The 57,671-nt window shown below is 39.4% G+C and carries 57 protein-coding genes, 1 tRNA gene and 1 riboswitch (1 of these 59 running past the window's edge); of the genes, 17 read left to right on the forward strand and 41 right to left on the reverse strand.

The genetic code is table 11. The features are described from left to right. Positions 1–249 precede the first annotated feature (249 nt). Positions 250–334, reverse strand: a tRNA-Phe gene (locus OQ279_RS09575). Between the two features lie 12 nt (positions 335–346). Next, the gene (locus OQ279_RS09580) at positions 347–2,866 is read right to left on the reverse strand and encodes a DEAD/DEAH box helicase (RefSeq protein WP_168137311.1); all 2,520 of its coding nucleotides are present in this window, start codon (positions 2,864–2,866) and stop codon (positions 347–349) included. Between the two features lie 917 nt (positions 2,867–3,783). Between OQ279_RS09580 and OQ279_RS09585 the strand changes: the two genes are divergently transcribed. The 8 genes from OQ279_RS09585 (at position 3,784) to OQ279_RS09620 (ending at position 11,942) form a co-directional block, all read left to right on the forward strand. Then, the gene (locus tag OQ279_RS09585; protein WP_168025955.1) at positions 3,784–4,140 is read left to right on the forward strand and encodes a single-stranded DNA-binding protein; all 357 of its coding nucleotides are present in this window, start codon (positions 3,784–3,786) and stop codon (positions 4,138–4,140) included. 73 nt (positions 4,141–4,213) lie between these two features. Beyond that, a complete protein-coding gene (locus OQ279_RS09590; protein WP_168025956.1) occupies positions 4,214–4,663 on the forward strand; it encodes a JAB domain-containing protein in 450 nt (149 codons plus the stop codon). Positions 4,664–4,674: 11 nt separating this feature from the next. Beyond that, entirely contained in the window at positions 4,675–4,872 is a 198-nt protein-coding gene (locus OQ279_RS09595) for a hypothetical protein (protein ID WP_168025957.1), read from the forward strand. Positions 4,873–5,301: 429 nt separating this feature from the next. Beyond that, the gene (locus OQ279_RS09600; protein ID WP_266069664.1) at positions 5,302–5,682 is read left to right on the forward strand and encodes a BfmA/BtgA family mobilization protein; all 381 of its coding nucleotides are present in this window, start codon (positions 5,302–5,304) and stop codon (positions 5,680–5,682) included. Between the two features lie 10 nt (positions 5,683–5,692). Continuing rightward, entirely contained in the window at positions 5,693–6,724 is a 1,032-nt protein-coding gene (gene mobB / locus OQ279_RS09605) for a MobB family relaxase (RefSeq protein ID WP_266069665.1), read from the forward strand. 13 nt (positions 6,725–6,737) lie between these two features. Next, positions 6,738–8,318, forward strand: a complete 1,581-nt coding sequence (locus tag OQ279_RS09610; RefSeq protein ID WP_266069666.1) for a type IV secretory system conjugative DNA transfer family protein — start codon at positions 6,738–6,740, stop codon at positions 8,316–8,318. A 38-nt stretch (positions 8,319–8,356) separates the two neighbouring features. Beyond that, the gene (locus OQ279_RS09615) at positions 8,357–9,337 is read left to right on the forward strand and encodes an AAA family ATPase (protein ID WP_168025960.1); all 981 of its coding nucleotides are present in this window, start codon (positions 8,357–8,359) and stop codon (positions 9,335–9,337) included. Next, positions 9,330–11,942 carry a S8 family serine peptidase gene (locus tag OQ279_RS09620; protein ID WP_168025961.1) on the forward strand — a complete coding sequence of 871 codons (2,613 nt, stop codon included), beginning with the start codon at positions 9,330–9,332 and terminating at the stop codon, positions 11,940–11,942. The genes OQ279_RS09615 and OQ279_RS09620 overlap by 8 nt, the downstream gene beginning before the upstream one ends. Positions 11,943–11,958: 16 nt before the next feature. Here the strand turns inward: OQ279_RS09620 and OQ279_RS09625 are convergent, their stop codons facing one another. Genes OQ279_RS09625 through OQ279_RS09665 form a run of 9 tightly spaced genes read right to left on the reverse strand, consistent with a single transcriptional unit; the run spans position 11,959 to position 19,086 of the window. Continuing rightward, entirely contained in the window at positions 11,959–12,324 is a 366-nt protein-coding gene (locus OQ279_RS09625; RefSeq protein WP_168025962.1) for a Tim44 domain-containing protein, read from the reverse strand. Positions 12,325–12,331: 7 nt separating this feature from the next. After that, positions 12,332–13,165 carry a DUF4138 domain-containing protein gene (locus OQ279_RS09630; protein WP_168025963.1) on the reverse strand — a complete coding sequence of 278 codons (834 nt, stop codon included), beginning with the start codon at positions 13,163–13,165 and terminating at the stop codon, positions 12,332–12,334. Beyond that, entirely contained in the window at positions 13,162–14,091 is a 930-nt protein-coding gene (traM, locus tag OQ279_RS09635) for a conjugative transposon protein TraM (RefSeq protein WP_168025964.1), read from the reverse strand. Before traM ends, OQ279_RS09630 begins: the two co-directional genes overlap by 4 nt. Then, positions 14,081–14,695 carry a conjugal transfer protein TraK gene (locus OQ279_RS09640; RefSeq protein WP_168025965.1) on the reverse strand — a complete coding sequence of 205 codons (615 nt, stop codon included), beginning with the start codon at positions 14,693–14,695 and terminating at the stop codon, positions 14,081–14,083. The genes traM and OQ279_RS09640 overlap by 11 nt, the downstream gene beginning before the upstream one ends. A 10-nt stretch (positions 14,696–14,705) precedes the next feature. Continuing rightward, positions 14,706–15,548, reverse strand: a complete 843-nt coding sequence (locus OQ279_RS09645) for a hypothetical protein (protein WP_168025966.1) — start codon at positions 15,546–15,548, stop codon at positions 14,706–14,708. A 2-nt stretch (positions 15,549–15,550) separates the two neighbouring features. Next, positions 15,551–16,120 (reverse strand): TrbJ/VirB5 family protein, encoded by a 570-nt coding sequence (locus OQ279_RS09650; protein ID WP_146831850.1) that lies wholly within the window; start codon positions 16,118–16,120, stop codon positions 15,551–15,553. Further along, positions 16,117–18,528 (reverse strand): TraG family conjugative transposon ATPase, encoded by a 2,412-nt coding sequence (locus tag OQ279_RS09655; RefSeq protein WP_168025967.1) that lies wholly within the window; start codon positions 18,526–18,528, stop codon positions 16,117–16,119. The genes OQ279_RS09650 and OQ279_RS09655 overlap by 4 nt, the downstream gene beginning before the upstream one ends. Continuing rightward, positions 18,515–18,799 (reverse strand): hypothetical protein, encoded by a 285-nt coding sequence (locus tag OQ279_RS09660; RefSeq protein WP_168137306.1) that lies wholly within the window; start codon positions 18,797–18,799, stop codon positions 18,515–18,517. Before OQ279_RS09660 ends, OQ279_RS09655 begins: the two co-directional genes overlap by 14 nt. Further along, the gene (locus OQ279_RS09665; protein ID WP_168025969.1) at positions 18,799–19,086 is read right to left on the reverse strand and encodes a hypothetical protein; all 288 of its coding nucleotides are present in this window, start codon (positions 19,084–19,086) and stop codon (positions 18,799–18,801) included. The genes OQ279_RS09660 and OQ279_RS09665 overlap by 1 nt, the downstream gene beginning before the upstream one ends. A gap of 194 nt (positions 19,087–19,280) precedes the next feature. Between OQ279_RS09665 and OQ279_RS09670 the strand changes: the two genes are divergently transcribed. After that, positions 19,281–19,931, forward strand: coding sequence for an N-acetylmuramoyl-L-alanine amidase family protein (locus OQ279_RS09670; RefSeq protein ID WP_235942522.1), 651 nt, complete (start codon positions 19,281–19,283; stop codon positions 19,929–19,931). Positions 19,932–20,089: 158 nt separating this feature from the next. On the opposite strand, the gene OQ279_RS09675 is transcribed toward OQ279_RS09670, so the two are convergent. The 26 genes from OQ279_RS09675 to OQ279_RS09800 all read right to left on the reverse strand — a co-directional run bounded on the left by OQ279_RS09675 (position 20,090) and on the right by OQ279_RS09800 (position 47,227). Further along, a complete protein-coding gene (locus OQ279_RS09675; protein WP_168025971.1) occupies positions 20,090–20,752 on the reverse strand; it encodes an ATPase in 663 nt (220 codons plus the stop codon). Next, positions 20,736–21,488, reverse strand: a complete 753-nt coding sequence (locus tag OQ279_RS09680; protein ID WP_168137305.1) for a hypothetical protein — start codon at positions 21,486–21,488, stop codon at positions 20,736–20,738. Before OQ279_RS09680 ends, OQ279_RS09675 begins: the two co-directional genes overlap by 17 nt. A 3-nt stretch (positions 21,489–21,491) precedes the next feature. Continuing rightward, positions 21,492–21,776 (reverse strand): helix-turn-helix domain-containing protein, encoded by a 285-nt coding sequence (locus OQ279_RS09685; protein WP_168025973.1) that lies wholly within the window; start codon positions 21,774–21,776, stop codon positions 21,492–21,494. A gap of 317 nt (positions 21,777–22,093) precedes the next feature. Further along, positions 22,094–22,930: an RteC domain-containing protein gene (locus OQ279_RS09690; RefSeq protein WP_168025974.1), complete on the reverse strand. Its 837-nt coding sequence runs from the start codon at positions 22,928–22,930 to the stop codon at positions 22,094–22,096. 243 nt (positions 22,931–23,173) lie between these two features. Beyond that, a complete protein-coding gene (locus OQ279_RS09695; RefSeq protein ID WP_235942521.1) occupies positions 23,174–24,049 on the reverse strand; it encodes a helix-turn-helix domain-containing protein in 876 nt (291 codons plus the stop codon). Positions 24,050–24,090: 41 nt separating this feature from the next. Next, positions 24,091–24,579 carry an asparaginase domain-containing protein gene (locus tag OQ279_RS09700; protein ID WP_168025975.1) on the reverse strand — a complete coding sequence of 163 codons (489 nt, stop codon included), beginning with the start codon at positions 24,577–24,579 and terminating at the stop codon, positions 24,091–24,093. Between the two features lie 224 nt (positions 24,580–24,803). Further along, a complete protein-coding gene (locus OQ279_RS09705) occupies positions 24,804–25,814 on the reverse strand; it encodes a sodium:calcium antiporter (protein WP_266069669.1) in 1,011 nt (336 codons plus the stop codon). A 226-nt stretch (positions 25,815–26,040) separates the two neighbouring features. After that, positions 26,041–26,211 (reverse strand): hypothetical protein, encoded by a 171-nt coding sequence (locus tag OQ279_RS09710; protein ID WP_266069671.1) that lies wholly within the window; start codon positions 26,209–26,211, stop codon positions 26,041–26,043. A 232-nt stretch (positions 26,212–26,443) separates the two neighbouring features. Beyond that, positions 26,444–27,235, reverse strand: a complete 792-nt coding sequence (locus tag OQ279_RS09715) for a cation efflux transmembrane domain-containing protein (RefSeq protein ID WP_209309364.1) — start codon at positions 27,233–27,235, stop codon at positions 26,444–26,446. Positions 27,236–27,613: 378 nt separating this feature from the next. After that, positions 27,614–28,930 carry an APC family permease gene (locus OQ279_RS09720; protein ID WP_168025977.1) on the reverse strand — a complete coding sequence of 439 codons (1,317 nt, stop codon included), beginning with the start codon at positions 28,928–28,930 and terminating at the stop codon, positions 27,614–27,616. A 354-nt stretch (positions 28,931–29,284) separates the two neighbouring features. Further along, positions 29,285–29,461: a hypothetical protein gene (locus OQ279_RS09725; protein ID WP_168025978.1), complete on the reverse strand. Its 177-nt coding sequence runs from the start codon at positions 29,459–29,461 to the stop codon at positions 29,285–29,287. 127 nt (positions 29,462–29,588) lie between these two features. Then, complete coding sequence (locus tag OQ279_RS09730; RefSeq protein WP_168025979.1) at positions 29,589–30,215, reverse strand: cation diffusion facilitator family transporter; 627 nt, start codon at positions 30,213–30,215, stop codon at positions 29,589–29,591. Between the two features lie 424 nt (positions 30,216–30,639). After that, positions 30,640–30,816 (reverse strand): hypothetical protein, encoded by a 177-nt coding sequence (locus OQ279_RS09735; protein WP_168025980.1) that lies wholly within the window; start codon positions 30,814–30,816, stop codon positions 30,640–30,642. Positions 30,817–30,892: 76 nt separating this feature from the next. After that, complete coding sequence (locus OQ279_RS09740) at positions 30,893–31,258, reverse strand: SpoIIAA family protein (protein ID WP_168026017.1); 366 nt, start codon at positions 31,256–31,258, stop codon at positions 30,893–30,895. 214 nt (positions 31,259–31,472) lie between these two features. After that, on the reverse strand, positions 31,473–32,837 hold the full coding sequence (nhaA, locus tag OQ279_RS09745) for a Na+/H+ antiporter NhaA (protein WP_168025981.1): 1,365 nt from the start codon (positions 32,835–32,837) through the stop codon (positions 31,473–31,475). Continuing rightward, a complete protein-coding gene (locus OQ279_RS09750) occupies positions 32,822–33,178 on the reverse strand; it encodes a SpoIIAA family protein (protein ID WP_168025982.1) in 357 nt (118 codons plus the stop codon). Before OQ279_RS09750 ends, nhaA begins: the two co-directional genes overlap by 16 nt. Before the next feature lie 48 nt (positions 33,179–33,226). Continuing rightward, positions 33,227–33,886, reverse strand: a complete 660-nt coding sequence (gene rpe / locus OQ279_RS09755) for a ribulose-phosphate 3-epimerase (RefSeq protein WP_168025983.1) — start codon at positions 33,884–33,886, stop codon at positions 33,227–33,229. Positions 33,887–33,958: 72 nt separating this feature from the next. Continuing rightward, positions 33,959–34,411: an OsmC family protein gene (locus OQ279_RS09760; RefSeq protein ID WP_168025984.1), complete on the reverse strand. Its 453-nt coding sequence runs from the start codon at positions 34,409–34,411 to the stop codon at positions 33,959–33,961. Further along, positions 34,398–36,950 (reverse strand): heavy metal translocating P-type ATPase, encoded by a 2,553-nt coding sequence (locus tag OQ279_RS09765; RefSeq protein ID WP_266069677.1) that lies wholly within the window; start codon positions 36,948–36,950, stop codon positions 34,398–34,400. The genes OQ279_RS09760 and OQ279_RS09765 overlap by 14 nt, the downstream gene beginning before the upstream one ends. A 29-nt stretch (positions 36,951–36,979) precedes the next feature. After that, positions 36,980–37,750 (reverse strand): AlbA family DNA-binding domain-containing protein, encoded by a 771-nt coding sequence (locus OQ279_RS09770; protein WP_266069678.1) that lies wholly within the window; start codon positions 37,748–37,750, stop codon positions 36,980–36,982. Positions 37,751–37,935: 185 nt separating this feature from the next. After that, a complete protein-coding gene (locus tag OQ279_RS09775; RefSeq protein ID WP_266069679.1) occupies positions 37,936–39,966 on the reverse strand; it encodes a heavy metal translocating P-type ATPase in 2,031 nt (676 codons plus the stop codon). A 76-nt stretch (positions 39,967–40,042) separates the two neighbouring features. Then, positions 40,043–40,471: a Fur family transcriptional regulator gene (locus OQ279_RS09780; protein WP_311686760.1), complete on the reverse strand. Its 429-nt coding sequence runs from the start codon at positions 40,469–40,471 to the stop codon at positions 40,043–40,045. 98 nt (positions 40,472–40,569) lie between these two features. Beyond that, positions 40,570–40,905: a P-II family nitrogen regulator gene (locus OQ279_RS09785; protein ID WP_168025987.1), complete on the reverse strand. Its 336-nt coding sequence runs from the start codon at positions 40,903–40,905 to the stop codon at positions 40,570–40,572. Positions 40,906–40,993: 88 nt separating this feature from the next. Beyond that, complete coding sequence (locus OQ279_RS09790) at positions 40,994–42,235, reverse strand: efflux RND transporter periplasmic adaptor subunit (RefSeq protein ID WP_168025988.1); 1,242 nt, start codon at positions 42,233–42,235, stop codon at positions 40,994–40,996. Between the two features lie 30 nt (positions 42,236–42,265). Next, the gene (locus tag OQ279_RS09795) at positions 42,266–46,741 is read right to left on the reverse strand and encodes a CusA/CzcA family heavy metal efflux RND transporter (RefSeq protein ID WP_168025989.1); all 4,476 of its coding nucleotides are present in this window, start codon (positions 46,739–46,741) and stop codon (positions 42,266–42,268) included. Positions 46,742–46,834: 93 nt separating this feature from the next. Further along, positions 46,835–47,227, reverse strand: coding sequence for a hypothetical protein (locus OQ279_RS09800; RefSeq protein ID WP_266069680.1), 393 nt, complete (start codon positions 47,225–47,227; stop codon positions 46,835–46,837). A 266-nt stretch (positions 47,228–47,493) separates the two neighbouring features. On the opposite strand from OQ279_RS09800, the gene OQ279_RS09805 reads away from it, so the two are divergent. The 5 genes from OQ279_RS09805 (at position 47,494) to OQ279_RS09825 (ending at position 51,646) form a co-directional block, all read left to right on the forward strand. Further along, positions 47,494–47,865: an ArsR/SmtB family transcription factor gene (locus OQ279_RS09805; RefSeq protein ID WP_266069681.1), complete on the forward strand. Its 372-nt coding sequence runs from the start codon at positions 47,494–47,496 to the stop codon at positions 47,863–47,865. A 1-nt stretch (position 47,866) separates the two neighbouring features. Next, positions 47,867–48,475 carry a mercuric transport protein MerTP gene (gene merTP, locus OQ279_RS09810; RefSeq protein ID WP_266069682.1) on the forward strand — a complete coding sequence of 203 codons (609 nt, stop codon included), beginning with the start codon at positions 47,867–47,869 and terminating at the stop codon, positions 48,473–48,475. A 115-nt stretch (positions 48,476–48,590) separates the two neighbouring features. Further along, the gene (locus tag OQ279_RS09815) at positions 48,591–49,937 is read left to right on the forward strand and encodes a dihydrolipoyl dehydrogenase family protein (RefSeq protein WP_266069684.1); all 1,347 of its coding nucleotides are present in this window, start codon (positions 48,591–48,593) and stop codon (positions 49,935–49,937) included. 21 nt (positions 49,938–49,958) lie between these two features. Then, complete coding sequence (locus OQ279_RS09820; RefSeq protein WP_266069686.1) at positions 49,959–50,183, forward strand: GDCCVxC domain-containing (seleno)protein; 225 nt, start codon at positions 49,959–49,961, stop codon at positions 50,181–50,183. A 119-nt stretch (positions 50,184–50,302) separates the two neighbouring features. Next, a complete protein-coding gene (locus OQ279_RS09825; protein ID WP_266069687.1) occupies positions 50,303–51,646 on the forward strand; it encodes an APC family permease in 1,344 nt (447 codons plus the stop codon). Between the two features lie 53 nt (positions 51,647–51,699). Here OQ279_RS09825 and OQ279_RS09830 read toward each other — a convergent pair whose 3' ends face one another. Then, positions 51,700–51,924, reverse strand: coding sequence for a chloride channel protein (locus OQ279_RS09830; protein ID WP_266069688.1), 225 nt, complete (start codon positions 51,922–51,924; stop codon positions 51,700–51,702). 287 nt (positions 51,925–52,211) lie between these two features. Next, positions 52,212–52,276: riboswitch (Fluoride riboswitch) on the reverse strand. Positions 52,277–52,617: 341 nt separating this feature from the next. Beyond that, positions 52,618–53,832 carry a phage integrase SAM-like domain-containing protein gene (locus OQ279_RS09835; RefSeq protein WP_266069689.1) on the reverse strand — a complete coding sequence of 405 codons (1,215 nt, stop codon included), beginning with the start codon at positions 53,830–53,832 and terminating at the stop codon, positions 52,618–52,620. Positions 53,833–54,152: 320 nt separating this feature from the next. On the opposite strand from OQ279_RS09835, the gene OQ279_RS09840 reads away from it, so the two are divergent. The 3 genes from OQ279_RS09840 to OQ279_RS09850 all read left to right on the forward strand — a co-directional run bounded on the left by OQ279_RS09840 (position 54,153) and on the right by OQ279_RS09850 (position 56,880). Further along, complete coding sequence (locus OQ279_RS09840) at positions 54,153–54,740, forward strand: HupE/UreJ family protein (protein ID WP_266069690.1); 588 nt, start codon at positions 54,153–54,155, stop codon at positions 54,738–54,740. 107 nt (positions 54,741–54,847) lie between these two features. Next, complete coding sequence (locus OQ279_RS09845; RefSeq protein ID WP_266069691.1) at positions 54,848–55,279, forward strand: deoxycytidylate deaminase; 432 nt, start codon at positions 54,848–54,850, stop codon at positions 55,277–55,279. Next, on the forward strand, positions 55,276–56,880 hold the full coding sequence (locus OQ279_RS09850; RefSeq protein WP_266069692.1) for a S41 family peptidase: 1,605 nt from the start codon (positions 55,276–55,278) through the stop codon (positions 56,878–56,880). Before OQ279_RS09845 ends, OQ279_RS09850 begins: the two co-directional genes overlap by 4 nt. Positions 56,881–56,885: 5 nt before the next feature. Here OQ279_RS09850 and OQ279_RS09855 read toward each other — a convergent pair whose 3' ends face one another. Continuing rightward, complete coding sequence (locus OQ279_RS09855) at positions 56,886–57,491, reverse strand: FAD-dependent oxidoreductase (protein WP_266069693.1); 606 nt, start codon at positions 57,489–57,491, stop codon at positions 56,886–56,888. Next, positions 57,491–57,671 carry the 3' portion of a hypothetical protein gene (locus OQ279_RS09860; RefSeq protein WP_266069694.1) on the reverse strand. Its footprint extends 17 nt past the window's final position, so only the last 181 of its 198 coding nucleotides appear in the window; its start codon lies off the right edge, out of view; its stop codon occupies positions 57,491–57,493. Before OQ279_RS09860 ends, OQ279_RS09855 begins: the two co-directional genes overlap by 1 nt.

Raw genomic sequence — 57,671 nt, forward strand, 5'->3', positions numbered from 1 at the left:
AAGTGGCACAAATTAAACCGAAATGCCTGGCACTAACCGACCGAAACCACTGGCACAATTCGAACCGAAATAGCCAAATAGCTCAACTGAAACATTCCTTTTCCAAAAATGTATTAAAAACCAAAATGTGGGTCATACCTATTCAAAAGAATTCAATTAATACACTGTTTTTTCCAATATTTTATGGTCTTGATTTAACCAACAAGCCCGCAACTAGAAGTTGCGGGCTATAATACTTTCGTATTTTTGCGGATAGAGGGAGATTCGAACTCCCGGTACAGTTCCCCGTACCCCTGATCTTCAATCAGGTGCCTTAGACCTCTCGACCATCTATATTTTAAAAAGATTATCCCTTTTTAGAAATTACAGGTTTTAAGAAACTTTTCAAAAAACCGTTTGTTGTTAAATTGTGTATGCCCAATAAGTTAGCTATTTCTTTATTACTAGATGCCGTGAAACCTGAATTATTGATTCCGTCAACAAATCTTCTAAGATTATCTTTTAATAAATTTAATGATTCTTCATCAATCACTCGTGTATTTTCACTAGTATTTACATTCCACCCTTTTATATTTGGAGGTTGAATGGTAACCAAATTAAAATTTGCAGCAGAACCATAGAGTTTTTTGAACCATTCACCTGATCCTAATAATTGATTGATATTATCTCTAGTGATTTCACCGTGTATGGCTCTAGACTTGGCTTCTAAAACTAGATAATGATTTCCAGTCATCACCCATAGTACATCAGGGCCGTTTCCAAATTCCGCTTCAGGTTCCTGAGTGTAAAAACCTATAAGCCTGCCAATTTCAGCAAAGGCATTCTCAAATTTAGTATGAGGAATATCTTGACTGAATTGAAGATTTTCCAATAAGGTTTCAAAGTACATTTTAAAGTCTTGGGAAGTCTCAAATTGCTTGATAAAATTTAAAACTTGAAATGCCTGCTCTTCACTAGCCATAATTTTCGTATAACTATGTCCATTTTTTGATTGCAGCATATGGGAAGTTGTTTGTGCTGCTTTAATTTGAAGGTCATTTGATTTTGGTGCATTATCTAAATATAGATAATTAGCAGCTTTTTCAAAATACCAGCCTTTCTGCTTGTCAGTTAACGCGACCGTATCTACTATTTTATCTAGAATTACCTTTGATGCACTTTCATAATCTCTTCTTCTGTAATTTTCGATTGCTTGTGATTCCAAATCTGCAATTTCTAAATTCTTAATGATTCGATCGTCAGTTTTGTCAGCGTCAATTTTCGACAATATTTCTGAATGATATTCCCTCCAGCTCATATCTTGAACGAGACATAGGTTGGCAGTATCCTTAATCGTATTCAAAGATTTATCAGTAGATTCGTCATCAAGAAGCGATAAACCAAGTTTCAATTGCTTGCGTGTAACTGGTGTGAAATATTGTAAGTTGGATTTGTTGCCTACAAATTGGAGCAAGTCTTTACCCATTAAATAAACTGCACAGTAATCACTACCAGATCTTACAGCTCGACCAAGTCCTTGTTCTATTATCTGTGCTTTCAAAGAAGCCTTAACGGATTCTAAGCGCAATTCGGCATAAAGTTGTTCATAAGAGCTGAATGAGGGGTAGCCGTCTAATATTAAAACTCGGCACATATCACCATTCAGGTCAACACCATCATAACGATTAACTAAAACATAGAACTGCCCTTTCTCAGTTCTTAATTTAGCGATTTCTTCATTTATGTTATCATTTTCGATTATTTCCGCTCCAAAATCTTCCCATTTGGCCGCCCTATTTGAAGATGGTGTCAATACCATTACATTTATTCCAGATTCGGAATATTCCTTGGCCAACGACATAATCTGCTCATCTGTTATTCTTGAATCAAATCTTTGAGGAGCAAGGATCAATCTTTGCCCAACGTCCTTACGATCTTTAGGAATCAAGGCGTTCTTAATACTGTTTATGTTAATACCTAAATCTTTAATTAAATCAATTTGATCTTCAAATGTAGCAGATAAAATATATCTATGTTTGGCTTCATTAAAAGCTCTGACATTATGAAATGGCACATAGGATGGTGCTATCTCAATTCCTCTGGGTCCGACATAACAATCGTAAGATTTCAAGTCGTCAGCTATTAAACCCCATTTGAACATAAGCTCTCTATCTTCACTAAAACTGCCTATGAGTTTTATTAACTCATCAATACGCGTTAGCCAAGCCCAATAAGGGACTTTAAGTATCTTGGCATATGGATCACCCTGAATAAGTCTGTGATAAGTTCCTGGGGCTTGGTATTTCAGCTCTTCTTGGAATAACTTCAGTAACCTATCTGCCAAGTCGTGATTGAAGGGTATATTTAATGTAGTTGCTTCTCTAGCTTTGTCAAGACAGACGTGGGCATCATCAAGGACGATTGAACCAACATCAATATTATCTCTTTCAAAAATAGAACGGGAATTGAACAATTTTTGGAACGTGCATAATAGGATGGCTTTTGAATTTGAAAAGTCATCAGGGAAAACACTTCTTTGCCCGTGATATTCAATTTCACAAACAGGTATTCCATATAAATCCGCTTGCAACTTTGCCTGTTCTAATAGTTGTTTGTCTGGACATAGATACAAACTGGGACCGACTCCTTCAATCATTTTTGAGTATAACATCAATAGGCTTACAAGAGTTTTTCCTGAACCTGTATTCATTTTGCACAAAACATCTCGTTGATCCCTTATGCTATGCCAAGAACTTAACACTTCTTCTTGTATGCCTCTTAAATACGCGTATCCCTCCTTATGGAACAAATTTTGAAATAATTCTATGGGTTCAAAATTTAATTGCTTTGGAGATGTATCTTCTAGTTTTTTCTTAAATATATTCATCTATAGTTTTATTTTTTATTATGTTTTGATTAACAAATATCTTAAAAATCTATTGACTGATAGACACACCAATCTTCAATTAGTTAATGAGTTGGAATGAATGCTATGTTTTTCACGTTATTCAGCCCATTCCCCTCCATTCCGCAGAAAAAGCTTCATTACGGGAAATACGCTTCATTCAAAAAATCTTGGACACAACTTCAAAGCTTCCGATTTCCATTTCGCTACCCCTGCCAAAAAAGGCAGGAACGCTACATTCCCAATCTCCATCTTTAAAATTAAGTCCGCTTTAAATCCTACTTCAAGAGGATAATCCATTTTCATAACCCGGTCAGCACATTCCCCTCCATTCCGCAGAAAAAGCTCCATTGCGGGGAAAGAGCTTCACTATAAAAGTCTTGGACACCATCCCCAATTTCTCCTTTCCATTTCGTTAGCCCTTCCCGCTATGCTAGGAAGTGCACTTCATTCCAATTCGAAATCGGGAATGGAGTCCGCTTCATCGGATTCCATCCTTGCTTTTGGCCCCGTTCCCTATGTTTTAGTACTTCACATAAAGCCTTTAGACCCACTTCCGCGCCGTCACTGTCCCTTCCCTTTTTTTGTAAGCAAAATACCAACATTTTGAAGTTGAACAGACTGCATAACCGGTCGTGCCTCCCTTTTATAAGTCTTTATCAATTCCAAATATTGAAAATGTATAAGCAACAAAAAAAGGTACTGCGACGGCACTACGGGAAGTAAATCTAAAATGAACATTGTGAAATCGTACAAAAACATCAGAAAGGAAGCGGGGCCAAAAAAACAAAAAAAGGAAAACGCTCAGGATACAATAAGTAAATCGCTTCAAAAAAATATAAATGAAAACTGCCTGAAAGGTTCAGGTAGTCTATTAATTAATCTTTAATTCTTTTATTATGAGTACTATTAAAAATCACGTACAGCTAATTGGGAACGTTGGTCAGGAACCAACCATTACCAACCTTGAAAACGGTAAAAAAGTAGCCCGTTTTTCACTTGCCACCAATGAGTATTACAAAAACGACAAGGGCGAGAAAGTGCAAAACACCGAATGGCATACTATAGTAGCCTGGGGCAAGACCGCTGAAATCATCGAGAAGTATGCCGGAAAAGGCAAGGAAATCGGTGTAACGGGAAAATTAAAGTCCCGAAGCTATGAGGACAACGAGGGCGTAAAACGCTATGTTACCGAAGTTGAAGCCAACGAAATCCTTTTGTTGGGCGTAAAGAACGGCAATAATTCAGCCGGGTAAATTTAAAACAAAGAGGGCGTTCCTCTCGAAAGTTGCGCCCTCTTTCATTATTCACCTTTTAAATCAGATCATAATGGAAACCAAAGTTAATGAAATCGCGATAAGTTATAGTGGAAGTTTAAAAGCAAATTTGCTTCCCAAGATAACCTGTTCCCAGAGTGCTGCAGATTTAGCCTACAGCCAATGGAACAAAGATACTATTGAACTGCACGAGACTTTTAAAATAATGCTGCTCAACAATGCCAATAAGGTAAAAGGAATATATGAAACCTCTAACGGAGGAATAACAGGAACTTTAGTGGATGTCCGCATCTTATTTGCCGTACTGTTAAAGAGCTTGACAACGGCAGTCATTTTGGTCCACAATCACCCGAGCGGAACCTTGACACCGAGTGAACCCGATAAACGCCTGACCCAAAAAATTAAAAAGGCAGGGGAATTATTTGATATTAAGGTATTGGACCATTTGATCCTGATACCTGATGGAAATTATTTCAGTTTTGCAGATGAAGGAATCCTTTAAATGGAAAGCTTATGATTTATCTTAATTTTTCAGACCTGACCGAAGAAGCCCAAAACCGACTTTTGGAGAATTCCAAAAAGGATGTGGAACGAAAATTTGGGAATGATATCCGCAAGTACGTAAGAGAAAATTATACCTGCTTTAAGACGATGGTAGAGGAAGAAGCATTGCGAAATTTATATTCCTATACTTTCATATTCAACATTTAATTCCTAAACTTTATAGTCAAGCACCTCTAAATTTTTGGAGGTGTTTTTCTTTTCAATTATTTTCAATTCAATAAAAATCATTATCTTTATTTCGCTGAAATTCAGCATTTAATTTTACGTAGGGTTATCCATTTTTTGACTTTCGCCGATAACCGTACCCATCAAAAAAATACATAACAGGAAATTATTTCCCTGGAACTAGCAATTGGCTTTTGACCAAATTGTACGGAATTTTTGTCCCGCTGGGCGGGACGAAAAGGAGTAGCAAGAGGGTAACACGCGATGCGATGTTTAGTACTCCTTTTTGTTTTCAAATAACTGGTAATCAGCAACTTGAAAAAATATAAAATTCCCGACCTTCTACAATTTGCGACAAATGTCCTGTGAACGCCCATTTTTAGGGAAGGATTTGCGACAAATCGGCGAATTATGGACTCATTTATCGGCATCAGGTTCAAAAAGGAAACGGCAAAACGTTTTCAGGAATTTTCAAGGACACACTTCAAATCGCACACCGAAGCAATGGCAACAATGCTCGATTTTTTCTTCTACAACGAGATTTCCCCAAAGGAAAAACTAGGACCTACGGGAAGGACAATCGAAGCTTCAATCAAGAAGCGAATCAATGCGGTGATTGCCATTATGAGGGATATGGAAAAGAGCCAGACCAAACCCACCGTAGCAATGTTGGAATCTCTATTTCAAACTGAAGAACCTAAAAAGAAGCCTTTGATTTTAGAAAAGAAAATCATTGAAGAAAAGAATGAAGTAAGCTTTCGAGAAAAGCTAAATGGGAGCAATGAACTCTAATTTTTGAGCTATGTACATTACCATCACACCTCAAAAATCAGGGAATAATTACTCGCAAAGTTCAGCGGATTTTGTGGGCTATCTGGAGAAAGAAAACCAGGGTTTGGAACAGGGAGCTATGGAACATTTTTTCAATCAATATGATGAGGAAATATCAGCGGATGAAGTTGTAAAGGAAATTGATGGGAATGGTGCCAAACTCAAAAAGACCGAACCGAAATTCTATTCGATCACGGTGAGCCCTTCTAAATATGAATTGAACCGGTTACAGAACAACAGTGAGGATCTAAAAAGGTACACCCGTGAACTGATGAAGGACTATGTGGCATCCTTCAATCGTGAAATCAACGGAAGACCGATTAGCATCGATGATATAAAATATTATGCGAAAATAGAACATCAACGAACATTTAAGGGAACGGATTGGCAGATTAGGGAAAACCAACCCTTTGCTACCAAAATATTGCAGCTCAAAACTGAAATCAGAAACATTAAAGAGGGGCGAGCTGAAGGCAATATCAAACTATTGCAGAATAAAATTGACCGATTGGAAAAGGAGGCTCCGCACCAACAGGACGGGAAGCGAATTGTCCAGGGGATGCCAAAGGCAGGAAATCAAAGCCATATCCATATCATCGTAAGCAGAAAGGATGCATCCAATACTTTCAGTCTTTCTCCTGGGAGCAAGCATAAGGCCTCGGAAGTCCAGATGCATGGTAAGAATGTAAAACGGGGCTTTGACCGTGATCAATTTTTTGACCGGGCAGAAAAGACCTTTGACAGGACTTTTGTCTATCAAAGAAACTTTGCCGAGACCTACAAGGCTCGAAAGGATTTTATCAAAAACCCTCAAATATATTTTGCATCACTGATGAAATTGCCCACCAATGAAAGGGCGATTGCTTTTAAAATTATGAAGGAAAGTGGTGTTCCAATGCTACCAAGTATTCCGGTTACCCAGGCACAACTGGCAATGAAAATATTCAACCGCCTGCGCCGTGGTGTGGAAGTGGCTATTAAATCAAGTTCAATAGGTATCTAAAGGAAAAACAATAATGCAACTAGCCAATCCACTACATATACTCTTAATTATCGTTTTGACAGCTTCAGTATTTTATGGACTGTATCGGATTTCCAAATATGCCTTTTTCATAAATACTGTGCTGCTTTTGGGACTGATAGCCTATTTGTATTATCCGCATAATACGATAAAAGCACTACTTTATTTAGGTTGTCCTTTATTGTTGGTCAATACGGTATTTTACGTTTTTCTGCATAAACCGGATTTAAAGCAAAATACCTCTGACAAATATCGGGTAACTTTTAAAACGGACAGGAAAAATTTTAAAATTGAAAACATCAAACGTGGAGCTTCGATTATTGGATCTGCCGGAAGTGGAAAAACCGAAAGCGTGGTTTACGGATTTTTAAAACATTTCCAGAAACATGATTTCTGTGGGGTTATTCACGACTATAAGGATTTTGAGCTAACCGAAATGGCGTACCCACTTTTTAAAAATCCAGATATTCCTTTTCGTATTATCTCTTTTGACAAAATTATCCATAGGGTAAACCCTATAGCACCCAGATATCTCGAAAACGAAGAAAGTGTGAATGAGATTTCGAGGGTACTTATTGAAAATCTTCTGGAACAGCGGGAATCGGGAATTACAGGATCCTCTAAATTTTTTAACGATGCTGCGGAAGGATTGATTGGTGGATTGATCTGGAAACTGAAAACATCTTATCCGCATTTCTGTACCTTACCACATCTAATAGCCATTTATCAGTTTCTGGATACCGATAGTCTCATAAAGTTTTTAGAGACCAATACCACCTCCAGAGCGATGGCAGATGCGTTTATTAGCGGCAAAGATTCCGAAAGGCAGACAGCAGGGGTAAAGAGTACCCTGGCCAATGCTCTGAAACGTATCAGTACACAAAACATATTTATGGCCCTTTCCGCAGATGAAGTGCCATTAAATATTAATAACCCGGAAAATCCTGCTGTGATTTCAGTAGTGAACAATCCTAAATTTGAAACCTCCTATTCCCCTGTAATTGCCACCATAATCCACACGATTACAAAGCAAATGAGTGTACGCAATTCAAATTCTTCCTTTCTTTTAATGGAAGAAGCACCAACCATTCGGTTATTGAATATGCACCGCATTCCGGCTACCTTAAGAAGTTATGATATAGCAACTGTTTATGTAATGCAGGACAAGATCCAGAACGATATGATGTATGGAGATAAAGCGAGTAAAGCTATTTTAAGCAACCTTTCCTATCAATTCTTCGGAAAGGTCAATGATCCTGATACTGCAAAATACTATGAACGCTTCTTTGAAATCATAAAAAAAGAAACAACCAGCATCAACCGAGGTTACAGTCTTGACTTTGATACACGCATTACTACCGGGGAACGGGAAATTCCTAAAATACGGGCTGATGCTTTTTTCCGTTTAAAGCAGGGGGAGTTTATTACCTATGCGGATGGGGAAGATAAAAAAGTGCAGTTTAAATTGCAGAGAATTCAGAGGCAGCTTCCGGATGAATTAAGGCAGTTTTCCAAGGCTGATTTAGCAGCTAATTTTGAAAGAGTTTATCAGGAAGTGAGATCAATTTTTAATTAAATTATAGTTTAACAAATCAGAATATTATATTTGTACAAATGGCAAGAGCAGATTTATTATTAAAATTAGTTAAGGCCGGAACTAACGGAGACAATACCCTTTTTAGAAAGGTTGTTGAATCTATAATTGCCGAAGAAAAGAGTAAACAACATCATATTGTAGCTCAACAATTATTAGATGCACTTTCCAAAGCCTCTAAGCCTCAATCCAACCAACCTATACATAATCGTTTACTGGAAGATGGATTAGACAGTTTTTTATATCGCATTTACCCTCAAAAGACTTTGGATGATGTGATTTTAAATTATGAAAATCAAGCCGTCATTCAAGACCTTATCCAGGAACATCATCGTAGTGACTTATTGAGATCCTATAATTTAGAACCTAGAAATCGTATTCTATTGGCAGGTCCTCCTGGAAATGGAAAAACTTCTCTCGCAGAAGTCATAGCTCAATCTTTAATGATTCCATATTACGTTGTAAGGTATGATGGAATAATTGGTAGTTATCTAGGAGAAACCGCTACTCGGCTTAAAACAACTTTTGATTTTATTAGAACCCAAGAATGTGTTTTATTTTTTGATGAATTTGACACTATAGGAAAAGAACGCGGAGACATTCACGAAACGGGTGAGATTAAAAGAGTTGTAAGTTCTTTACTTCTTCAGATTGATCGTTTGCCGAGTTATGTAGTAGTTGTCGCAGCAACTAATCACGCCGAACTTCTAGATAGGGCTGTATGGAGAAGATTTCAAGTAAGATTGGAATTAAAAGCTCCGGATAAGTCAATGATAAAGATTTGGCTCAAAAACTTTGAACAGCGAGTTAAATACGATTTGCAATATCCTATTGATAAAATAGCAAATAAGCTTGAAGGTCTTAATTTTGCGGAGATTGAAGAATTCATCCTCGATGTTGAACGTAAATATATATTGTCGCTCCCTGACGTAAACGTAAAAAGGTTAGTGGATGAATGCCTTGTTCAAATGGAGCATAAATATTCCTTAGGGAATGGTTAAAAAACCACTTCTTTTGTTCCCATTCCCTATAAGTGCGGAAAAATCTAAAAAACAAGGTTTTCCGGGTAAAATGTTTATCCCAACCAAAACTCAACAAATTCAGAGAAATGAATTAAAGATAACGGAATTAGATCGTGTACTTTCTAATAGGTCAGCTTCACTACAAAAGGAAGCAGGGAATATTATCCCTGAAATGATCTTGGTGTTAGAAACTGCCGGAGAAATAAAAGATTTTTTTAAAGCTGTGAAAAAGACTCCAGGAATGGAGTTTTTAGCTGAATATGAGACTGAGTTCGAGGCAGAAGATGATTTCTATAACATAGATAAAAACGGTAATAGATCTGAAGAAAATGTGGATGCCAGATTTTACCTCACTATGACCAACCAAAGGGCACTTAAAGAACTTCAGAAATATTGGCGAGAATATAAGAAAGATAAAGAAAAACAAAATTTTAAGCGAGGGACTGCAAAATTCAGATCGCTTTTTGAACAATTAAAGGATATTAGGCCCTATAATGTTAGTGATAGGGTACGTGATACAGGTATTGAAAAATATATTCAGGAAAGAAAATTATACGATTTTGATTTCGTAAGATTTGAAATAGAATTGGCCTTTAAAGGTAGTGACCAAGCCAATCGAAAAGCCTATGAAGAAGTAACCCGTTTACTGAATTTACATAACGGAGAAGAAGTGAAAGGTTCAAGGACTATAATCTCCGAGATATCATATCACGCTTTTATTGCAAGAGCTCCGATTCAAGTATTTGATGATCTTACGGAGAATACGAATATTTCCTTTTTAAAATCGCAACAAATTTTGTTTTTTCGTCCTGTAGGACAGATGGTTTTTGAAACTCCTGAAGATATTGAGCAATTAAAAAAGTTGCCCAATGTTGAAGAAAATGATGAACTACCCACAGATGGCCATCCAGTCATTGCACTTTTTGATGGTCTTCCCTTAGCAAATCATTCTCTATTAGAAAATAGATTACAAATTGATGATCCTGATGGTTTCTCCAGTAATTATACGGGTAATCAAAGATTTCACGGTACCGCAATGGCTTCTCTTATTATTCACGGTGATTTAGATAATGAGAAAAAATCGATATTAAAAAGACCCTTATATGTCCGCCCTATAATGAAATTGGACACACAACTTTATCAAGGAGAATGTCTTCCAGATGACGTTTTACCAATAGATTTAGTGCATAGGGCTGTTCTAAGAATGAAAGTGGGAGATGCGGACAATCCTCCAGTAGCCCCTGAGGTAAAGATCATTAATTTTTCTATTGGAGACGCTTTTAGACCTTTCTTAAACAATATGAGCTCTTGGGCAAAATTACTGGATTGGCTTTCTTATCAATACGATATCTTATTTGTAATTAGTGCAGGAAATTTTAGTGACGATATCGCTTTGGAAATCCCAGATGATGAATTTGATAATCTCTCTGATGATGAAGTACAAAAATTAGCTTTAGAGGAAATAGTTAGGACAAATTTTAATAGAAAGATTTTGGCACCAGCTGAATCAATAAATTCTATTACAGTTGGTGCGGCACATTTTGATTTCTCAAAGCCTAATAATTTATACCAAAGGAAAAATCTGATTAAGTCATCCTCCTTATTATCTCCAATAAGCCGGATTGGTTTTGGTTTCCGAAGGAGCATAAAGCCAGAGATTATAACGTCAGGTGGGCGGAAGTTATTTCGGAAATCTCCAATTCAAAATTTACCAGGGAAAACGGTTCTTAAATTAGAATCTATCCCATTTAATGTAAATCCTCCCGGAAACAGATCTGCATTTCCAGGTAGTCCAGGACAAATAAATAAGTCTGGGTATTTATGTGGTACTTCAAATGCAGCAGCTTTGACATCTCGTCTTGCTGCCCAACTTTATGATGTTTTAATTTCTATAAATAATTCTGGAGATAAATCTATACCATCAGATTTTCTTACTGTAATTATTAAAAGTTTATTGGTACATAGTGCTAGTTGGAGTAAAAGTTCAGATTTTTTATTGCAACTAATTAAGGATTTACCAGGCTCAGCTGCAAATACTTCAAAAAAAAACGTATTGCCTTATCTAGGGTATGGGGGTATAGATCCAGAACGCATTTTATATTGCACTGAGAAACGAGTAACCATTATCGGATTCGGAAAGCTTTACGATGGTCAAGCCCATTTATATAGATTTCCATTGCCGCCATCACTTACTAAGGGGAGGATTGATAAAAAACTGACAATAACTTTAGCCTACAATAGTCCTCTAAATTTTAAAACAAGACAATATCGTAAAGCACAATTATTTTTTGATAATCTTAAACATAATAATCATCTCGAATTAGATAGATCATATTATGATTTCCGAACCACACAATTAGGAACTGTGCAACACGATATTCTTATTGGGGACAAGGCTGACGTCTTTGTTGATGGAGATTTTTTAGAAATAAAAGTGAATTGCAGAGAAGACGCATCTGAGCTTGGAAAACTGTCAATTAAATATGGATTGTCTGTTACTTTAGAAGTCAAGGAAAATAATGACATAAAAATTTATGAAGAAATTAGGCAACGAGTTCAAACACGAATTAGGCCTACTCTATAAATTCAAAAATTATTTTTCAAAAAGGTCCTTTCTCCCTCGCTCCTTGCTGCGTAACCTTCCAGTTTCCATCAATTTTTAAAAGCTTAAATAGCTCAGGGTTTTCTTCATAAGATGTGGTGAATCTAACCCAAGCTATTTCATTATCGGTGGTTTCTTCCAGCACTTCAAAATTGGAATTCCCCGATTTGCCTGCCGCCATCAAATCTTGTACCGATTTAAGACCTTCGTAGCCTTCTGGGGTAGTATATTTTTTCAAGGTCTCATTATCCTTATTGTAGAAACTTTCAACTACAATTTTTGAAGTTTCGCTTGGTGAAAGGTCTTGTTTTCCGGTACAGGCAAGGAATAAGAAGGCTATTGAGTATATGACGACGTTTTTCATTGCATTGCTAATTAGGGTTGTTGATAAATCTATGCGATACTTTTAATTTTAAGCCTCTTTCCCCGTTCTTTTCATTTAGCTCTAAAACCGCTCTGCGGTCATTGCTTATTGAAAACTTTGGTAGAACGTAAATCAATCTTACGGTTTCGTTTTCGGCTACTGTGGAAGGCAACTTATATTTGAAAATCGGCTCTTGATAAAGACGTTGCAATGATTTCTTTTTTCCTTTTTGTTTCGTTTCAACCGCAAGTTTCAAAAAATTTAGATCGTAATCCAAAGTAGATTTATTTTCAATCTGGATCACGAAGTAAAGTTCTTCTTTATCGAAAACAATGTTCTCAATACTTAAAACGATGCCCTCATTACGCTTTTTTATCCGGTTAATCCGTTGCTTTCGATCAAGTAGATAGGAACAGAATTTTTTGTAATAATAGATCTTGTTTCCTAACTCTATCTTGGACTCATCACTTTTAGCTGAATCAGGAGCAATAGGCTTTTCGTTGCCGATGCTACTGGATTTTGGGATGAAATAATTCAGCGTGGAAAGCTGTTTTTTATACTTAACAATATACGAAAAAACTGCACCATTTTTATTGACCACCAGAAGATTACTTTCTTTTCCCGGCTTTGCCTGAAGCAGTCCAAAGTATTGTTCTTTCTCCCGATTATAAGTAAATACAAAATTTTCTGATCCCGTAATTCCTTGACGGATGGGTTCTGGAAAAAACAATGCTACATTCTTTTGGTCATTAGCATAAATGGTATCAAGAGTAATAGGTTGTTGCGCAGAAGCTTTGCTAAAAGCCAAAACAAAGGCTATAATTAAGATATAAGCTTTCATAATTTAGGTTTTAAAATTAGTCTATAATTGTTGAGCACGGTAACCTTTAAGTTCCGGTTGTTGCGCTTGAGTAATTTGGTTATACCACTCACTTGCGGTACGCTAGGGATGTTGATATCCCCTAAAATATCATCTAAGACTTCATTAGTGGCCTCTGCGCGAAAACTATTTTCCACGTATATTCCCTCACTTCCATCCTGAAGATCGAAGGCTTTAAGTTTTGTGGGATGGTGATGGATATTTTCGATTTCAATTAATACCCGATGGGGTTGAAAACTGATAAAGCCAAAAACGTACGTGTTCTTTGGAATGCTTTTGTTATTAATGGTTGCGGCTTTGGTCAAGCGCATTCGCAAACGAGAATTGACCTTCACCACTTGATCACCATCCACGGCCGCATAGATGACGGCATCCGTTGTTCCGGAAATGGAAATATCACTTTCCTTTGGATCAGAGGCAAAGAACAACTGATGTTCCAGTCCCAATTCCTTAGCAGCAATTTTTTGTTCAGCTTTTATTTCTGCGGAGTCAACTAGGTTTGCGACTTTGGCAACAGTTTTCTTAACGCCAATATTCTGATAATTTTTTTCGGAATACTTAATTTTCCCTGCGGAGTAAATACTATCTACAATGCGCTCCTTTTCTTTTTCAGGTAAATCCACATCATAAAAACCCAAGGAATCAATCAGCTTTTCATTGTAGATGCTTGGTGCGTTGGTTTCCTTCACTTCCTTCAAATCGTTGATTGCATCCAGTTTGGAATTGTATTCTTTTTGACTTTCTTCCAGTGCGGGAACAGATGTCTCTTTAAGGTTCTCGTTTTCGCTTTCGTCATCACCCATTACCATCACGGAATAGGAAATAAGAAATAGGAATATCACGGCCAAAACTGCCGCAAAGACTATTTTATTCTTTTCAATTTTCATGGGATATTTTCTTTAAGGTATTTTCAAAATAATTCGTAATCAATAACCCGTGTGGATTGTTAGGAAAGTTGCGGTCAACCGAAATTAGGTTTCCAGTAGATACCATTTCATAGGTGTCGACAATTGACCCACGGTTGATTTCAAAAACAGCAACCGTTCTAAAACTGTAAGCCCCGTGTTTTTCTTCGATTTGGGAATCGATGCTAAGCACCTTTTGAACTAGTGAATATTGCAACAAGCGATTATAAACACCATCCGCCTTTTTTTGTCGATAGAGGTTGTCCACAGAGCTATTGCCGAGCCATAGTGCCTTTTCCAAGTTCTTTTCATAATTGCTTGCATCGATGTTGTAGAAATAATTGTGAAAAAGCTGTAAATGAGCCAAGGCTTCAACTTTATAGTTTTCCTTTTGAGTAACAAGTTTTAATGGAATGATACTTCCATCGGTATTGATGGCAAAAGCATTGTTCAAGGCCTTTTTATTAATGTTATATGCCATCCAAACGGCAAAGAAGCTGGATAATGAGGAACAGATGATGACGGCCAAGACGATAAACCTATTTATTCTAAGGACGGCGTAAATATTTTTATAAGGTGTTTTCATTGTATTAGTTTTAGGCAGTAAATAATTTCAGGGTAAATGAAGTAGCGCGGCGATACAATTTGAACTTTAGGAAAACGATAAACCCTACCGAACCAAGCTGTACAACTGGGGCAAAAAAGCCGCTGCCTACATCCGTCCCGAACAAGTTCGTCCAAAAGTTGGTGTTTATCTCAGTATAAATGGCATTGACAAAGACATTGACCAAGAAGAAGGCCGGTACCAGCATATAGACCGCTGTATACAATTTGAAAAAATTATAAGCCAGGGAACGGAATTTTTCAAAAACGGCCAGACTGATGACCAATGGGAAAAACGCTTGCATAATCCCCAGTAGGAAAAAGCGTTCTGCCAAAAATAAGGGATAAATGAACAGATCTAGAATCCATAGGATAGTACTTCCTATAAAAGCGAATATTTTGAAACCAAAAAGGGGTGTTACCAAAGCTTCATAGAGCAATGCCATTGCAGCCTGAGCTGCTTTTATAATGTTTACTTCATCTTCAATAGGAATATCCTGCATCTGTAAAGGAAGTAAAGCTGGGGCCGTGCCGCGATATTGGCCTTCAATGGCCACTAAAATACCATCAAAAAAGCCGAGAATTTGTGTCGAGAAAATTACCAGTAGCACGACAGCAAAGTTTTTGGCCAGTTCTCCAGGGCTTAACCCCCAGGTATAGCCATCCTTATCCGCAACGCCCTCACTGTATTTTTTGAGGATATTGACTAAAAAGAAAAGGACGGCAAGCGTTTTCATTCCAGCAATGGTATATTGCGAGAAACTACTATTTTGTATGGTCTGGAAAATGGTATCAACATATTCCAGACCTATTCCTAAGATGATATTAGCAGCCATAATTAATATTCTGTTTCACGATTATTGATTTTATCCTGCATCTTTCGGAAAGAAATAATATCACGGTATCGCTTCGTTTTCAATGTAATTTCTGAAACCATAATTTTGGATTCTTCTTCCTTTTCTTTTAGGATATACGCACGGTCGGCATCGCTCATTTTGAGGTAATCGCTGGACAGGATTTCATCAATAAAGTCCATTGTTTCTAATGAGTTTTCTACAATGGAGCTAAAAGATTCAGTCACCCGTTGGATTTCCTCTGGTTTGATATAGGGTGAGTTAAGAATGTCCTGTAAGTCATTCTGCATTACGTTGATAAGACGTTGATTGTTCCGGCCTATTTCCTGTACGGCTTTTAACTGCTTAACTACATTGTTTACTTTTTCAAGATTTTCTTTCTGCTGTTTCAGGAATTCAGCAGTTTTTAAAAGTTGGGAAGTCTGCTTTGCAGATTCCACCAGCGACTTCACCAGGCTGATAAAGTTCGTATTATCGTAAACCGGCATTCCCTGGGCCCGGGTGTTTAGACTAAAAAAGATAGCCATTCCAAGAATTAAAATTTTTGTTCTCATATTTTTATTTTTTTGGATGAATACTCTGTAATTGCTTTCTCCATATCCTGATGCTTTTCATAAAGCTTCATTATTTCTTCATTCTCGTATCCATCGGTTAAATATGCTGCATAAACTTCCCTTGGCACTTCCAGACGGAAGACATTGCTTTCCTTTCCAATCTTGATAAACATTTCAGTGTACTTCCGTTCCCCGGAAAGATTGTTCCTGATGGATTTTAGCTGGTTAAGATCGTGGCTGGAAAGGTTTAACCGCTTGGCCAGCTCGTTATACCCCTTTTCATTATGCAGGCTGTAAATGACCTGAGTGTTCTCCAGGATACTTGCCGAGATGGAATTGTTCGGCAGCTGGTTAATAGATTGTAAGATGATACCGATTGCCCCGTTCTGTTTCCGAATTGCCTGATAGTAGAATTCCACGCTTTCCAGTACGTTCTCAAATTTCAACTGCTTCGCAAATTCATCAAAAAGGATAATTCCTTTCTCGGCACGATTTTTCCAAATGGTTCGTTGGATAGCGGATTTAATCAGCTTAAGCATTACTGAAAGAACTTCCTTGTTATCCTTTACTTCATCAAGCTCAAAAACAATCAATCTTTTATCTTCAATTTTATAGGTCTGGTCCTCGCTAATCTCAAAAAGGAAACTGTACAGGCCATCTCCAACATATTCTGACATCACGTGCAGGAAGTTCACTATGTTGAAGTAATCCGCATGGATCTTCAGTTTTTGCAGGAGATCCTTCTGATTGGTTTCTACAAACCGATAAAAATTATCCAGGGAATGCTTTTCAGGAACATTCGAATAGTAGTGGAGCAATATTTTTCTGATCGAAACTGATTGTGCTTTGGTGACTTTTAAATCTGAGCCGAAGAGTTCAAACAGGAACATTGACAAATCCTCCAGCCGTTCTGGCGTGACATCTTCTGAATTACTGATGTAAAACGGATTAATACCCAAATTTTTCCCGCTTTCATATCTCAGAACAGTATACTTTTCAGGATATAATTTTGCGAATTTTGTATAGGAGCCACCAAGATCAATGATCACCAGGCGCACTCCGCTCTCAAAGTACTGGCGCAAAATATTATTGGCCAGAAAAGATTTTCCTTCCCCTGTAGGGGCAAAAATGGCAAAGTTCCGGGCTTTAATCCGCTTCTTTCCCTCGTCCCATACATCCTTTAGCACCGGGATGTTGTGTTCCCGGTCATTGAAGATGATTCCTGTGGGATCAGATTTATAATTGGTATTATTAATCAGCAGGCACAGCGCATGTTTTAAATCGGTCACATATAGATCTGAATTGGAAAAATTGGAAGAGAAACAACAGTAGCTATTCACTACATAATTTTTACGTTCTTCCCCCCGCGGGTAGTACGGCGTAATATCAAGTTCCTTAAATTCAGTCTTTACCTTCGAAGCTATCTGGGCCAGCTCTCCGGCTTCCTTAGCCCAATAGATGACATTGAAATGGCCACGGATAATTCTGGACGTATCATCCGCATTTATCTGATCAAGGATATGCTGAATTTTACCCAGCACAACCTTATTCTGAGATCCGAAATTTGAACTTTTATGAAGTTCTTCGATTTTGTTATCAAGGAGCTTCCGCCATTTTTGTTTGTCATCCAGGTAGAGAATCTGGTTTACCATATGATTTTCATTAAGGGTCAAGCCGAGGCCGTCAATAAAGCCCTGGTGGAATATAAACTCATCGGAAGTAAACCTTTCATTGACCTTACTGCTCTGAACAGTTTCTCCAAAACAGCGTTCGCTGTTGATAGCCAGGGCATCAAAATAATTGTCGCCAACCTGAATATTGGATTTATTTAGCAGCATATCTGTATCAAAACCTTCAGAAAAACCATTAAAAAAGCTATTGGTTAAAGCCTGAATTTCCACGGCGCCCAGAGGTAGAAAAGACATCCTACGGCTATTATTGATAAAGGAAACGGAATCGCTCACAGAGCTGATAAAACTTTTGAGATTATCATCCAGTTCCTGGCACATCCCTTTAGAGACCTTTCGAAATGGATTGACATACTTCGGGTTATTTAATGCTTTGTTTTTGGTGAGGATAAAAAACAGATAGCAGCGATGTTCCATATATTCCCTGCCTTTGAAATGTTCGTGTGTTGCCTTTTCTAAAAAGGTAGTATTTGGCAATAACTCCGCAGAATAAGATTTTTTTAAATAAATGTCCTGTTTGTGTACAACACTTCCATTGGGCAAAGATTTTAGGGCCTGGAACCAAACCCCATGAATATCTTTAAAGTCCTTTTCAGATAAAGAGTAGATTTCAGGTAACATCCCCTCATAGCAAAGAACTACGTTACCATTATTGGCAAAAATGATATTGTCCTGAATATCGATTATGGGCGTAAAGTCCGAAAGATTAATCTTGTTCATAATTAAAATTTGAATTTCTTCTGTTGCTGATGATTTCTGGAAATTTTACCGAAACCTGAAAGAGCTGTGATGTTCTGGTTATTCTGATTAGTACTAAATAAAGGATACAATTGAGGATCAAAGCACTAATGATGATCCAGAAGCTGAAAGAGAAAATGATGACCAGTAATGAAGCTACTACGCAAATCATCATTAAAGCAAAGGAGGAGATGGGCAGCCCAAAAATGACAGCCCCTTTCCTAATGTTTCTATAGACTTCAAACTGTTTCATTAGACCACGATTGAAATCAAATAGGTGAAGATGCCCACTACTGCTCCTGCAATAAGGACAAAGACGAGCACCCGGGTAATCCCCTTTTTAAGGTCTGCATTTTCCCCAAAGAAGTGGCCTGCGTTAAACAGGAAGCCGACAAGAAAGATCACTCCAAGGAGGATTGGGAAGATGGTCCGGATCGTATCGGCAATATCATTAACCGAATTTTCAATTCCCCCGATTTGTGCAAAAAGCGGTAAAGAAACCAGGGACAAAAAGAGCGTGGGATAGATTGGTTTTTTCATAAAGCACAGTTTAAAATTTTGTGTTGTTTTTGTTATGGAAAAAATACATATATTTCAATATAATACGTTGAAAATCAGCATAATAAATAAAAAATAATATTTGATTTTTAATAGTTTAGTTTGATATTAAATGATGTCAAACTGAATTGAAATCACCAGGAGAACTGGTAACAACCTGAAAATTTTAAATGCTCATGAAGCTGAAAAACGTCATTTTTCTGGTTTTGCTCCTGAAAATGTGTTTCATTTTTGGGCAGGGAAAAGAACATCGAAAAAGAATTATTGTCGATGTTGGTCATGGAGGAAAAGACCCTGGTGCGATCGGAATAAACGGAATCCAGGAAAAAGATGTTGTCCTGGCCATAGCAAAAGAAATGATCAGGCTCAATAAAACAATATTTGGAGATGTGTACGACATTTATCTTACAAGATATGATGATAGTTTTTTCACCCTTTCAGAAAGGATCAACTTAGCAAAATCATTAAGGGGAGATATATGTATTTCCTTGCATTGCAATTCATTTTATAGCGATGCCAAGGGAATGGAAATTTTTACATTTAATTCTGAATCCATAAAAAATGACTATAACACCAGGACTTCAATCGCTCTTGGAAATGAAATTCTAAAAGAGTCTACTCTTAATTTAAACATTGAAAACAGGGGGATGAAATTTGCCAATTTTCAAGTACTCAGGGAAATGATTAAGTTTTGTCCTGCTATTCTAATTGAAGTAGGCTTTTTGAATAATCCGGTTGAGGCAGTGTATTTTTCCAGACCATCAGGTATTACAGCAATAGCATTGGCTATTTTATCAGGAATAAATAATCATTTAAAATCGAAATAATGAAAGAAGCATTTTTAGAAATTATTAAAAGTATTGGGGATGTTGTAAAAGCTTTCGTTTCAGAAACTTTAAAGCAACTTTCGGACTTAAAAAAATGAACCATGGCTTGATGATAAGTTGTTATTATCTCTTCAAATTTATATCATAGATGCCCATTTCTATTTCCGCTTATCCCCCACGGTTTCATCAAAAGCAACAAGATTGAATAATTCCCGCATACGGCTTCGGACTCTGTTTCCGTAACGTTCTTCCAGCTCCTCAGCGTTAAGGTTGGTCGTTGCGTGGGTTTTTATGTGTTGCTTTGTCTGTAGAAAAAATTCATATCGCGATAAAAGGACTTCGCCCATTACGTTACAGTCTTTGCCGTAATAGCGACCGGGTGGTTCAACACCCAGATCATCAAAACAAAAGAATTTGGTGTTCCCGTATTCTTCAATCGTTTTATAGCCCAAATGGTTGAAGCTGAAGGTCACATTCCGGCAGGGAATCATTTCGTAAGGCCGCTGCAAAGGAACCAGATGGTGTAATAACTTCATCAAACTTGTTTTGCCGCATCCGACCGGGCCGGACAGCAAAATACCTTTTTCAAGATCTATCCCAAATTTCTGGCAGTTATCTTTTTCCTTTATAAAATAAGAGCACAGCTTCAGTAAAATATCACGGTCGTCCTCATAGATCCGGAATTTTTGTCCGAATAGAAGTTTTCCTTTGGCATTTAGGTAGATGAGCATTTTTGGAAAATCGTAAACAACGGTTTTCCCATCAAACTTTCCCAGGGAATATTCCATACCACCTTCGATAATTTTAGAGGGGTTGTCCATAATCTTTTGCTTTAGTGGTTCTGAGGTTGTCCTGATTTTGGGACGCTCGCTTTTTGTTTTGTTTGTTTTCCTCTCCGAATAATTCTATTCGGTCCATCCAGTTTTTGGCCAGGGCACGCCAATCCCTTATCGCTTTTCCGTCACTGGTTTTCCAATCATCTGCCTGATAATGTTCATAGAATTTTTTTCCTTCATCAGCAGAAAAATCTTTTTCCTCAAAAAAAAATAAAACAGCCTGCCTGTCCTTTGGCTGTTTATTAATGTTTACTTGTTTAGTATTGTTTATATAAGATACCAATGCTTGTCCACTCACGGGACGGTGCGAGTCCACAGCTTGTCCATTGGTGGGACGGTGCTGGTACACCACTGGTTCATTTTTGGGATGGTAGCGTTCCGCAAGATGTTCTAATCTGGGATTGTACTGTCCCGTCTCCGATTCATCACTTGTCCCGATAATGGACATCTTGATCTTACTGCCTTTGTAAGGGTTATTCGACGGAAAATAGCAGAGGTATCTCCAGGTATCAAGATCCGTGACACACCTATGGTATGTGGATTTGGAGCCGATTTTGGCTACACGCATCAACTCTCTGCGGTTAACGAAAAATTCATCGGCAAACCGGCTACTGTTCCATTCCTGAAACAAAGCCATATACAGGCTGATGTGCGTTGGATTTAGGCGGTCATCAAAAAAAAATTTTTCAAAAGCCGCATTAAGAAGCTTTATATAATTCATCGCTTAGGAATTTAAACCATGCTGCACACGATTGGTATCCATCACGTTCTGGATTTCCTCTGCATCGTAATATATGATTCCGCCCACTTTTGTGTATGGGAGCGTACCATTTATTCGTAAATTTTGAAGGGTTCCCGGACTTACCTGGAGCAGGTCCATCACTTCGGAAGATTTAAGGTATTTTTTAATTCTTCCTGAAGTTTGTTTGGCAAGAAGGTCTTTAATCTCATCGAGCAATTCCATTTTGAATTCCCGAAGATCGTCTGTGGTAATTATACTTGTTGGCATAATAGAATTTTTTAGAAGAAAGGGACTACCAAAGGGTTAAACTTTTTAAATTGATAGCCCCTGACTGAATTTGACTTTCGTTCTACAAAATTGGGAGGGATTACTGGATTTTATTCCCCAGTACGACCGTAGTACGGTCAAAGTTTAACATTTTGAAATTTGATGAACTTTGGCTGTTTTTATCCTATAAATTTTAAACTTAAATCTTCAAATAACATTAAATTAAATGGAGGTTTGAAAAAAATATCGATTTCGGTAGGTCAACCGTAGTACGGTCTTTTTTTATCAATTCTGGAAGATCAAAAAATCCAAAAATTTTAGTCTTCACTCTTATCCATTTCGGAAAGTAGTGAGGTCGCTAATTGGTCAAGAAATAACGTCCTGCTATTTTTTCTGCCCTTGATGTCCTGATTGGTTTTGTAGATGTCCCTTGGTGTATAATCAAAGATTTCCTGAAGCTTTTGTGAAACCTTCATAATGCTAAGGCCATTTTGGTTTCGAAGTCCATTATACCATAGGGCATAAACCAATTCCACCCAATCCGAATTCGTAAATGGCCAATGTATTTTTTCGGTGGCATGGAGCTTTACCTCTTTTCCATTAAGATTATTTTCAACATTGGACATTCGTTCATCCAGATAAATAACCAATGTATTGTAGGCTTTGAATTTACCTAGGAGCATGTCCCTGGGCGTGCAAAAATCAGGGTCCTGAAAATAGAATTTTGAAGTGGTTATATGAAAGCTATCCAGGTAATCCCGGGTGTAATATTCTTTGTCGAAATGGGTGGCCCCGGAATTGACATACTGCCCGAAATCCATATTGTACAGAAAGAAACGATTTAGCTTACCAATTTTCTTTTTTATGAATTTAAGCTGGGAGTTTTTATCCGCTTTTGGAAACTGGATTTCAAAGGAATGGATTTCTGAGAAATAAATGAGTTGAACTAGGGGAGCCTGTTTTATAGTTTTAAAGAATTCAATTTCGGCTTCAATTGAGTCAAAGCCTTTAGCTATGACTTCTCTTTTGAGTGTAATGAGTAGGTTACGACAGACTTCAATAGAGCGATAGGATTGTTTAAGGATATTCTTACTGTGAAGTTTGATTTCCTTCAGATCTTCCAATAGCTTGTATGAGAGCAATTCTGTATCCATCTGTAACAATTTTACTGTAAAGCATCATACACTTTTTTATATAAATGGTTAGATAGTCCATTCGAGTCTATCGACTACGAATGATCAAAAAGGAAATTGGGAGGTACTTTCCTTACAGCTAAAGAACCTCCTTGAAGATAATCACAAATACCTTTACTGTCAGTAATTGATGCCGTATTTTATTACGGAAAAGCCCGTATTTTCCTACGGAATACGAGCTAGAAACCCAAAATAGTATTGAAGCTATTCATTCTTTGGCTTGAAGCGGGATATGAATTGACCTCTATTCTTGACCGCAGTTTTTTTAAAAATATTTGAGGCATGTTTAGAAACAGTGCTTTCTGCTATGAAAAAATCTTTGGCAATTTCTTTATAGGATAATCCTCGTAAAATGGATAATGCAATTTCAACTTCCCTTCTTGTCAGATCTCCATAAATTATTTTGTTTTTCAGGGCTTCATTTCCTTCTACTTTTTGAAAAGCAAAGACTTCGAAGGCTTCAGGCTTATTCTTCAGAAAACGAAGGTATCTATTTACTTCAATAACTGTTATTGCATAGAAAGCCAGGTTCATTACAGTGAATGTTAACCATTGATAATCACCTATAACTGTTAGTATGGGCAAAAGGGCTATGCAAGAGATACTTATGATGGCTAATCTGTTTTTTTTAGAAACAAATGAATTTGGATTGTCGATGTTTGAAATCCTTCTGTAAAATAAGCCGAGAAAAATAAATGCTATAATTGAAACCGGGATCGTGAAAAGAAGCCTTGCTGAATCTAAAGAATTTGTAAGGAAGTAGGGAATTAAGAATAACAGAATAAAACTACAACCTACCAGTATAGCAATATTGGGAATAGTGGAACCGAATTTTAAAAATTCAATATCATAGTCCTTATACAAATAATAAATTATGTATACACATAGTGCTATTGCTACGCCATAAGTAATGATGTATTGAACAATTATTGGATCAGGAAAACTTTCTGTTGGGAGGAATCCCCCGGTTAAGTTGTAAGCAATATACAGCAACCCTAGAATTATATACCTTCTTAGGCTCAGGCGTTTTAGCTTTGCATTTTGAATGACAGCAATAAGTACAATAATGGTGTCAATCAAAAGATAGAAAAAGGTCGTCCAATGGATTGAAGTGCCAAACATCATTGTTTTTCATCTTTAGGCTCGAATTTATTTGTCTTTAAATTTTTAGTCACATTGCTCCAATGAAAAATCCTGCCGTTCATAGCAACATATACATCAGGTTTTAAAAATTGCAAGGAGCATATCGCATAACCTAAATTAAAAGGTGCATCCGTGTTCTTTGATGAACCTAAGATAAATGAACCTACGAGAACAATTGTTTTATCAAGGTTAAGTTTTCCTATATGCGCCGCAGTATCTTCCATAGTGAAAGTGCCGTGGGTGATCAATATTTTAGAAGAACCGGTTGCTTTAATTCTCTCTGCTAAAAATTCCCGGTCTTCCTGAGTTATGAAACGACTGTCTTTTTTGAAGACTTCCTCCAAGGTAAAAGGAAATGAAACATTTGCTGATTCCAGAAAATTACTTAATGAAATTTTTCTGGCGCTTTGTTTTTGATTATAATCCAGGCCTTCGATGGTGCCTCCTGTGGTAAGTATATGTATCAAAATTGTAAGATTTGGGATTTTACGTACTAAAGATAAGATACTTACTCTTTACAGGGTGATCCTTTCCCTTTTTTTACCCGTACCCAATCGGCTTCAGTCAACTTTGCTATGGCAACTGTTTCGATTAAGTTCTTTTGTGGGTAACTTGTAATCTTTAGCATATCTCTGAAAAAACAAACGGTTAATAGAATGGTCTATAGGCTTAAATACTACTTTGCCCACTGCTAAAAATAGTTCAGCACCCAAAAGAGAACAACCGCCACGTAAACAAATAAAACAGCACCCAAGGTATAAACCTGCCAGCGTTTAAAGCCATGCTCTCCTTCACTACTTCCCCAGTGAATAAAAGCAGCATAAAGTATAGCTACAAGGCCCACAAAACTTAGGACGGTAATGAACAAAGGGAAATTTTCAACCGGTACCGTTACCAGGGCAAGGGGCAAAAATGCTACTGCTAAAGTAGCCGCATGATCGCCTATTACACTAGTGACGGCAGAGGTTATCTGCCCGCTTTTGGCTACACTCCAGGTGGCAAAGATTTCAGGAAGCGCAGCCATAGGCGCTGTTATAAATAAACCACCTACCACTTTAGAAATACCAAAGGCGGCAACTAAATTCTCCGTAGCTCGAACAGTAAAAAAGGCCCCCAGCCCCAGAGCAGCTACACCTGCCACTGCCAGCCAGATTTCTTTTTTTTTCCATTCTATTTTTTCCTTTTCTTTTCTTCCCCTTAAAAGGGCCTGGGTAAGAAAAATTACATACAAACCCAGCATGATCCAACCATCCACAGGCTGTAAACCCCGCCACTGCTTAGGAACGGTGAGTATCGCCACTACCGCCACAATTACCAAATAAGGGATAGCCTGTACGGTGACAGCGGTTGGGTCTACTTTTAGCAGCTGCTCTTTGATATGTTGTCCATGGTTTTTTTCAGCCTTCTTTTTCTTCAGATTCCTTGTAGCTATATAAGCCGTGATGACCATTAGAGGAATGGCAATAACATTGGAGCCCAGCATTGTCCCTAAACCTATATCGCCTACACCTCTAACAGCGCTGGCAATGTTAACTCCTATTTCAGGGCTTGCCGAAGCTATCCCTACGAGGGCTCCTCCGGCAGCCACAGAAAAGCCCCATTGCTTCCTTAGTTTTTTTAAAGGTGTTGCTAAATGTTCTGCGCCCCAATTTGCCAGCCATACGGCAGCAAGCAAAACCAATGCCCAGATCCATGTACTCATATCTGCTTTTAAAGATTTTTTTAAGTTCTCAAAATAAATTTCGTTTTTCTAGCTGATGAACATCCTTTCTTGCGAAATAGTTTCTCAGACTTATCTTAGCCTTAATTAAAACCGAATAGAGAATTATCCCAGTTTAAAAAAAGATAAAGGAACTTTCTCCTAAACTTCTGTTAGAACCTTTTTTATTTCTCTTCTTCCAAACCTTAAAAACAAATTCCAAGAAAAATTAGCCTTGTAAGTCTTTCAAAACAAACCAAAAAAATAAAAATGCTAATACAAATAAGCCTATAAGCATTAAAATTCCATTTATTCTGTCCTTTCTGGTAATTTTACTTTTCGGGGATTTTTTATTCTTTATCTTTTTTATTTTCCTTCTGGTTTTTGGATCTACAGTCATTTGGCTTTCTTTTTTCTTGAAACTGGCTTTTTTAAATGATTTTCTTCGGAAAACAGAGCAATTGCTTCAATTTTAATTCATAGTTTCTTCACAATATGCGTTCTTTGGAAAATACCTATTCTATCATGGGTTTTTATCTGTGAATATATCGGTATATTGTTTGGCAGATAATCTTACATGTTCAAAGAGTATTTTAAGTCTCTTCTTATAATCTCAAATACATCTTGCCCCGTCACTTGGATATTTTTAAAATTCTAAGGGCACCGCGCATTACAAAAGTGAACACGATTCCACCAATCACCAAATCGGGCCATTTACTATCGAGAAAATATACCAGCACACCGGCCAGGATTACCCCGCCATTTACAATAATATCGTTAGAAGTAAAAATCGCGCTCGCCTGCATATGCGCTTCCTTACTTTTGGCTTGGTTGATCAACCAAAGCGAAATAAGATTGCCCAGTAAGGCAAAAATGGAAACAATGATCATCCATTGAAACATTGGTATTTCACTTTCACTAAAGAATCTTCTTAAAATTTCCATAAATCCAAATGTCGCCAGTGCCATTTGGAAGTACCCGCTAAACTTTGCCACTTTCTTCTTTCTTGAAATAGCACCACCAACCGCGAACAGACTTAGTGCGTACACTATGGAGTCTGCCAGCATATCCAGGGAATCTGCAATAAGACCCATAGAAGACGAAATCCACCCCGTGGTCATTTCGATAATGAAAAAACCAAAATTGATTCCCAGGACCCACCAAAGAATATTTTTTTGTTTAGATTGGTCTTCCCATACGGGAGGCTCGGCTTCTTCGGTTCCCTGAAGTGTATCCCCAAGCTTTAAACTGGCTATTGATGTTTGTATATCCTCAATGCCATCCAAATGATACACTTGCAATTTTCTATTGGGTATATCAAAATCGAGGTATTTTACTTGAGGGTAAGCCTCTAATTTCATCCGGATCATTTGCTCTTCAGAAGGACAATCCATTTTCTGAATGGTAAAATTTGATCTTTTCATTTAAATTCTATTTAGTACCACAAAATTATTTTCAAAAACTCACTCCTAAAGATACTACTGTCTCTACCGAAATGGAAACAACATTGATATTCTGTACTTTTCTCGCTGTTTTTCAAATAATCTTTTTGTTTTTGATCTTTCATTCTTTATTAATCAAGGGTCATTTTGTTACCTTCTTGTGTTCTTGTTTTCATTTTGCTAAATCATAAAACCGTTCTGCAGCTCCTTTTATAGCTTCACCCGTATACCTTTTCTGAAAAATTTCCGTTTTTTATTAGTTGACTGGTAATTTCGAGTGCCTTCTTCTTTATTTTTGGATTCCAAATTCAGTTTGAAAATCTCCCAATGTCCACACCATAGTAATTCGCTTTAGAAGTTTTAATGGCCGAACAGCTCCTTCTCTTCCTCCGGTTTTAATTCTTTTTTGGGTTTCCTGTCCAAAAAATAATGTAGTACAACACCCACTACTATAGCCCCCCCAAAAGCAGCATATACCTGCCATTGATACTGGATTGTCAGACTTGCACTTATTAAAATGGCCAAAATGGGCAAAACAGGCAATTTACCAAGGGATAATGGTACTTTAAACGGTCTTTCCTGCTCGGGGGCCTTATACCTCAAAACTATAAGTGCAATATTGACTGCTATAAAGACTAGTAAAGCTCCTAAAGAAGACATTCCTGCCACTGTTTTTATGTCTCCAAGGAGGAGGAAAGCGCCAACTGCCACAAGAACAATCAATGTTGCCGCCCAGGGCACTTTTTGCTTGTTGGTTTTTTCTATAAATGTCGGAAGTTCGCCGGTTTTTGCCATCCCAAACAATAACCTGCTTATAGAGATAATTCCACTAAAGGCAGCATTGGCAGTTGCAAACAGTGCAGCAACCGCCAATACAACAGGGAGCCAGGAATTCAAATTCGATGCAGCAACTGAAAGGGGGGAGTCCTCATTGGCCAATTTAGAGGGATTGCTGATGTTCAAAACCGTAAAAGAAATAAACAAATAAATAATTGTAGTAATGAGCATTGTCAATAAAAAAGCCCTGGGGATTGTCTTTCCGGGATTTTTTACTTCCGAGCCCAAAGCCGCCATATGCTCAAAACCGGTATAAATAAAAAAGAGTGTGGCGGTTGCTGCCAGGGTATTTTCAAAGGATTCAATTTGAAAAAACTCTTTTTCCGGTGCACCTGTGCTTGTTAGTCCTACTACTATTAGAATCAACAGCCCGAGTAATTGAATACTCACCATAAAAATATTGGCGGTAGAGGATTTCTTTATTCCTGTGATGCTGATTAAAGCAAGTAAAATTAAAGCCCCGTAGCTAATCAACAATGAAGGAAATTGAAAGAACACATTAAGATATCCCGAAAAAGCCAGTAATACTGCTGCAATGGTAGCAGAACTATGAAAAGCAATGGTCCAGCCGGTAAGAAACGAGGGGATGTGGATCTTAGGAAAAGCTTTTTTTAAAAAGATGAATTCGGCACCTGCATTGGGAAAAGTTGAGGATAGTTCCGCATAAGATACCGCAGAGAAACTTGCGGCAACTGCGGCCAAAATAAAACTGAGCCAAAGGTCATAACCCGCCTGCCCGGCTGCGGCACCAATAACAGTATAAATTCCTGCGCCTACAATCGTGCCCACACCATAAAAGGTGAGCCTTAAAGTTCCTAATGATTTTTTTAGTTCAGCCATACTTTAACTTTTTAAATTCATTTAAATGCTAATTCTTTTAAATAATCAGGAAATCAAAATCTGTCGAGGTAAAAAAACTTCAGTAAAATATTATCTGTTTTACGCTTTTTACCCACTCAAGGATTGTTTAAATGTCACTGATATGTTTAAGGTTAATTTAAATCCTCCAATAGCATTTTACTTAAAATGTCAAAACTAAACACCAACGGCATTTTTGATGTTACTTTTGCTAGTAAAGAAAATTGCCTGGAAAAACAAATGTTTTTATGCCCGTTTCTTTTATCGCAAAGGCTTCCTCTCCTTAAGAACAAGGCTTCTTCCAATATTTTGAACATTCGTCAACGTTTTCTCGTTTTATAGATTCCTTTTCTCTAATTCAGCTTTTGCAATTCCCATTTCCAATGCTTCCTCTTTAGTGCAATTTCTGTCTTGGTAGAAAGAGACAGCATAGTTTAAGACTGCTTCCCGCACTTCTTCATCAAGAACACTAAGCCGCTGGTGAAATTCCTCAAATTGTTCTGCTCCTTTCATTGTTTTATTTTTTTGCTATCAAAAGTTACTGAAAGCTTCACTCCTATAAATTAGAAAAAAATAATCGTGGAGCACTTTTCCGCATTATAATTAATTAATGAAAGAGTGGAGATCCATTATTTAATCCTTAATATTCAACCTTTCTTCCATTTTGTAAAGCCTCCCATCCTTCTTTAAGGGCATAAGGAACAATCAGAAGAGCAGCCACCGGATCGGCCCACCACCAATCTAGATACTGAACCGCCAGTAAACCTCCCAATACAGCAATGGTTTGATACAAACACACAAAGGTATCTTTGGAGTCGGCTATTAATTCCTGGCTGTCCAGCTTTTTACCGTACCTGAATTTGTACCAAATCAGGATAGGGTTAACCACGAGTGAAACCAATAAAATTATTAATCCCAAAGTACTCCAGGAAGGAGTTTCTTTGTTGAGTAACTTTGTTATAGAGTCGTAGGTAATAAAAGTACTAACAATTAAAAAAGAAGTAGCAATTACGTAGAGGGTGATTTTTTCTCTTTTCTTTACCCGTTTATCACTAATATCATGAATTTCACCATGTAACCTCCACCAGAGGGTACTTGCCGAAATAACTTCAATAACACTGTCGAGCCCCCAGCCAATCAAGGCTGCACTACCGGACGTAAATCCAGCCGTTAAGGACACACCTACTTCAATGGTATCATAAAACACATTGTACTTTTGAACTGTCTCTGCTTTTCTTAAATATTTTTTTCTTTCCTTGTCTGCCATAATTTTATTTTATGTTTAAATTCTGTAAGCTTAGCTTCTGAGCCACCTATGGACTTTATTCTCATAGGTGATTTAAAGAAGCAGATCCCAGGGGTAAAAAGCGGCTCCGTCAGGTTTTTCACCATCCCTGCCATTCTTTGTTCCCTATCAGAATCGTTTGTCTAATGTTTGTTCTTCAAATGGCAAAATTCTCCGGGGAAAGCCCACGGAAAATTTTAATTGAACACGTTTTCAAATTTTCCGCCCGGGCCAGATCCTATAATAGTTACATCAAATTTTTCCATTTTTTGAAATTTAAGTTTTAATATTGTTCACAACAACCCAAAGATTAGGTCTACTTTTTAGGAAACAGCGATTACATTCCACTTTGACCAATACTTTCTGATAGGGTTCACAGGAAAGTTATTGGCTTATGCCTTAGATTTCATCCTTCCAGATCATAAAACCATTCTTCCGCCTGTTTAATGGCTTCGGTTATCGCTTCTTTTTTTGTATACTTTTCCTCTTTCACAAGCTCGTTAGCTATTTCAAGAGCTTTTTCCCTGACTGGCGGGTTCAGGGATTCCAAATCTGTTTTAAAATCTTCAAATAGCCATTCCATAATGAGTTATTTTTGTTGAACAATTTTTTCCTGTTTGTTGACAGTTTTCTATCTCAAGAAGGATTTTTGCTGAAGACTACGCCTTTACTAAACCAATCCAGGCTTTGGCCGTATCCTTTTCGTTTAAATCAAAGTATTTTATTTGAGAGCCTGAAAAGAAATTTAAAACCTTTGTAGTCTTTTCCTGCCATATTTTATCTCCAACAATAGCCATATTTCCGTAGTCGGAAATATGTGCAGCATCTATTTTTAGATCTGCCCACAATCCTTCCAAATCGTAACCGTAGAAATCGTGCAGTTCAAAATAAAAATCCACTTTATTGTTTTTAGCAATAATTTTATCGATAAGCGGATGCAAATTTTCCACTTCCTCTTTTGAAACCTTACCGCTCACTTCCACGGCTATAAGGTTGTCTCTATCTGAATTTAAAAGGTTTATCATAATTTTTAATATTTTACTTAAAAATACTTCTAATTTGTCTACCACAGTAAAATCTTCAAAATTACTGTGACATATACTTAGCCTCTCCAACTAGAGCAGTTCCCATAGGACTCAATGTTAATATTAGTTGCATTTTAGTTCCTTTTAAAGTTCTTAAAATGACCAACTCCTTCCGGTTTTTGTTTTGACAATGCTCTGGCTTTCACAAAAAACCTTAAAAAACTTCTCCCAGCTCTTGTTGCTTAGCGCTCCGGGTCTTCCCCAGACTAAGCACAAGCACACCGGCTATGGCTGCTACAAGTGAAGCAAGCAGGATACTTATTTTCGCTACCTGAACAAGGTTTTCATCTGCAAATGCCAGGTTCGTGATAAACAGGGACATGGTGAACCCGATACCGGCTATCAGCCCGACTCCTACAATATGTTTCCAGCGGAGGCCTACCGGCAGGCGGGCAAAGCCCAGTTTAGCACCTAAATAGGAGAAGGCGGTAATGCCGCATACTTTCCCCAGCACCAATCCTGTTAAAATTCCGAGACCCAAAGGACTTGATAGTACTTCTGAAATTCCAAGACTGAGTTCTACTCCTGCATTGGCCAACGCAAAGACCGGAATGATAAAGAAGGCATTGAAACCGGTAAGCGCATTTTCCAGCCGCAGCAGGGGAGGGTGGGTGTGCTTCGTGTCATTTCGAATTGTTTCCAGAATATTCTGTTGCTTCTTATCAGTGAGCAGATGGGTGTTTACCAGGTCAATTTTTTCCAACTCCTGCACATGGGACTTTGTCCGTTGTTGAAAATCCCCACTTTCTAATTTCGGTTTAATGGGAATGGTAAGGGAAAACAGCACCCCGGCCAGGGTGGGATGTATTCCGGAGTCAAGGAAAGCCAGCCATAATACAATTCCCAGTAAAATATACAAAGACAGGTGTTTTATCCCTGTCTTGTTCAATATGGCCAGTATTAGCAGAGCCCCTCCTGCAATCAGCAGGTTCATCCAGGCTATTTGACTGCTGTAAAAAATGGCAATGACCAGAATCGCACCGATATCATCGGCAATGGCCAAAGCTACCAGAAATATCTTTAACTGCACAGGCACCCGCTTTCCTAAGAGACCCAGTATTCCAAGGGAATAGGCAATATCGGTAGCCATGGGAATACCCCAGCCTTTGGCTGTAGGCATGTTAAGGTTGAATAGGAAAAAAAGTAAAGCCGGTACGAGCATGCCACCCAGGGCAGCAAATATAGGCATGGAAGCTTTTTTGAAATTAGACAACTCTCCTACCATTACTTCTCTTTTCAATTCGAGACCGGCCACCAGAAAGAAGATTACCATCAGGCCGTCGTTGATCCATTCTTCCACCGAAAGGGAAATTTCCAGGTGCTCCGATGCCCCTATAACAATTTCATCAGTCAGGTAATGGTGGTATATATCGGCCACACCGGTATTGGCCAATACCAAAGCGACCAAAGTAGCAAAAATGAGCAGAAGGCCGCCTGCGGTTTCCCGGTCAAGGAATTTTCGGCCAGTTTCCTTCATGTAGCTTATAGGGGTAGATTCCTTTTTTACTTCTCTATCCATTTTTGTCCTTCGCTTGCATGGTTTATTTCAAAAAATTTTACTTCGGCAGAGGTAAAAGGTTTCATCAAATCCGTCATCCAATCTTCCCATTTTTCATCCCCTACCATGGCCACTTTTTCAAATTTGTTGGCATGTTGGACATCGAATTTCAAATCTTCCCAAAAGGCTTTTGGTTTCCATCCTTCAAAACCCTCCATTTCAAAATACCAGCGAATTTTTTTATGTTTCTCCACTATGTTGTTCAGCAGGGGCAATAGCTTATCGTAATCGGCTTCAGTCAAATTTCCTGTTGCCCTTGTGGCTATTAAATTCCCTTCTGTTTGTCCCAATATTTGTAGCATAACTCCTCTTTTAATTATTATTTAATTTATTCCTTTTTACAACATTAGTTACCTTATTAGGGGGTTTCTAAGCTCCTGAATTGCCCTAAGGGGATCATTGGAATTGAAAATACTACTTCCTGCTATAACAGCATCAGCTCCTGAATTCAAAATTTCCTTCACGTTATTCCTGTTAACCCCTCCATCTACTTCAATAAAGGCCTTTGCATCTTTTCTTTGTATCAATTGCTTTAATTCCTTTATTTTTTCCAGTGTATCGGGAATAAAATCTTGTCCGCCAAAACCCGGATTTACAGCCATTAGGCAAACTGTATCTAAATCTTTGATGACGTATTCCAGGCTTCCTAAAGAGGTATGCGGATTTAAAGCTACCCCTGCTTTACAACCTAGGTTTTTTATTTGTTGCACCACGCTGTGCAAATGAAGGCAGGCCTCGGCGTGCACCGTAATTTGCTCCCCATATTTAGAAAAAACTTCCAAATACCTTTCAGGTTGAGCAATCATTAAGTGCAACTCGACCGGTTTCTTGTTGTGCTTATGAATAGCTTGTAAAACAGGGGTTCCGAAGGAGATATTGGGAACAAACATACCGTCCATTACATCCACATGCAGCCAGTCTGCTTCACTTCTATTAATAGTTTCGAGGGTTTTGCCCAGGTGGGCAAAATCTGTCGAAAGAATGGAAGGGGCAACCATGAGATTTTTCATATCAACTATATTTTATCGGCTAGTTCAAAATTCAAACTAAAACCCTTACACACTAAATCTACCTGAAGAAAATTATAAAACAGGTTCCAACACAATCTCTGTTATTACAGAGTTAGAGATAAAACACTCAGCATGTGCTTTATGGTGCATTTTTTTCATTTCTTCTTCATCAGGTATATGTTCCCCCGAGAATTCTACTTTGGGCCGTAAAAAAACCCTGGTCACAGCCTGTTTACCATCCTTGTTTTTCTCAACCACAGCAACGGTTTCATCTTTGTAACTCTTTATAATATACTTTTTAAAGGAGGCAATAGCCAGAAAAGTCAATAAGTGGCAGCTGGAGAGGGAAGCAGCGAAGGCTTCTTCAGGATTGACAAATTCAGCTTTCCCCAAATACTCTGGAGCTGCAGATGCAGTAATTTGCGAGCCTCCTCCAAAGATCCATTGATGGGTACGTGTATAATTCTTATAGGAGAAATCCTCGGAATCGGATTTCCATTCTAGTTTAACTTTAAATTCTGACATTATTTTCTTGTTTTAATTCATGAATTTGTTTTATACGGCCTCCGGGAAAGGCAGTTTTCTTATTGTTATAAGCTAATAATCTCAAAGCATTGCCCACTACCAATAATGTAGAACCTTCGTGAACCAGTACTGCTATACCAATGTTGGCAAACCCGAAGATAGTGGCCGGAATTAATAAAGCTACAATCCCCAGGCTTACCCAAAGGTTTTGTTTGATGATGCTTTTGGCTTTCCGGCTCAAACCTATTGCAAAGGGCAGCGTTTCCAGTTTATCGGCCATCAGGGCTATATCGGCGGTTTCCAGAGCTACATCAGATCCTGCTGCCCCCATTGCAATACCCACGGTACTATGTGCCATAGCGGGAGCATCATTCACTCCATCGCCCACCATGGCTACTTTGTCCTCCTGTTTCTTTAATTTTTTAATAGCATCTACCTTTTCCTCGGGAAGCAGGCTTCCCCAGGCATCGGTAAGGCCAATTTCTTTGGCCACCGCATCAGCCACTTTTTGGTTATCCCCGGTGAGCATGATCATACGTTTAATACCGATTTTTTTAAGCTCCTCCAAGGTTGCTTTAGCTTCTTCCCGAGGAGTGTCCATAAGGGAAATAATTCCAATATACTCCTCATTCCTGCGTATCAACATTGTCGTGTTCCCTGCGGCTTCCTGTTCCCTTACTTTTTCTACGGTTTCTTCTGAAGGCTTTTGATCATCGAGCGCTTCAAAGAGCTCCAAATTCCCCATATACACCTTATCTTCCCCGAGGCTGGCTTTTATGCCTTTTCCTAAAACAGCTTCCATATTACTTGCTTCCGGAAATTGTATGTTTCCCAAGCGTTCTTTTCCGTCCCGTACCACTGCTTTTGCAAGGGGGTGGTCGCTTAAAGCCTCTACAGCTACAGCTGTTTTTAGCAGTTCCTCTTCACTTACGTCCGTTAATGTGATAACTTTGGTGAGCTTTGGTTTGCCTTCAGTAAGGGTACCGGTTTTGTCAAAAGCAATAGCGGTGAGCACGCCAAGATCTTCCAGGGGCCGCCCCCCCTTTATCAGAACCCCACCCCTGGCTGCGCGGGCTACTCCGCTAAGTACAGCACTGGGTGTGGAAATGGCCAGGGCACAGGGACTGGCAGCCACTAAAACCGCCATTGCCCTATAGAAACTCTCGCTAAAGGGTTCATCGAGGACAAGGAAGGCGAAATTCAGCAAAACCACCAGGGCCAAAACCGATGGCACAAAATATTTTTCAAACTTATCAGTCAATAATTGGGTAGGTGATTTCTGTGTCTGGGCTTCATTCACCAATGTCACCAGTCTTGACAGTGTAGAATCCTGAGAGGTTTTTATCACCTTTACTTCCAGGGTACTATTGCCGTTGATGGTTCCCGCAAATACACGGTGTTCATCTTTTATTTCGCTTTCTTTTGAATAATCTTTGTCAGGATCGGGTACGGGGGACTTATCCACAGGGACGCTCTCGCCGGTGATGGGTGCCTGGTTCACACTACTATTGCCATTAACAACAACACCATCGGCAGAAATTTTGGTGTTGGATCTCACTACAACAATATCACCTACCTGAAGCTCTTCAATTTTTACTTCCTGCGTCTTTCCATCTCGTTTTATTAGGGCAGTTTTAGGGGCAAGGTCTGCCAGGGCTGCAATGGATTTTCTAGCCTTGTTCATGGCGTAATTTTCGAGCGCATGGCCCAGGCTAAAAAGGAAGAGGAGCAAAGCCCCTTCTGCCCATTCTCCCAGAACGGCTGCCCCAATTGCCGCGACCAGCATAAGGAAATCAATTTCGAAACCTCCTTTGGCAACCGTTTCAATGGCTTCTTTTGCCGTGTAATAGCCCCCAAAGAAATAGGCGCCTATGTACAAGGCCAGACTTACCCATTCCGGCACAGTTTCCAGGTAGGAAAGGCCAAAACCGGTGCCCAATAAAACCCCGCAAATAATGGAAAAGTACATCTCAGTATTTTTTCCTAAAATACCCCCGTGGTCATGGGCGTGGCCTTCATCTTTAAGCTCTGCCTCCTCGTGGGAATGTTTATGGGTTTCAGCCGTTTCAGGAGGCATTTTTTCATTCTTTTTGGCGGTTTTGATTTTCAGGCCTTCGTTCCTCAGGATTTGATTAAAATCTTTTTCATCGGTTTTAGCCTTTATAAATTCCAGCCTTACGATTCCCGATTCGGATACCGAGGCTTCCATTATCTCCTCTAATCCTCTTAACCCTTTTTCGATTTTCCTTGCATGTCTTGCATGTCGAATTCCCTCAACCTCGAGCAGGCTATGTCCAAATTCATTGGTCAATGATGCCCCTGCCTGTTTTGCGAGTTTTCTAATATGGGCAATGGAAATAATGTCGGGATCGTAATGAAAACAAAGCTGAGGGGTATCATCCTCTTTTTCAGAAGCAATATGTACCTTTTCAATACCTTCCCTGTTTTGCAGGTGATCCATTAGCCTCTGCACACATTGATCGTTCTCATCGGGAATTTCCGGCAGTAGTATTGGCAGTTTTACTTGCGTTTTTTTCATTTTTTCTATCGGTTTTTAATTTTCGCTCTCTAATTGTACAATGCCTTTCCTTTTCCTATATAGGCCAATGCCTCAGGAATATCCAGTTCGCGTGTGCCATTTCCGGTACGGATAAAAAAATGGGACCGATCTTCGTAATTGAGGAATACCGGTGTTTTTGAGGATTGTATGTTTAAATGGTAAATGTCCCTTCCTTTAAATTCGTGAAAAGTTACTTTTATCAAAGGACAAAAGCGGGTGCCCAATGTAACGGAGACCAATTGCATAATATACTGCTCAAATCCGTCCCTGCCAGGCTTCTTCAAGGTTTGGTAATCTTCCTGAAGTCCTAAAATATGGCCTTCATCATCAATGCCAATCAACAGGTTGCCACCTTTACAATTTATAAAGCCGGCTATGGTTTTTGCCACTACGACTTCCAGGGCTTTATTTATTTTTGACTGCCGTAAATCCCAGCGAAGTGTAGATTTAAACTCTACTTCACTGGTTTCGCCCTTAGCTATAAGTGCTTCTATAATATCTGTTTCATTCTTCAATTTGTCAAGCTGAAAGATTTTTTTCCTGGTGTAAAACATCAATGCCAGGCTGATGCCCAAACAACCAAAAAGGAGGTTCTTCAAAATCTGGTCAAAATCCCCGAAACCGGCAATTTGTACAAAAACAATTTCCAGGATATTCCACCAACTGCCCTGGTCGCCCTGATTGTCATACAAAAAAAGGGAAATCCCAAGGGGCTGAACAATAAATACCCCCATCACAAAGCCCACAATAACAGTAAAGAAAAACCCCTTGTTGTTCATCAGACAATTATTTTATTAAATCATATTCAATGGTATTGGACGTTCAATATTTTTGTACCTCACCTTTAGTACTTTTTTTGTTCCCCTTAAGCAATTGCTGAACGATTGTGCATTATCAATTTATTCTTCGGTATTTGTTCTTTACAACCCGCACCTTCTAACCCCCTACACTTTTGGCTTTCAATTTAGGCAAACTCCTTTTCCGTTTTTGTTTCCCTTTTAGGGAAAGGCGCTACAGTTTTATCTAAAATTTTTGTTTCAGAAGTTTCCTTTGTACGGAAATCAATTTTCTGAATTCGCATGGCATTTAATATGGCCAGCAGGGTAACGCCCACATCGGCAAATACCGCTTCCCACATGCTTGCCATTCCAAAAGCCCCCAGGGCCAACACCAAAAATTTTACCCCAAAGGCCAGGCCTATGTTTTGCCAAACAATCCGGTTTGTTGCTTTGCTTATTTTTATAGCGGTAGCGATTTTTGAAGGCTGGTCGTTTTGTACCACCACATCTGCGGTTTCGATAGCGGCATCAGAGCCCAAACCACCCATGGCCATGCCAATGTCGGCAAGTGTGATAACAGGCGCGTCATTGATCCCGTCACCAATAAAAGCCAACATAGCCGATCCTTTTTTTAACCTTTCGACTTCTTTGATCTTTCCTTCGGGCAGCAAACCTCCAATGGCCAAATCCAGCCCAAGCTCCCGGGCCAGTTTCTGCACTACCCTCTCTTTATCGCCGGAGAGCATGACGATGTTTTTCACCCCTAGCTGGCGCAATTCATCTACGGCCAATTTCGCATCTTCTTTGATCTCATCGGCAATGGTAATAAAACCACAATACTTTTCGTTGATGGCCATTACTATCGTTGTTTCCACAAAATCGTCTATTTCCGGATCATAGGGAATATTGAATTTCTTTAACAGCTTAGTGTTTCCAGCCAATATGTTAAACCCTTCTACCTGTCCTTTCATCCCCATGCCTGAAATCTCTTCTGCATGCTCCACCTGGGCCGTTTTATAGCCCAAAGAGACCCAATAGGAGGTCACTGCCCTGGCTACCGGATGGTTGGAGCTGCTCTCGAGGCCTGCCACCAGGTTCAAAATCAACTCCCGGTCAAATTCAAAGGTCCTGATGTGCTGCACTTCAAATATCCCTTTGGTAAGGGTGCCGGTCTTGTCCATCACCACGGTGTCCACCTTCCGCATCTGGTCCAGGTAATTGGAACCTTTAAAGAGAATGCCATTGCGGGAAGCCGCGCCAATACCGCCAAAATATCCCAAAGGAATGGAAATCATCAGGGCACAGGGGCAGGATATCACCAAAAATACCAGGGCCCGGTAAAGCCATTCCCCAAAAATATAGGTTTCCACAAAAAAGTACGGAAGCAAAGTAATGGCCGTGGCTAGCAAAACCACAATGGGGGTATAAACTTTGGCAAAACGGGTGATAAAACGTTGGGTTTTTGCCTTTCGGGAAGCCGCTTCCCGTACCATTTCCAAAATTTTTGAGAGCTTGCTGTCCTCAAAACGGCTGGTAACTTTTATGGTGCCCAGGTCTTCCAAATTCACCATTCCGGCCAAAACCTGTTCCCCCTTGTATTTACGGTCTGGTGCGGGTTCACCAGTAAGTGCCGCAGTGTTGAAAGTGGCCTTTTCAGAAATCAAGATTCCATCAATGGCTACCTTCTCTCCCGGTTTTACCTGGATAATACTGCCAACCGCTACCGTGGACGGGTGCACGATTTTTATGGTTCCGTCTGCTTCCACTACAGCCACCTCCTCGGCCTGGATTTTCAACAAACTTTCAATGGATTTTTTTGCCTTGTTTACCGCGGCCCCCTGGAACAATTCGCCCACGGCATAAAAAAGCATTACCGCCACCCCCTCGGCATACTCGCCCAGCAAAAAAGCGCCTATGGTGGCAATGCCCATCAGGAAAAATTCGCTAAAGATATTTCCTTTCCTTATTTGCCTGATGGCTTTCCACAATACGGGCCCGCCCACGGGAAGATACGCCAGTCCAAAAAGGACAAATTGGAAAGGTGCCGTAAACCAGTTAGAAGCCACAACTTCTTTTAAGACAATACCCACGGCCAAAAGGAGAAAACCGGTAATTGCCAAACCGTACTCCCCATAGGTTTGTAAAAAACCACTTTTAGTTGTATTGGAGGATATCCCCCCATTTGAACATGCACCGCTACCGCAACAATCGCTCATAATATTTTTCTTTTAAATCTTCAAAAACAGCTTATTCCAAAGATATATTTAAAAACCTGCAATGAAATTGCATTTTTCAGCCTGAACATTTGCCGCAAACCCCTTTTACCAATAACGTTGTCTCCACCGGCACAAAGTGTTCCGGCAAGGGCACTTCGGGGACTTTTGATTTGGGCAGGCAAAAGGTTTCCCGGCAGTTTTGGCAATAAAAATGCACGTGCATATCTTTGGGGGCGCACTCACAACCTTCTTTGCACAATGCATATTTGGTTGTTCCGTTCCCGTCCACTATACTGTGTATCAAACCTTTTTCCTCAAAAGTTTTTAGCGTGCGGTACAAGGTAATCCTGTCGGCCTTTTCGAAGACCGATTCCAAATCCTGCAAACCTATCGCGGCTTTTTGCTTTTGAAGGGTTTTGAGGACCAACAAGCGCATGGCCGTTGTCCTTACTTTTTTTGCAGTCAGTAATTCTTCGAGTTCCTTTATTTTAAATTTGTTTTTCACATTAACGCCGTAAATTATGCCTGAAAAGGAAATCCCATTAGTAAGACAAACAGTTAGAACTTCCTTTACAGGACTTATTTTATTGTTGTTGCTCCCCGTCAATCAAATTTCTTTATGGATTTTCCCGTCTTTATTTGAAACGCATCTTCAATATCTGAAACATAAATAATTCCGTCGCCAGGATCCGTTGTCTTTCCATTTTCGACTATGATGTCTATTGCTTTTCGTGCTTCTTCATTTTGGCACACCAGTTCCAGTTTCACTACGGGACTATCTGTAATGCGAAAATCAAGGGAGGGGCTGGCACCTTTGGCTTTGAATGCACCGGTCCCTTCCCCTTGCGAAAGGGTCATGCTATTAAAGCCACTATCACTAAGGGCTTCAACTACTTTTTGTACTCTTTTTGGTTTTATAAATGCTTTTATTTCTTTCATCGCTATAGTTTGTATTAAGGATGAACCCTCTGGGTTAACTAATTAAGACAAACATTATACAGAGAGCCCATCCATTTAAGTTTTTAATTTAATGACCGTGAGAAGTCTGGCTCTTCTTCATTTCTGCTATCAAATAATAAGCATTGTTCCACGCCACCTTTGCACCTTCAGGTAAAGGTTGCAATAATTTAATTTCCACCCATCCTTCATTTTCTTCTCCTGTCACCACTTCCACCGGCTTAAAAGACCACTCGGTTTCCCCGTCCTCCTCGTGCTCTTCAGCAATAAAGATGTAGGATTTGTCTTCTTCCTCAATAATTGCTTCTTTCGGTAAGGCTGTTACTTCTGTTCCTGTGCCCGTAACGATCCTGCCGTTGATGTACATGCCCGGTACCAGGTTTTCTGAATCTTCCTGTATCTCTGCATGCACGTGGACAGCCCTGGGATTCTGTTCAAATTTCTTGCCGATAGAATAAATTTCAGCAGTATAAGTCTGGCCGGGCACTGATTCCATTTGTAACAGGACCTTTTGTCCCTCCTTGACTTTATATACATCTTTGGCAAAGACCATTAAATCTGCATGCACATGTTCGGCGTTGATCACTTCGAATAGCTCGGTTTGGGGATCAACATATTGTCCTACCTGCACACTTACATCTTCAATGCTCCCTTTTATTGGACTGACTACAGGAACATTCTCGACAATATTTCCTTCTCGTATGCCAGCAACATTAAGGTTTAACTGCCTGAGCTGTGATTCAAACCCTTGAACCTCTGCCTGCACAACACGATAATCGGCCTGTGCCTGTTGAAAAAGTTTGCCTGAACCTACTTCTTGTTCATAAAGCCTTTGTTGACGATTAAATTCTTGCTCCAGGTTCTGCAAACGGCTGTAAGCTGTCATATAATCGGTTTGTAACCTGGTGAGGTTAGGATGGGATAGATATGCCAGTACCTTACCTTTGCTTACTTGATCCCCCTCAATGACCTCAATAGAAGTTATATTGGCTCCTATAAAAGCAGTTACTGTAGCTTCATATTGTGGTGGGACTTCCAGTTGTCCGGTAGCTTCTACTATATCGGAAATGGGCCTTGTGGGCAGGGTGTCCACTTTTATTTCCAAACTGTTGAACTTGAGACTGGAAAGATGCACTTCACCCATTCCTCCTCCTTCTTCTCCTTCTTCATGACCTCCTTCTTCTTCTGCAGAATGTTCTTCCTGAGCTTCAGGGGACGCTTCTTCCGTACCTTTGCCTTCTCCGCCATTGCAGGCTGAAAGAAAGCTTACCGTAATGAGCAATGTGAACAGTTTTATAATGTGCTTTTTCATTTTTATATCTTTGTCTATTAATTAATTATCTTATTCTGAAGTATTTATATAATATTCGAGTTGGGAGCGGCTATCAAGATAGCTGCCCAATGCCTGCCAGGCATTCACTTCTATGCGTACGGCATCGCGTATGTTTTGCAGGAAAGTCACATAGTCAATTGCTCCTTCCCGATAAGCGATGATGGCCCCTGCCCGCTGTTCTCTGGCCAAGGGTAGCGCTTCTTCCTGATAGTATGTCCAGGAATTAAGCCACTTCAGGTATTCTTCGCGTGCCTCAGCATAAGCTGTCTTTAGCTCAAACTGCGTCTGCTGTAAATTAGCTTCAGCTATTTCGCGGTTTATTTTTGCTGATTGTGTTCTGCCCAATTCAGGTCCAAAGAACAAAGGAATGCTGATCCCTACCTGATATTGATAAAAGCCGGTTTGGCCGTCAATTTTCTGCCTGCCGTACTGCGCCTGAAATTTCGGAAGAAACTGCGATCGCCTCTCCCTTAGGGTTGCATCAGCCACCTCTATCCTTTGTTCATACACATTGAGCAGGGGATGGTTCCCAAGGGGTTGCAGTAATCCGCTAATGGGCTCATCAAACTGATCGGCAGGAACATTAGGTACCGTGTAAAGTGTGTCACTGGCAAACCACAGGTTGAATCGCTGCAAGGCTCCAAGATAATCCCTATAGGCCTGCTCTTTTTGTATTTCAACTTCATTGCCCTGGTTTACCGTAGCCAGGTATTCAAGTCTCGAGATTGTCTCTGTTTCCAACCTGATCTGTGCAGCTCTCTCAATATCGGTAAAGGCTGAATCCAGACTGTATAAGGTCTCATACTCATTTTTAGCAGCATATACCGACGCCCAGGCCTGACTTACCTCCAGTTCTACTTCAAGAATGGAAAGATCAAGGGCTTCTTCTGCCAGGGCCACCCTTTCCTTCTGCAACTTCAGGCGTGGCGCAATACCAAAGATGTCGATATTCTGTTGCTGAACCCCAATTTGTGTATAGACACCAAGATCAGCATTACTCGAACCACCGCTAATTTCTTCTGCGCCGGTGAATATCTGGGTATTACCAAGGTCCCAGGCCGTTTTCTTTAAAGCCTGCTGACTTTCTATCTCCAGGGCAGCAGCTCTTATTCTCGGAAAAGCCTCTATTGCCCGTTCCTTGGCCTCTTCTAACGAGAGGACTGGCAAAGAATCCTGTTGGACAATTATTTCAGCCTGAGCCGGAGAATTTTTCTGTGAAGAACTGTTTTCCTGTGCCTCTGCAGGGGTGCTAAATCCTAAGAGGCTTCCGACAGAAAGCAATGCCACCACTATTGCAGGGGCTGGTGCAAAGCCATTATTGTTATTACTATTTCTTCTGTTTTTCATATTTTCTATTAAAGTATAAAGGACTGGCAACACCACAAGGGTGAGAAGGGTAGCTGTAAGCATACCTCCAATAACCACGGTTGCTAAAGGGCGCTGCACCTCTGCACCGGCCGAAGAAGAAAATGCCATTGGCATAAATCCTAAAATATCTGTTACCGCTGTAAGCATGATCGGCCTGATTCGTTCTTTCGTACCCATAAAAATCCGGTCTTTGATACTGGTTACGCCTTCTTCTTTTAATGAATTAAAGCGATTCACCAGGACCAGACCGTTAAGTACTGCCACTCCAAAGAGCACGATAAAGCCTACACCTGCAGAGATACTAAAGGGCATGTCCCGGAGCCACAGGGCGAAAACACCCCCAATGGCCGCTAATGGAATGGCCATATAAATCATGATAGACTGCGAGAATGAGCCCAGGGCAAAATACAGCAGCACGAATATCAGCAAGAGAGCGATAGGCACCACAATAATCAGGCGGTCTTTGGCATTTTGAAGGTTCTCAAACTCACCGCCATAAGAAATGTAGTAACCTGGAGGTAAATCCAGTTCGGCACCCAGTTTTGCCTGAATATCATTCACAACCGACTCTACGTCACGGCCCCTCACATTTACCCCAACGTATGTTCTGCGATAGGTGTCGTCTCTGGAAATTTGCATTGGCCCGGGAACAAAGCTGATATCAGCTACTTCATTAATCGGGACTTGGGTACCATTAGGCAGATCAATGTATAAAGTCCGTATATCTTCAATACTCTGTCGGTGCTCTTCATCAAAGCGCACTACCAGGTCGAAACGTCTTTCTCCTTCAAAAACCACTCCTGCCACTCCACCTGCAAAAGCGGTATTTATATATTCATTTATTTTTTCGATTTCCAGCCCGTACTGTGCTAACTTGTCACGATTGTAGCGTACCGTCATTTGTGGGAGACCAGAAGTTCTCTCTGCATTTACATCTCCTGTTCCGGGTACAGTTTGAATAATCTCTGCCATTTCCTGAACCTTAGTGGATAGAACTTCCAAATCCTCGCCATAGAGTTTTACCGCAATATCTTCTCTTACCCCTTCCAATAGCTCATTAAACCTTAGCTCTATAGGTTGGGTAAAAACAAGGTTGACACCTGTGAGGTTTTTATTGAGTAGGTCCTGGATTTGTTCAATGAGTTCCTCTTTTGTGTCAGCAGAAACCCATTTGTCCCTGTCTTTTTCGAGTATGATGTACATATCTGCTATATCCATCGGCATGGGATCAGTAGGAATATCGGCCACCCCAATTCGGGCTGTTGCTGTCTCTATTTCCGGGAAGTTGTCCAAAAGTAAGGTCTCAATTTTTTTAGAGACTTCAATAGATTCATTTAATGAACTACCTGGACGGATTAAAGCTTGCATGGCAATGTCCCCTTCATCCAGCTGCGGAATAAATTCTCCCCCCATCGCGGAAAAAACATAGCCTGCAGCCCCCAATAAAACAATAGATCCTATGATCACCGCAGCTTTGAGGCGGAGGGAAGCTTTTAAGAGCGGAAGGTAAGCACGGTGAATGCCACCAATGATTTTATCACTGACTCTTTCCAGCCAGCGTTCTAACTTGCCATACCAGTTTTTCTTGTTTTCAATCGGCTTCATAAACAATGCCGTCATCATAGGAACGTAGGTAAGGCACAAGATAATGGCACCTATCATTGCAAAACCAAAAGTATAGGCCATTGGCTTGAACATTTTGCCTTCCACTCCTGTTAGGAACAAGATGGGTGTAAACACAATAAGGATGATAACCTGGCCGAAAAATGCCGACCCCATCATAGTGCTTCCGGAATCGTAAGCGACCTCATCCATGACCGCCTGATTAAATTTGACTTTTCCGGCTTTGATCCTTTTATGGATTTCATAAACGGCACCTTCTATAATAATAACCGCCCCATCAATAATTATCCCGAAGTCAATGGCCCCCAGGCTCATTAAATTTGCCCAAACCCCAAACTGCTTCATCAGGATGAAGGCAAAGAGCAAGGACAGCGGAATGGTAGTGGCTGTAATGAGGCCCCCACGCAAACTCCCCAATAGGAATACCAATGCAAAGATTACGATTAAAGCACCTTCCAACAGGTTTTTAGTCACGGTATCGGTTGTTCTTCCAATAAGGGCGCTTTGGTCAATGATGGGCCTTATTTCAAGTCCTTCCGGCAAGGATTCTTCTACCTCCGCCATCCTTTCCTGGACCCTCTGTATTACCGCATTGGGGTTTGAGCCCCTCAGCATCATAATAATACCGCCCACAGCTTCCTCTCCATCCTGAGTAAAAGCACCATAACGCACCTGACTTCCGAAACTCACTTTTTCGGCAATATTTCCAACTGTAACAGGAATCCCGTTTTCATTGGTAACCACTATTTTCCTGATGTCATCTAAAGACTGGATCAGGCCTTCTCCCCGAATGAAGTTGGACATTCTGTTCCTTTCAATGTAGGCTCCCCCGGTATTTACATTGTTCCGGGCCAGGGCCTCGTAAACCTGGGAGATGCTTACATCCAGCGCATTTAATTTCTCAGGACTAATAGCTACTTCGTACTGTTTGATGTATCCTCCAAAGGAATTCACTTCTACAACACCTTCAAGGAGTGTCAGCTGTCTCTTAATAATCCAGTCCTGAATACTTCGGAGCTCCGTAGGAGTATACTCCTCTTCATAATCTGGTTGTGGCTGGATGGTATATTCATAAATCTGTCCCAGCCCGGTGGAAATAGGCCCCATAGTTGGGCTACCAAAGTTTTCGGGAATGGTTTCCTGCAGCTCTGTCAATTTTTCCTGAACCAGCTGCCGGGGCAAATAAGTTCCCATGTCATCTTCAAAGACGATGGTTACCACGGATAGTCCAAAGCGGGAAACAGATCGTAATTCAGTCACCCCGGGGAGATTACCCATTGCCAGTTCGACCGGATAAGTGACAAACTGTTCAATATCTTCAGTACCTAAGCTGGGAGATTGGGTAATCACCTGTACCTGGTTATTTGTAATATCAGGAACTGAACCCAGGTTCACGGTCATCATCGACCATATTCCGGCTCCTATAAGTGCCAATGTTAGCAGTCCTACTATAAACTTGTTGTTTATAGAGAATGCTATAATTTTGTTAATCATTAATAATAGAATTTAATTCAACGTAAATAGATGAGATGGCCATTAAAGAAGTCAATGGCGTAAGGATATAATTATCCTATCACAAAAGTTGAATTATACGCGGGGAGGTTGAAAAATTCCGCCTAGGGCGGCAGAAGAAAACGGAGGCTGGTAAAAAACACTTATACTTTGATCCTCTAAAGGTTCAATTACAGCTAGCTCAAAAGTATCTGAGTTAACAAACGAAAATCCATGAGAACAAACATGATGACCCTGTAAAGGGAGTTCGCCGTCATGTCCATCGTCCTGGTGTCTATTCAAATTTTTCTGATCTCCGTAGTGGTAATCCAGAAATTCAATAAAGCCAATACCAGTGTCTCCTGTTTGTTCATTATAATGTTCAATAAGATTCGGTATCTTCAGTAGTTCACAACACCAATCCATTACTGGTCCCGAAGATTGGAACAAGAAAATGATGGATAGAAAAGTGGTTGCTAATACTTTCATCTGGGCACAAAAGTAATAAAAAAAAACTTGCAATTGGATTGCAAAAGATGAACTTCAAAAAGGAGAGAGAGACTTTGCGGTTTTCTTTTGATAAATTTATATAAAATTTAGAATAGGGAAGACTTAGGAGTAGTTTTACCCGAAACAGTTGTCCCGGAAAAAAAATCAGTGGACCGGAGGTAAATGAACTGAGTCCTTTTTCGTTTTATTTAATAAGTTGCTTAAATAATAAAAAATATATAACTTAGCAGCCTTAAAAATAATTTATGAAACTCGAAATCACCTGTACACGTGCTGAAGCTAACCAAAAGCAGCTTTTAAATTGTCAGGCAACAATTGAAAATTTGGACAATGGTTTCCGGCAAATGACAAAACTCCTCTCTATTGCGGGTAATGATGTGCGTTTAAAGATTCTCTTCCTTTTAGATTTGGAGAATGAATTATGCCCCTGTGATATAGCAGACATTTTGGAAATGAGTGTACCTGCTATTTCACAACATCTTCGGAAAATGAAGGATGCCGGCTTGATTGCCTCCAGAAGGGAGGGACAAACTTTGTATTATTCGCTGGTGAAATCTGAAACCCAAATTTTGAATAATATCTTCACTTCAATTAAATCATTAAAGAAATCTGCTTAAAATGGATACATCCCAAAATAAATCCAATAAAGCCGCTTTAGGCGGGTTAGTAGCAGCTATAGCGGCATCTTTATGTTGTATTGCCCCGGTTCTTGCCCTCGTAGCAGGTACAAGTGGCATGGCGACTACCTTCTCGTGGATGGAACCTTTCCGACCTTATTTAATTGCTCTCACGGTTTTAATCCTGGGCCTGGCCTGGTATCAAAAGTTGAGATCCCGAAAAGAAGCTGAAAGCGATTGCGGATGTGCAGAAGATGAAAAACAATCTTTTTTGCAGACAAAGAAGTTTTTACTGGTTGTAACCTTATTTGCAGGGCTTATGCTGGCTTTTCCAAATTACTCCGAGGTGTTTTACAGCCAGCCCAACAAGGAAATAGTCTATGTCTCACAATCAAATATTGTCAAGGAAATTTTTGATGTACAAGGAATGACCTGCGCAGGATGTGAAGCACCTGTGGAAAATGAAGTCAACAAACTTGGGGGTATTTTATCAGTCAAGGCAAGCTATGAAAATGCCAATACGGTAGTTGAATATGACAAAACAAAAGTAGATAATGCTGCAATTATTAAAGCCATAAGCAGGACCGGTTATAAGGTAGTAGATAAGTAACCTAAAAAAAGGGCAAGATGAAGCCAGCATGATGCTGGACGCAAAAATGGCAATATTCAGGGAAAGATTAAAAACCTGTGCTGAATTCCCTTGGTTTGTGCCAAAATATAAACACATGAAAAAGTATGATGTTTTTGTAATAGGTTCCGGAATGGCAGGAATGAATGTGGCCAATAAATGTGCTTCTAAAGGACTTAGGGTAGGAATAACAGATGAATTGCCCTATGGTGGTACCTGTGCCCTTCGTGGCTGTGACCCAAAAAAGATCATGCTCGGCCCTACTGAAGCAAAACATCTGGCTGATAATTTATACGAGAAGCAAATTTCTGAAGTACCAGCTATTTACTGGCAGGAAGCAATGAAATTCAAACAGGATTTTGTGGATGCTATGCCGCCTAAAATTGAAAAAGCTTACGAAAAAAACAAAATTAATACATTTCATGACTCAGCTAAATTTATTTCTGAAACTAAATTGAAGGTAGGAAATGAAACTATAGAAGCCGGAAAGATTATAATAGCCACGGGTGCAAAACCGAGAAAGTTGGATATCCAGGGTGAGGAGTATGTTATTAGCAGTACAGATTTTCTTAATTTCAAATCCCTCCCATCCTCTTTGCTGTTTATTGGCGGTGGGTACATCGCTTTTGAGTTTGCACATATGGCTGCCCGTTTTGGCTGTAAAGTGACCATAATTCACAGAGGGAAAAGGCCACTGGAGAATTTTGATCCTTTTATAGTAGATCAATTAACGGAAGCTACCAAAAAGTTAGGCATACAATTAATTCTGAACACCAACGTTACAGCGATTGAAGAGGCTAATGGAGCTTTTCGCGTAACCGGAAAAGGTGAAAGCGGGGAAAAGAAATGGGAGGCTGCGCAGGTGATTAATTCGGCGGGAAGGCTTCCTGCCATTTTTGATTTGAACCTGCAAAAAGCAAATATCGCCTTTAGTAAAAAAGGAGTTGAAGTGAATGAATATTTGCAAAGTACCACCAATTCAAATGTCTATGCTGCCGGGGATGCAGCAGATACAGATGGTATTCCCCTTACACCTGTTGCAGTTATGGAAGGACATATTGTAGCATCCAATATAATAAAAGGCAACACTAAAAAACCAGATTACACCGCCATTCCCACCGTGGTTTTTACGCTGCCCACAATGGCTTCGGTAGGATTATCTGAAGAAGAAGCCACTAGAAAAGGTCTAAACTTTAAGGTGAACAAGGATCGTGTTTCCCACTGGTTTACCGCGAAAAGGATCAACGAGAAAACCTATGCCTATAAAACAATCGTTGAGAAAGAAACCGGAAAAATTTTGGGAGCACATCTCATTGGCCCTCACGCCGAGGAAGTCATAAATTTATTTGCCCTGGCTATAAAAGCGGGATTTACTTCCAAAGATTTAAAAACCATGATCCTAACCTATCCTTCATCAGGTTCAGATGTTGTATATATGGTATGATTAACTAAAAATAATAGAAAAATGAATTCATTTATCACCGAATCAACAATCACTTGCCCTAATTGCGGCCACTTCAAACAAGAAGAAATGCCTACAGATGCGTGCCAGTTCTTTTATGAATGTGAGCAATGTAAAGAGGTTTTAAAACCCAAAGAGGGAGACTGCTGTGTATACTGTTCTTATGGCAGCGTACCGTGTCCTTCTATCCAACAAAATAATACTTGCGGGTCTTCTAATTATTGCTAATAAGTTACAATAAAAAAGATGGCTCATGGATATAAGAATAGGTAAAAGCGCTTAAAAAATACCTATAGGTCAAAATCAAGAGATTTTATTGAAGTGATGTTCTATTTAAAAATGGTTTTATGAGCGACTATAAAAAAGGAAGTTTATCTCTTGCCAATGCAGTGGCAATGGGTACTGGAGTAATGATAGGAGCCGGGATTTTCGCACTTCTTGGACAGGTGGCAGAATTATCAGGAGAATATTTCGCCCTATCTTTTATAGTAGGAGGTATAATTTCAGGATTCAGTGCTTATTCCTATATAAAAATGGCCGATGCCTATCCTTCTGCCGGAGGTATTGCTATGTTTCTTCAGAAGGCATATGGTAAAGGAACTATAACAGCATTCGCTGCATTATTAATGGCTTTTTCCATGATTCTGAATGAAAGTCTCGTTGCCCGAACCTTCGGCACCTACACTATGCAACTATTCAATGGGAATGAAAATAGTTTCTGGGTTCCGGTTCTTGCTGTGGCATTATTGGTTACCGCTTTTGTTGTCAATATTTTAGGAAATGAGGTTATTGGCAAAACCGCTATGACCACAGCTGCAATAAAGATTGGTGGCATTTTAATATTCGCGGTGGGAACCTTATGGGCAGCAGAATTTAGTATTGGCTCGGCATTACCCTCAGGTGGCCCTGAAAATAAAGTTATAGATTACATTGCCTCACTTGCTCTTACCATACTAGCATATAAAGGATTTACCACAATAACCAACAGCGGGGGAGAAGTAAAAAATCCTCACAAAAATGTGGGGCGTGCAATTGTTTTATCATTAATAATTTGTGCAGTAGTGTATTTTATGACCGCCTGGGCGGTAGGAGCAAATCTTAGCATCCCTGAGATTGTTCAGGCAAAGGACTATGCGTTGGCAGAGGCTGCGCGTCCTCTATTCGGGAACTACGGTCTTTGGTTTACAGTGGGGATCGCCATAGTTGCAACCATTACCGGAGTTATCTTCAGTATATTTGCTGTCTCCCGGATGACCGCAATGCTTACGAACATGAAATTGATTCCGCATTCACACTTAGGGATGCCTGGAAACATTCAGCAACACATGTTGGTCTATATAGTGGTACTTTCGATTGCCCTTACTGTTCTTTTTGACCTTTCGGGCATTGCTGCAATGGGGGCAATTTTTTATCTCATCATGGATATCATTATTCATGTGGGGGTGCTGAAACATATGAAGGAAAAGGTAAAGGCGAATTCTGCTATCGTCGTCACAGCGATTGTAATGGATGTTGTTGTTCTGGCAGGTTTTATCTGGGTAAAGGTTCAAACTAATCTTACGGTAGTACTTGTATCAGCTGGACTTATAACTATTATCTTTTTTGGAGAAAAATTATTTTTGAGAGGGGCTAAAAAGAGATCTGATGAAGAGGAAGACCATAAACATCGAGGGAATCAAAAAGAAAAATAAATACATAAAGTAAAGCTAGCGATCAAACGTGATGTAATAAAATAAAGAATAGGTCAAAAATTAATTACGTTCTCTAAAGTTTCATCCGTATCCTTGTGATCTCTTTTCGATAATTTAAACAATAAGGTAAACCTATCAGCTACGGCTCCCCTTATTTGTAATACTGTTCCTTCCTGCCCGGCAGAACCTCCAACCAAATGGGTCAAAATTGTTCCAAAAAGAACTAACGAAGCAATTCGAAAAGGAATGATCTTTATTGGCGAATGAAATTCCTCCAATAATAAATATTGCCCTTTACAACACTATTCCGGTATAGATGATACGATAAACCAATAATAATACCTCCTACTGGAAGCAGGGCGATAATCCAAAGATGTGTTTCCCTCCAATGGGTCGCCCAGTACAAGCTTAAAAGAAAAAAGGCAGAAATACTTCCGACAACAATTCCCAAAATGGTGCAGATCCACAATCATTTAACAAAATAAATAAGGAGGGGATTTGTTTAATTGACGTAAAACCGTCTAAAATTTTTGTTTTATATAATGATTCCACACTGGCTAAAGCCATTTTAGTAGAAGTCATTAGTTCCAGGAAGAACGGTTAAGGGCAGACCTCTTTGCCAATTGATTTGCAAAAATCATACAAAAAACAACCTGACAAACTTTTGGATAAAATATTTTTAGACTTGGGTTCGGCTGAAACAGAAAAACATTTTTCGACTTTTTCTAAAATTCAGGTTCTTCTGTATGGCATCCACATAAAATATACTATAGCAATTGCAACCCCTGTTCCACTAACGATAAAGGTAATTTGAGGACTGGCATAAAACCAGATCAAACCCGCCAATGTACTTGCCAACATTGTGGAATGCTTTTTAATTCTTCATAAGTGTCAATAGCAGTAGCAATGTCTTTTTTATCACAAATATTACTTATTCCCGTTTTTGAAATGCCTTCGGTGTGAATATCTATTTAGAAATTAATCACACTATGCAATGCCTCATCGGTATCTTTATGCATAAAGTTAGATTGGTAATTTATTGTGGTAGTAATTGATGAATGCCTATATAGTTTTTGAAGCATATTGATCGGAATTTTATCCTCTGATATGTTTCCAAAGGTATGTCGTGCTATGTGCATTGTGACTTTTTTTGATATTTCGGCCTGTTCTGCAACGGATAACAAATATTTGTTGAATTTTTTGTTGGCTGTTTTTGTTTTAGCATAGACATCTTTGGCATCTTTTAAATTTGCCTTTTTCATTTCAGGAAATATAAAATCATTATCATTTTGTTTATTGTCCTGATAGTATTCCAAAATCGGAAATATTTTACCGGGGATTTTAAGGGATAACAATTTTGAATTCTTATTCATACGATAATGAAGCCTTTCATCATAAATGTCGCTCCAGCGAATTTTCAATACGTCAGCTACTCGAATTCCAGCAAAATAAAAACTAAAAAGCCAAACATTTCGAGCGTGAGTTTCGTTATCATTCAGATTTTTAACGGATTCAAGTTTTATGACCTCATTTCTGGTAAGACCTATTTTTTCGGTTTCAGGGAATTTAATTCGTATTTTATCTGAACCGAAGGGATAGAGTTTTCTATCTACTATATCCAATTTAATAGCTCTATTATAGATAGTCCTAATCACTATAAGATTATTTACTATTGACCTTTCTGATAGGCTGTGTTTTTTACGTAAGTAGATTTTAAATTTCCTTAAAAATTGTTCATCTATTTCCTGAAAGGTAAGCTGCTTTGATTTGGAAAAGTTCAATACGTGGTTAACGCGAGCCTTATCGGTAGAGAGTCTTGACAATTTCTTATTTGCTTCTAGTTCATCAAGAAAATCTTTTGCAACCTCAAAGAAAGTATTAGACTCAGAAGAGGCGTACAGTTTCTGTTTTATTTGATTAGCGGATATATCCTTTTTCCCCGATTGCAAATCAATCAGCATCTTATTCGCTTCAGAGAGTTTAGTGGTCAGTAAGCCATTGAGACTATCAGCATTCAGATGTGATTTCCTGACTCGGATATTTCTCTCATCCCAATCTTTTAAATTTATATAATGACCTATATAATGATAGTTTGAACGGCGATTCTTTGTGATACGAATCGCCAGTGGACACAACCCTTCTTTATTGGGTTTTTTTCTAAGTACTATTTTTGCATTTGACGTCACATCTTTGATTTTAGAACTCTAAAGATAATCATTTTTGGTACAACATAGGTACAACAAATTTTGATTTTAAACCATATCTAATGAAATTAATAAAAATTACATTTCTGTTAATCAATTGATTATAAGTATGATTAGTTTAATTTATCGTTAAATACACAGGATTCAAAATCCAGTTTCTTCGGAAGTGTGGGTTCGATTCCCACCCAAGGTACAAAAGCTCATCTCAGGATGGGCTTTTTTTATTTCATCTCACTTCTATTAATCCCCTGCCGTTGCCCATTTTGGGCAGAAATTGTATTTTCGGCGCTAATCTTTATCCTATGTCTCAATTCTGGTTATATTTTCAGTTAGGCCTGGAACATGTTCTGGACTGGAATGCTTATGATCATATCCTTTTTCTCATTGTTCTGGTCGCCTCCTTCTCATTCCTCACCTGGAAAAAAGTGTTTTGGCTGGTCACCATTTTTACGGTAGGCCACATGCTTTCTCTCTTCCTTGCGGTGTACAAAATTGTTCTTGTGAATACAACCTGGGTAGAATTCCTTATTCCGATAACTATTCTCGCCACAGCAATTTTTAATATGATCAATGCAAAAAAGAAAGAGAACAAGAACAATGTTGGCCTGCTTTACTTTAGTACGGCTTTCTTCGGAATAATTCACGGCCTTGGATTTTCTTCATATTTTAAAATGATTGCCTCGGGTACAGACAGTGTTTTTCTTCCCTTGCTGGAATTTGCACTGGGCATTGAAGCCGCGCAAATCATTGTAGTATTAGGTGTGCTGCTTTTGAGCTTCCTCTTCCAGAATGTTTTGAATATAACCAGACGCGACTGGATTTTGGTAATATCGGCAATCGTGATAGGAATAATTTTACCTATACTTAAAGAAAATTACCTGGCACTTTAAAATATAACTTCTCTCTATTAGATTAATTTTGCCATGCAGTAAATTAGTAAAGCCCAAAGTTTCAGCAACTTAAAAAGCTTTCTATATTGCAGGCGTATTTTACTACTATGCAAAAAACAAAGCAGCTTAAGTTTGACAGGGCCTATTTAAGGATCGCCAGGGAATGGGGTAAACTTTCTCACTGCAACCGTAAGCAGGTTGGCGCACTTATTGTGAAAGACAGAATGATAATTTCTGACGGATACAACGGCACCCCTACCGGTTTTGAAAATCCGTGTGAGAATGAAGAAGGATATACCAAATGGTACGTATTGCATGCCGAAGCTAACGCAATTCTCAAAGTTGCCGCCAGCACCCAGTCCTGCAAAGGGGCCACGCTGTATATCACTATGTCTCCCTGCAAAGAATGCAGTAAACTTATACACCAGTCGGGCATTACCCGGTTGGTTTACAACATAGACTATAAAGACAATTCGGGCCTTGATTTTTTGAAGAAAGCCGGGGTTGAAATAGAACAAATAACAGAACTTGACGGTTGAAAAACAGCAATAAAAAATACCTGCCACTACTACTGGGGTTTGCCTGTGCCCTTGGGGTACTCCTGGGTGCCGCTCTGGATTTTACCAGTTACAACTCGGGGACCTTTCTCAAGACCAACAAGAAAAAAGAGAAGCTGGCGCGGCTTATAGATTACATTGAATACGAATACGTAGACGATGTAAATATTGACAGTATTGTAGATGTTACGGTAAATGAAATTCTCACAGATTTAGATCCGCATTCGGTTTACATTCCACAAGAGGAATATGTAGACCTAAGCGCAAGTATGAAGGGCGACTTTGTAGGCATTGGCGTGAGTTTTAGAAATATTAACGACACTATTGCAGTTATTCAGACTATTGAAGGAGGGCCAAGTGAAAAAGCTGGTATTAAGGGAGGAGACAGGATTCTTTATGCCAATGGAGAAGCCCTTTTCAATTCAAACATCAACGAAGATTCCATTACAAGTAAATTAAAAGGAGAAGAAAACACCCGGGTGCTTCTGAAAGTGCACCGGAAAGGAATCCCCGAACTCCTGGAGTTTGATGTAGAACGAGGAAAGGTAGCCCTTAAAAGTGTAGATGCAGCTTATATGTTAACCGACAAGCTGGGCTACATCAAAATAAATCGTTTTGCTGAATCTACCTATGAAGAATTTAAAAACGGACTTCTTAAACTGAAGGAAAAAGGTGCGCGGCAAATTGTGCTTGACCTGCGCGATAACCCAGGAGGATATCTTGCCGAGGCTACAAAAATTGTAGACGAATTTCTTCCCGAAGATAAACTTGTACTTATCACTAAGAACAAAAAAGGAGCCGTAGAAAAGACCTTTGCCACAAAAGATGGAAATTTTGAAACGGGAGAGCTCTACGTACTCATTAATGAGAACTCGGCATCGGCCAGTGAGATCATTGCCGGCGCCCTTCAGGATAACGACAAGGGCATCATCGTAGGGCGAAGATCTTACGGTAAAGGTTTGGTGCAACGAGAAATGGCTTTAGGAGACGGCAGTGCCGTAAGGCTTACCATAGCGCGATACTACACTCCTACGGGAAGGTCTATACAACGCCCCTATTCTCATGGCAGTGAAGAGTATTTTGCCGATTACCTCAACCGTTATAAAAACGGCGAACTGGTAAGTGCAGACAGCATACATGTAGCCGATTCCCTGAGGTATGAAACCCCAGAAGGTAAAGTTGTTTACGGCGGCGGCGGCATTATACCCGATATTTTCATTCCCAAAGACACTAATTTTGAAAAGCAAAGCCTCAACCTCATGCTTAGAAATGGGTATATGGACAGCTTTATTTTTGAAGTTCTTGAGCAGAATCGCAAATACTACAACTCCCTTAGTTTTGAAGATTTTATGCAAAAAGAATTGATCACCAAAACTACCGTTGAAGAATTCAGGGCCTTTATGAGACGGGAGAACTTTGATATGCGCTTTAAGGATTATTTACCCACTCTCAAGCTTTATCTCAAAGCAGCCATGGCCCAACAATTATTTGGCAGCACGGCATTTGAACAAATTCTAAATGAAGAAGATCCTGCAGTAAGAAAGATCATCGAACTTTCCACCAGCCCGAAATTTAAAGATTAAACCGCTTAAATTTTATCGTGTACCTTGGTATGTTCTCCTCCATTCCAAAGTGTGAGCACATCGGTGGCCACTGCCGCACCACTGCCACAGGCAATAGCATACTGGCTTCTGTGACCTGCCAGGCTTCCCGCTACATACAATCCGGGGCGCACCAGGTGATCGTCGTTATATAGCTGGATTCTCTCTTTTGAAGTTTTAGCTTTCTTATGGGGTATAATATATTCCTCAAGCCCTTGAATAGTAAAAGGCCGAGCATAACCTGTTGCTATAACCACAACAGTAGAAATATAGGTATTCTTATTCGTGGAGACTTCAAATTTACCTTCCAAAAATGCTATTTTTAGCACCTTTTCTTTCTGAATGATCTCCACACCGGGATAAAGCGTTTCAAGCTGCTCAAGGCCCGAAGTGAGAATGTCTTTACCGGAAGTGCCCCGAGGGATTCCCAAAACATTGTTTAATTTCGCACTTGAAAGATGAGAAGCACGTTGATGTGCAATAAGACCTACTTTTTTACCGGCGGCAAAGTCTTTAGACAGACCAGAACCCAGAACAAGGGCACATGACAGGCCTGCAGCCCCACCACCTATAATAAGCGCATCATAATTCATTATTCGCCACTCTTCTTTGCGATGGCACGGGACATGAGAAGAATGATCATAAGAACCACCACAATACTCGAGGCAAGTATGCCAATCAAGGCAGTTTTACTATCTCCAGAAAAGGCATTTTCAAGATCTAAAAAAGTAGCGTTATATGCAATCAGGCCCATGGCCACGACAATTAAAATG

The organism is Salinimicrobium profundisediminis, from assembly GCF_026241755.1.
GTDB classification, from domain to species: domain Bacteria; phylum Bacteroidota; class Bacteroidia; order Flavobacteriales; family Flavobacteriaceae; genus Salinimicrobium; species Salinimicrobium profundisediminis.

Excerpts from the sequence above, each read along its gene's own strand:
- OQ279_RS09580 (WP_168137311.1), bottom strand. The coding sequence starts at position 2,866 with ATGAATATATTTAAGAAAAAACTAGAAGATACATCTCCAAAGCAATTA.
- OQ279_RS09585 (WP_168025955.1), top strand. The coding sequence starts at position 3,784 with ATGAGTACTATTAAAAATCACGTACAGCTAATTGGGAACGTTGGTCAG.
- OQ279_RS09590 (WP_168025956.1), top strand. The coding sequence starts at position 4,214 with ATGGAAACCAAAGTTAATGAAATCGCGATAAGTTATAGTGGAAGTTTA.
- OQ279_RS09595 (WP_168025957.1), top strand. The coding sequence starts at position 4,675 with ATGATTTATCTTAATTTTTCAGACCTGACCGAAGAAGCCCAAAACCGA.
- OQ279_RS09600 (WP_266069664.1), top strand. The coding sequence starts at position 5,302 with ATGGACTCATTTATCGGCATCAGGTTCAAAAAGGAAACGGCAAAACGT.
- mobB (WP_266069665.1), top strand. The coding sequence starts at position 5,693 with ATGTACATTACCATCACACCTCAAAAATCAGGGAATAATTACTCGCAA.
- OQ279_RS09610 (WP_266069666.1), top strand. The coding sequence starts at position 6,738 with ATGCAACTAGCCAATCCACTACATATACTCTTAATTATCGTTTTGACA.
- OQ279_RS09615 (WP_168025960.1), top strand. The coding sequence starts at position 8,357 with ATGGCAAGAGCAGATTTATTATTAAAATTAGTTAAGGCCGGAACTAAC.
- OQ279_RS09620 (WP_168025961.1), top strand. The coding sequence starts at position 9,330 with ATGGTTAAAAAACCACTTCTTTTGTTCCCATTCCCTATAAGTGCGGAA.
- OQ279_RS09625 (WP_168025962.1), bottom strand. The coding sequence starts at position 12,324 with ATGAAAAACGTCGTCATATACTCAATAGCCTTCTTATTCCTTGCCTGT.
- OQ279_RS09630 (WP_168025963.1), bottom strand. The coding sequence starts at position 13,165 with ATGAAAGCTTATATCTTAATTATAGCCTTTGTTTTGGCTTTTAGCAAA.
- traM (WP_168025964.1), bottom strand. The coding sequence starts at position 14,091 with ATGAAAATTGAAAAGAATAAAATAGTCTTTGCGGCAGTTTTGGCCGTG.
- OQ279_RS09640 (WP_168025965.1), bottom strand. The coding sequence starts at position 14,695 with ATGAAAACACCTTATAAAAATATTTACGCCGTCCTTAGAATAAATAGG.
- OQ279_RS09645 (WP_168025966.1), bottom strand. The coding sequence starts at position 15,548 with ATGGCTGCTAATATCATCTTAGGAATAGGTCTGGAATATGTTGATACC.
- OQ279_RS09650 (WP_146831850.1), bottom strand. The coding sequence starts at position 16,120 with ATGAGAACAAAAATTTTAATTCTTGGAATGGCTATCTTTTTTAGTCTA.
- OQ279_RS09655 (WP_168025967.1), bottom strand. The coding sequence starts at position 18,528 with ATGAACAAGATTAATCTTTCGGACTTTACGCCCATAATCGATATTCAG.
- OQ279_RS09660 (WP_168137306.1), bottom strand. The coding sequence starts at position 18,799 with ATGAAACAGTTTGAAGTCTATAGAAACATTAGGAAAGGGGCTGTCATT.
- OQ279_RS09665 (WP_168025969.1), bottom strand. The coding sequence starts at position 19,086 with ATGAAAAAACCAATCTATCCCACGCTCTTTTTGTCCCTGGTTTCTTTA.
- OQ279_RS09670 (WP_235942522.1), top strand. The coding sequence starts at position 19,281 with ATGAAGCTGAAAAACGTCATTTTTCTGGTTTTGCTCCTGAAAATGTGT.
- OQ279_RS09675 (WP_168025971.1), bottom strand. The coding sequence starts at position 20,752 with ATGGACAACCCCTCTAAAATTATCGAAGGTGGTATGGAATATTCCCTG.
- OQ279_RS09680 (WP_168137305.1), bottom strand. The coding sequence starts at position 21,488 with ATGAATTATATAAAGCTTCTTAATGCGGCTTTTGAAAAATTTTTTTTT.
- OQ279_RS09685 (WP_168025973.1), bottom strand. The coding sequence starts at position 21,776 with ATGCCAACAAGTATAATTACCACAGACGATCTTCGGGAATTCAAAATG.
- OQ279_RS09690 (WP_168025974.1), bottom strand. The coding sequence starts at position 22,930 with ATGGATACAGAATTGCTCTCATACAAGCTATTGGAAGATCTGAAGGAA.
- OQ279_RS09705 (WP_266069669.1), bottom strand. The coding sequence starts at position 25,814 with ATGAGTACATGGATCTGGGCATTGGTTTTGCTTGCTGCCGTATGGCTG.
- OQ279_RS09710 (WP_266069671.1), bottom strand. The coding sequence starts at position 26,211 with ATGACTGTAGATCCAAAAACCAGAAGGAAAATAAAAAAGATAAAGAAT.
- OQ279_RS09715 (WP_209309364.1), bottom strand. The coding sequence starts at position 27,235 with ATGAAAAGATCAAATTTTACCATTCAGAAAATGGATTGTCCTTCTGAA.
- OQ279_RS09720 (WP_168025977.1), bottom strand. The coding sequence starts at position 28,930 with ATGGCTGAACTAAAAAAATCATTAGGAACTTTAAGGCTCACCTTTTAT.
- OQ279_RS09725 (WP_168025978.1), bottom strand. The coding sequence starts at position 29,461 with ATGAAAGGAGCAGAACAATTTGAGGAATTTCACCAGCGGCTTAGTGTT.
- OQ279_RS09730 (WP_168025979.1), bottom strand. The coding sequence starts at position 30,215 with ATGGCAGACAAGGAAAGAAAAAAATATTTAAGAAAAGCAGAGACAGTT.
- OQ279_RS09735 (WP_168025980.1), bottom strand. The coding sequence starts at position 30,816 with ATGGAATGGCTATTTGAAGATTTTAAAACAGATTTGGAATCCCTGAAC.
- OQ279_RS09740 (WP_168026017.1), bottom strand. The coding sequence starts at position 31,258 with ATGATAAACCTTTTAAATTCAGATAGAGACAACCTTATAGCCGTGGAA.
- nhaA (WP_168025981.1), bottom strand. The coding sequence starts at position 32,837 with ATGGATAGAGAAGTAAAAAAGGAATCTACCCCTATAAGCTACATGAAG.
- OQ279_RS09750 (WP_168025982.1), bottom strand. The coding sequence starts at position 33,178 with ATGCTACAAATATTGGGACAAACAGAAGGGAATTTAATAGCCACAAGG.
- rpe (WP_168025983.1), bottom strand. The coding sequence starts at position 33,886 with ATGAAAAATCTCATGGTTGCCCCTTCCATTCTTTCGACAGATTTTGCC.
- OQ279_RS09760 (WP_168025984.1), bottom strand. The coding sequence starts at position 34,411 with ATGTCAGAATTTAAAGTTAAACTAGAATGGAAATCCGATTCCGAGGAT.
- OQ279_RS09765 (WP_266069677.1), bottom strand. The coding sequence starts at position 36,950 with ATGAAAAAAACGCAAGTAAAACTGCCAATACTACTGCCGGAAATTCCC.
- OQ279_RS09770 (WP_266069678.1), bottom strand. The coding sequence starts at position 37,750 with ATGAACAACAAGGGGTTTTTCTTTACTGTTATTGTGGGCTTTGTGATG.
- OQ279_RS09775 (WP_266069679.1), bottom strand. The coding sequence starts at position 39,966 with ATGAGCGATTGTTGCGGTAGCGGTGCATGTTCAAATGGGGGGATATCC.
- OQ279_RS09785 (WP_168025987.1), bottom strand. The coding sequence starts at position 40,905 with ATGAAAGAAATAAAAGCATTTATAAAACCAAAAAGAGTACAAAAAGTA.
- OQ279_RS09790 (WP_168025988.1), bottom strand. The coding sequence starts at position 42,235 with ATGAAAAAGCACATTATAAAACTGTTCACATTGCTCATTACGGTAAGC.
- OQ279_RS09795 (WP_168025989.1), bottom strand. The coding sequence starts at position 46,741 with ATGATTAACAAAATTATAGCATTCTCTATAAACAACAAGTTTATAGTA.
- OQ279_RS09800 (WP_266069680.1), bottom strand. The coding sequence starts at position 47,227 with ATGAAAGTATTAGCAACCACTTTTCTATCCATCATTTTCTTGTTCCAA.
- OQ279_RS09805 (WP_266069681.1), top strand. The coding sequence starts at position 47,494 with ATGAAACTCGAAATCACCTGTACACGTGCTGAAGCTAACCAAAAGCAG.
- merTP (WP_266069682.1), top strand. The coding sequence starts at position 47,867 with ATGGATACATCCCAAAATAAATCCAATAAAGCCGCTTTAGGCGGGTTA.
- OQ279_RS09815 (WP_266069684.1), top strand. The coding sequence starts at position 48,591 with ATGAAAAAGTATGATGTTTTTGTAATAGGTTCCGGAATGGCAGGAATG.
- OQ279_RS09820 (WP_266069686.1), top strand. The coding sequence starts at position 49,959 with ATGAATTCATTTATCACCGAATCAACAATCACTTGCCCTAATTGCGGC.
- OQ279_RS09825 (WP_266069687.1), top strand. The coding sequence starts at position 50,303 with ATGAGCGACTATAAAAAAGGAAGTTTATCTCTTGCCAATGCAGTGGCA.
- OQ279_RS09840 (WP_266069690.1), top strand. The coding sequence starts at position 54,153 with ATGTCTCAATTCTGGTTATATTTTCAGTTAGGCCTGGAACATGTTCTG.
- OQ279_RS09845 (WP_266069691.1), top strand. The coding sequence starts at position 54,848 with ATGCAAAAAACAAAGCAGCTTAAGTTTGACAGGGCCTATTTAAGGATC.
- OQ279_RS09855 (WP_266069693.1), bottom strand. The coding sequence starts at position 57,491 with ATGAATTATGATGCGCTTATTATAGGTGGTGGGGCTGCAGGCCTGTCA.